This window comes from Psychrobacter cibarius, assembly GCF_904845955.1.
GTDB lineage: Bacteria > Pseudomonadota > Gammaproteobacteria > Pseudomonadales > Moraxellaceae > Psychrobacter > Psychrobacter cibarius_B.
Map to the genome: position 1 here is coordinate 346,029 of NZ_CAJGYX010000001.1, position 57,671 is coordinate 403,699.

The 57,671-nt window shown below is 41.8% G+C and carries 49 protein-coding genes and 3 pseudogenes (2 of these 52 cut by a window edge); 27 read left to right on the forward strand and 25 right to left on the reverse strand.

All coding sequences use genetic code 11. The features are described 5' to 3' along the window. Together argJ and xthA are read right to left on the reverse strand one after the other, a co-directional pair. Window positions 1-82: the 5' portion of a bifunctional glutamate N-acetyltransferase/amino-acid acetyltransferase ArgJ gene (argJ, locus tag JMV76_RS01325; RefSeq protein ID WP_201501344.1), read on the reverse strand. It extends 1,142 nt beyond the left edge of the window; the window shows 82 of its 1,224 coding nt (coding positions 1-82); the start codon lies at window positions 80-82; the stop codon falls past the left edge of the window. 127 nt (window positions 83-209) lie between these two features. Further along, the gene (gene xthA / locus JMV76_RS01330) at window positions 210-1,034 is read right to left on the reverse strand and encodes an exodeoxyribonuclease III (RefSeq protein ID WP_201501345.1); all 825 of its coding nucleotides are present in this window, start codon (window positions 1,032-1,034) and stop codon (window positions 210-212) included. Window positions 1,035-1,255: 221 nt separating this feature from the next. Here xthA and JMV76_RS01335 point away from each other — a divergent pair, with 221 nt between their 5' ends. The 5 genes from JMV76_RS01335 (at window position 1,256) to JMV76_RS01355 (ending at window position 8,405) form a co-directional block, all read left to right on the forward strand. Then, complete coding sequence (locus JMV76_RS01335) at window positions 1,256-1,846, forward strand: acyl-CoA thioesterase (protein WP_201501346.1); 591 nt, start codon at window positions 1,256-1,258, stop codon at window positions 1,844-1,846. A 72-nt stretch (window positions 1,847-1,918) separates the two neighbouring features. Continuing rightward, window positions 1,919-2,797 carry an ABC transporter ATP-binding protein gene (locus JMV76_RS01340; RefSeq protein WP_201501347.1) on the forward strand — a complete coding sequence of 293 codons (879 nt, stop codon included), beginning with the start codon at window positions 1,919-1,921 and terminating at the stop codon, window positions 2,795-2,797. A 100-nt stretch (window positions 2,798-2,897) separates the two neighbouring features. Continuing rightward, window positions 2,898-3,692: an ABC transporter permease gene (locus JMV76_RS01345; RefSeq protein ID WP_109592779.1), complete on the forward strand. Its 795-nt coding sequence runs from the start codon at window positions 2,898-2,900 to the stop codon at window positions 3,690-3,692. 564 nt (window positions 3,693-4,256) lie between these two features. After that, window positions 4,257-5,954 (forward strand): AMP-binding protein, encoded by a 1,698-nt coding sequence (locus JMV76_RS01350; protein WP_201501348.1) that lies wholly within the window; start codon window positions 4,257-4,259, stop codon window positions 5,952-5,954. 750 nt (window positions 5,955-6,704) lie between these two features. Further along, window positions 6,705-8,405, forward strand: a complete 1,701-nt coding sequence (locus JMV76_RS01355; protein ID WP_201501349.1) for an AMP-binding protein — start codon at window positions 6,705-6,707, stop codon at window positions 8,403-8,405. A gap of 126 nt (window positions 8,406-8,531) precedes the next feature. On the opposite strand, the gene JMV76_RS01360 is transcribed toward JMV76_RS01355, so the two are convergent. From JMV76_RS01360 to sohB, 5 genes are all read right to left on the reverse strand, one after another. Continuing rightward, window positions 8,532-9,401: an SDR family oxidoreductase gene (locus tag JMV76_RS01360; protein ID WP_227690005.1), complete on the reverse strand. Its 870-nt coding sequence runs from the start codon at window positions 9,399-9,401 to the stop codon at window positions 8,532-8,534. Window positions 9,402-9,599: 198 nt separating this feature from the next. After that, complete coding sequence (locus JMV76_RS01365) at window positions 9,600-10,361, reverse strand: histidine phosphatase family protein (RefSeq protein WP_087815269.1); 762 nt, start codon at window positions 10,359-10,361, stop codon at window positions 9,600-9,602. Between the two features lie 68 nt (window positions 10,362-10,429). Beyond that, window positions 10,430-11,713: a phosphotransferase family protein gene (locus tag JMV76_RS01370; RefSeq protein WP_201501350.1), complete on the reverse strand. Its 1,284-nt coding sequence runs from the start codon at window positions 11,711-11,713 to the stop codon at window positions 10,430-10,432. Between the two features lie 153 nt (window positions 11,714-11,866). Then, window positions 11,867-13,117, reverse strand: coding sequence for an acyl-CoA dehydrogenase family protein (locus tag JMV76_RS01375; RefSeq protein WP_201501632.1), 1,251 nt, complete (start codon window positions 13,115-13,117; stop codon window positions 11,867-11,869). A 245-nt stretch (window positions 13,118-13,362) separates the two neighbouring features. After that, window positions 13,363-14,343 carry a protease SohB gene (sohB, locus tag JMV76_RS01380; protein ID WP_201501351.1) on the reverse strand — a complete coding sequence of 327 codons (981 nt, stop codon included), beginning with the start codon at window positions 14,341-14,343 and terminating at the stop codon, window positions 13,363-13,365. Between the two features lie 368 nt (window positions 14,344-14,711). Between sohB and aspS the strand changes: the two genes are divergently transcribed. From aspS to JMV76_RS01435, 11 genes and pseudogenes are all read left to right on the forward strand, one after another. After that, complete coding sequence (gene aspS, locus JMV76_RS01385; RefSeq protein WP_201501633.1) at window positions 14,712-16,538, forward strand: aspartate--tRNA ligase; 1,827 nt, start codon at window positions 14,712-14,714, stop codon at window positions 16,536-16,538. A gap of 67 nt (window positions 16,539-16,605) precedes the next feature. After that, window positions 16,606-17,565: a lysophospholipid acyltransferase family protein gene (locus JMV76_RS01390; RefSeq protein ID WP_193011549.1), complete on the forward strand. Its 960-nt coding sequence runs from the start codon at window positions 16,606-16,608 to the stop codon at window positions 17,563-17,565. Between the two features lie 373 nt (window positions 17,566-17,938). Beyond that, window positions 17,939-18,655, forward strand: coding sequence for a glycosyltransferase (locus JMV76_RS01395; protein ID WP_374190038.1), 717 nt, complete (start codon window positions 17,939-17,941; stop codon window positions 18,653-18,655). Between the two features lie 16 nt (window positions 18,656-18,671). Continuing rightward, the gene (locus JMV76_RS01400; RefSeq protein ID WP_201501353.1) at window positions 18,672-19,673 is read left to right on the forward strand and encodes a Stealth CR1 domain-containing protein; all 1,002 of its coding nucleotides are present in this window, start codon (window positions 18,672-18,674) and stop codon (window positions 19,671-19,673) included. 41 nt (window positions 19,674-19,714) lie between these two features. Further along, the gene (locus tag JMV76_RS01405; RefSeq protein WP_201501354.1) at window positions 19,715-20,881 is read left to right on the forward strand and encodes a nucleotide sugar dehydrogenase; all 1,167 of its coding nucleotides are present in this window, start codon (window positions 19,715-19,717) and stop codon (window positions 20,879-20,881) included. Beyond that, window positions 20,881-21,903, forward strand: coding sequence for an NAD-dependent epimerase (locus JMV76_RS01410; protein WP_201501355.1), 1,023 nt, complete (start codon window positions 20,881-20,883; stop codon window positions 21,901-21,903). Before JMV76_RS01405 ends, JMV76_RS01410 begins: the two co-directional genes overlap by 1 nt. Before the next feature lie 45 nt (window positions 21,904-21,948). Continuing rightward, a pseudogene (locus JMV76_RS01415) lies at window positions 21,949-22,712 on the forward strand (glycosyltransferase family 25 protein). 10 nt (window positions 22,713-22,722) lie between these two features. After that, window positions 22,723-23,496, forward strand: a complete 774-nt coding sequence (locus JMV76_RS01420; protein ID WP_201501356.1) for a glycosyltransferase family 25 protein — start codon at window positions 22,723-22,725, stop codon at window positions 23,494-23,496. A 68-nt stretch (window positions 23,497-23,564) separates the two neighbouring features. After that, a complete protein-coding gene (locus JMV76_RS01425) occupies window positions 23,565-24,563 on the forward strand; it encodes a hypothetical protein (protein WP_201501357.1) in 999 nt (332 codons plus the stop codon). Between the two features lie 101 nt (window positions 24,564-24,664). Next, a protein-coding gene (locus JMV76_RS01430; protein WP_201501358.1) for an IS3 family transposase occupies window positions 24,665-25,830 on the forward strand; the annotation gives its coding sequence in 2 pieces (ribosomal slippage) (window positions 24,665-24,923 and window positions 24,923-25,830; 1,167 coding nt in all). A gap of 58 nt (window positions 25,831-25,888) precedes the next feature. Further along, window positions 25,889-26,497: pseudogene (locus tag JMV76_RS01435) on the forward strand (YrbL family protein); the annotation flags it as partial. Window positions 26,498-26,594: 97 nt separating this feature from the next. Here the strand turns inward: JMV76_RS01435 and JMV76_RS01440 are convergent. From JMV76_RS01440 to glnE, 11 genes are all read right to left on the reverse strand, one after another. Continuing rightward, window positions 26,595-27,809: an IS256 family transposase gene (locus tag JMV76_RS01440; RefSeq protein ID WP_201501359.1), complete on the reverse strand. Its 1,215-nt coding sequence runs from the start codon at window positions 27,807-27,809 to the stop codon at window positions 26,595-26,597. A gap of 71 nt (window positions 27,810-27,880) precedes the next feature. Then, a complete protein-coding gene (gene pseI, locus JMV76_RS01445; protein ID WP_201501360.1) occupies window positions 27,881-28,936 on the reverse strand; it encodes a pseudaminic acid synthase in 1,056 nt (351 codons plus the stop codon). A gap of 16 nt (window positions 28,937-28,952) precedes the next feature. After that, the gene (gene pseH, locus JMV76_RS01450; protein WP_227690007.1) at window positions 28,953-29,468 is read right to left on the reverse strand and encodes a UDP-4-amino-4,6-dideoxy-N-acetyl-beta-L-altrosamine N-acetyltransferase; all 516 of its coding nucleotides are present in this window, start codon (window positions 29,466-29,468) and stop codon (window positions 28,953-28,955) included. After that, the gene (gene pseG, locus JMV76_RS01455; RefSeq protein WP_201501361.1) at window positions 29,461-30,573 is read right to left on the reverse strand and encodes a UDP-2,4-diacetamido-2,4,6-trideoxy-beta-L-altropyranose hydrolase; all 1,113 of its coding nucleotides are present in this window, start codon (window positions 30,571-30,573) and stop codon (window positions 29,461-29,463) included. The genes pseH and pseG overlap by 8 nt, the downstream gene beginning before the upstream one ends. Window positions 30,574-30,575: 2 nt before the next feature. After that, window positions 30,576-32,048: an aminotransferase class III-fold pyridoxal phosphate-dependent enzyme gene (locus JMV76_RS01460; protein ID WP_201501362.1), complete on the reverse strand. Its 1,473-nt coding sequence runs from the start codon at window positions 32,046-32,048 to the stop codon at window positions 30,576-30,578. After that, window positions 32,009-32,602, reverse strand: a complete 594-nt coding sequence (locus JMV76_RS15025) for a cytidylyltransferase domain-containing protein (RefSeq protein ID WP_201501363.1) — start codon at window positions 32,600-32,602, stop codon at window positions 32,009-32,011. Before JMV76_RS15025 ends, JMV76_RS01460 begins: the two co-directional genes overlap by 40 nt. After that, a complete protein-coding gene (locus tag JMV76_RS01470; RefSeq protein WP_045447804.1) occupies window positions 32,599-33,486 on the reverse strand; it encodes an aldo/keto reductase in 888 nt (295 codons plus the stop codon). The genes JMV76_RS15025 and JMV76_RS01470 overlap by 4 nt, the downstream gene beginning before the upstream one ends. 60 nt (window positions 33,487-33,546) lie before the next feature. After that, window positions 33,547-34,710 carry a UDP-4-amino-4,6-dideoxy-N-acetyl-beta-L-altrosamine transaminase gene (gene pseC, locus JMV76_RS01475; RefSeq protein WP_201501364.1) on the reverse strand — a complete coding sequence of 388 codons (1,164 nt, stop codon included), beginning with the start codon at window positions 34,708-34,710 and terminating at the stop codon, window positions 33,547-33,549. After that, entirely contained in the window at window positions 34,711-35,709 is a 999-nt protein-coding gene (gene pseB, locus JMV76_RS01480; protein WP_201501365.1) for a UDP-N-acetylglucosamine 4,6-dehydratase (inverting), read from the reverse strand. A gap of 1,189 nt (window positions 35,710-36,898) precedes the next feature. Further along, a complete protein-coding gene (locus JMV76_RS01485) occupies window positions 36,899-37,828 on the reverse strand; it encodes a branched-chain amino acid transaminase (protein WP_201501366.1) in 930 nt (309 codons plus the stop codon). Between the two features lie 283 nt (window positions 37,829-38,111). Further along, window positions 38,112-40,991, reverse strand: coding sequence for a bifunctional [glutamate--ammonia ligase]-adenylyl-L-tyrosine phosphorylase/[glutamate--ammonia-ligase] adenylyltransferase (gene glnE, locus JMV76_RS01490; protein WP_087815249.1), 2,880 nt, complete (start codon window positions 40,989-40,991; stop codon window positions 38,112-38,114). 216 nt (window positions 40,992-41,207) lie between these two features. Here glnE and tusD point away from each other — a divergent pair, with 216 nt between their 5' ends. From tusD to JMV76_RS01510, 4 genes are all read left to right on the forward strand, one after another. Beyond that, entirely contained in the window at window positions 41,208-41,639 is a 432-nt protein-coding gene (gene tusD, locus JMV76_RS01495; RefSeq protein WP_201501367.1) for a sulfurtransferase complex subunit TusD, read from the forward strand. Window positions 41,640-41,710: 71 nt separating this feature from the next. Then, window positions 41,711-42,034, forward strand: a complete 324-nt coding sequence (locus JMV76_RS01500; RefSeq protein ID WP_201501368.1) for a hypothetical protein — start codon at window positions 41,711-41,713, stop codon at window positions 42,032-42,034. A gap of 114 nt (window positions 42,035-42,148) precedes the next feature. Beyond that, window positions 42,149-42,523, forward strand: a complete 375-nt coding sequence (locus tag JMV76_RS01505) for a hypothetical protein (RefSeq protein ID WP_227690009.1) — start codon at window positions 42,149-42,151, stop codon at window positions 42,521-42,523. Beyond that, a complete protein-coding gene (locus tag JMV76_RS01510) occupies window positions 42,520-42,891 on the forward strand; it encodes a TusE/DsrC/DsvC family sulfur relay protein (RefSeq protein ID WP_374190031.1) in 372 nt (123 codons plus the stop codon). Before JMV76_RS01505 ends, JMV76_RS01510 begins: the two co-directional genes overlap by 4 nt. A gap of 92 nt (window positions 42,892-42,983) precedes the next feature. Here the strand turns inward: JMV76_RS01510 and JMV76_RS01515 are convergent, their stop codons facing one another. Beyond that, on the reverse strand, window positions 42,984-43,556 hold the full coding sequence (locus JMV76_RS01515) for a tRNA (cytidine(34)-2'-O)-methyltransferase (RefSeq protein WP_201501369.1): 573 nt from the start codon (window positions 43,554-43,556) through the stop codon (window positions 42,984-42,986). 302 nt (window positions 43,557-43,858) lie between these two features. Between JMV76_RS01515 and JMV76_RS01520 the strand changes: the two genes are divergently transcribed. After that, window positions 43,859-43,999, forward strand: a complete 141-nt coding sequence (locus tag JMV76_RS01520; RefSeq protein WP_045447789.1) for an entericidin A/B family lipoprotein — start codon at window positions 43,859-43,861, stop codon at window positions 43,997-43,999. 114 nt (window positions 44,000-44,113) lie between these two features. Here JMV76_RS01520 and hemW read toward each other — a convergent pair whose 3' ends face one another. Continuing rightward, the gene (gene hemW / locus JMV76_RS01525; protein WP_201501370.1) at window positions 44,114-45,412 is read right to left on the reverse strand and encodes a radical SAM family heme chaperone HemW; all 1,299 of its coding nucleotides are present in this window, start codon (window positions 45,410-45,412) and stop codon (window positions 44,114-44,116) included. 276 nt (window positions 45,413-45,688) lie between these two features. Between hemW and JMV76_RS01530 the strand changes: the two genes are divergently transcribed. The 5 genes and pseudogenes from JMV76_RS01530 (at window position 45,689) to accC (ending at window position 51,397) form a co-directional block, all read left to right on the forward strand. Next, window positions 45,689-46,183 carry an EVE domain-containing protein gene (locus JMV76_RS01530; protein WP_087815241.1) on the forward strand — a complete coding sequence of 165 codons (495 nt, stop codon included), beginning with the start codon at window positions 45,689-45,691 and terminating at the stop codon, window positions 46,181-46,183. Between the two features lie 148 nt (window positions 46,184-46,331). Beyond that, window positions 46,332-47,372: a hypothetical protein gene (locus tag JMV76_RS01535; RefSeq protein ID WP_087815240.1), complete on the forward strand. Its 1,041-nt coding sequence runs from the start codon at window positions 46,332-46,334 to the stop codon at window positions 47,370-47,372. A 461-nt stretch (window positions 47,373-47,833) separates the two neighbouring features. Beyond that, window positions 47,834-49,201 carry an MATE family efflux transporter gene (locus JMV76_RS01540; RefSeq protein ID WP_055124142.1) on the forward strand — a complete coding sequence of 456 codons (1,368 nt, stop codon included), beginning with the start codon at window positions 47,834-47,836 and terminating at the stop codon, window positions 49,199-49,201. Window positions 49,202-49,451: 250 nt separating this feature from the next. Beyond that, window positions 49,452-49,881 (forward strand): annotated as a pseudogene (gene accB / locus JMV76_RS01545) (acetyl-CoA carboxylase biotin carboxyl carrier protein). Between the two features lie 154 nt (window positions 49,882-50,035). Beyond that, a complete protein-coding gene (gene accC / locus JMV76_RS01550) occupies window positions 50,036-51,397 on the forward strand; it encodes an acetyl-CoA carboxylase biotin carboxylase subunit (RefSeq protein WP_201501371.1) in 1,362 nt (453 codons plus the stop codon). Window positions 51,398-51,509: 112 nt separating this feature from the next. On the opposite strand, the gene JMV76_RS01555 is transcribed toward accC, so the two are convergent. Beyond that, the gene (locus JMV76_RS01555) at window positions 51,510-52,130 is read right to left on the reverse strand and encodes a hypothetical protein (protein ID WP_087815239.1); all 621 of its coding nucleotides are present in this window, start codon (window positions 52,128-52,130) and stop codon (window positions 51,510-51,512) included. Between the two features lie 259 nt (window positions 52,131-52,389). Beyond that, on the reverse strand, window positions 52,390-54,174 hold the full coding sequence (leuA, locus tag JMV76_RS01560) for a 2-isopropylmalate synthase (RefSeq protein ID WP_201501372.1): 1,785 nt from the start codon (window positions 54,172-54,174) through the stop codon (window positions 52,390-52,392). A 217-nt stretch (window positions 54,175-54,391) separates the two neighbouring features. On the opposite strand from leuA, the gene JMV76_RS01565 reads away from it, so the two are divergent. After that, complete coding sequence (locus JMV76_RS01565; protein ID WP_087815237.1) at window positions 54,392-54,880, forward strand: Lrp/AsnC family transcriptional regulator; 489 nt, start codon at window positions 54,392-54,394, stop codon at window positions 54,878-54,880. Here JMV76_RS01565 and JMV76_RS01570 read toward each other — a convergent pair. The 3 genes from JMV76_RS01570 to JMV76_RS01580 form a co-directional block, all read right to left on the reverse strand. Next, window positions 54,877-56,133, reverse strand: coding sequence for a YbfB/YjiJ family MFS transporter (locus JMV76_RS01570; protein WP_201501373.1), 1,257 nt, complete (start codon window positions 56,131-56,133; stop codon window positions 54,877-54,879). The two genes, JMV76_RS01565 and JMV76_RS01570, sit on opposite strands and share 4 nt — an antisense overlap. Before the next feature lie 94 nt (window positions 56,134-56,227). Further along, the gene (locus JMV76_RS01575) at window positions 56,228-57,580 is read right to left on the reverse strand and encodes an ABC1 kinase family protein (RefSeq protein WP_201501374.1); all 1,353 of its coding nucleotides are present in this window, start codon (window positions 57,578-57,580) and stop codon (window positions 56,228-56,230) included. A gap of 86 nt (window positions 57,581-57,666) precedes the next feature. After that, on the reverse strand, window positions 57,667-57,671 hold the final stretch of the coding sequence (locus tag JMV76_RS01580; protein WP_087815234.1) for a HesA/MoeB/ThiF family protein. Its footprint extends 790 nt past the window's final position; the window shows 5 of its 795 coding nt (coding positions 791-795); its start codon lies off the right edge, out of view — the gene reads right to left on this strand; it ends in the stop codon at window positions 57,667-57,669.

A 57,671-nucleotide genomic window follows, 5' to 3' on the forward strand; every position in this document is an offset into this window, starting at 1 on the left:
GTACGCCTGCGGCAGTGGCGCTTAGCTTGATTCCTTCGATAGGATAAATAATATCAGGTACTGCAACATTTCCGACTGCCATGGTTTAACCCTTATTGTGAAATTTTTATCATTATTTATCACGGATGATGCGATAAACACTGAGGTGCGTTGAGCCTTCAACCATGATGCTACGGCTGGTGAAGTATCAAACGCGACCTATATAAATATTACCGTTTTTTTAAATCAAATGCCGACCAAATTGGCGCATGATCAGACGGTTTTTCCATCGCCCGTAGCTCATAGCTAATCCCAGCATCAACACAGGCCTCAACAAGATCCGAGCTGCACAAAATATGATCGATACGCAAGCCACGTTTCGGCTCATCATTGAACCCACGACTGCGATAATCAAACCAGCTATATAGCTCTGTGCTCTCTGGATAATGTAAGCGATAGGTATCTGTCAGCTCGCGTGACATCAGCGCCGCATACCACTCGCGTTCTTCTGGTAAAAACGAGGTCTTCCTATTTTTCAACCAGCGCTTAGCATTGACGTCGCCAATGCCAATATCAGTATCTTCTGGGGCAATATTCATATCACCCATGATTATGAGCGAGCGACCTTCTGCTTTTAGGGTATCGATATACGCCATTAAATCTGCATAATAAGCCCGCTTCATCGGGAATTTGGTCGGATGGTCTTGGCTCTCTCCTTGTGGAAAATAACCATTGAGCACATCAATTTCACGACCGTCAAATTCATAGCGGGCATGGATAAAACGCTTCTGTGCCTCGTCATCTTCACCAGGGAAACCTTTTTGCACAAATATAGGTGCAACCTTGGATAGTAGCGCCACACCATAATGGGCTTTTTGACCAAAGTACTCTACGTGATAGCCCAGACTCTCTATATTCTCTAGGGGGAATTGCTCATCATGTACTTTTGTTTCCTGTAGACCCATCACATCAGGATCGATCACTTCTCGCACAGCCTCAAGCTGATGTTGACGTGCGCGAATACCATTGATATTAAAACTGACAAAACGGGTCATAAATTATCCTATACTAATTGATGAAAATACGGTGCTAATATAAAGAAATGGGCTATGAAAGTGCACAATCCGCTATCATAACAGACGTCGACCGACCTAACTGTTGCGCGCCCTGATATCTTAAGCTAGAGTAGTTGTGGTTAATATGGCTGCTATCAAATTTTGGCCATCGAATCATGAACATCGAACAATATTTATTAAAACAATGACCGAGCATCTTTATGATAAAAAATAACAGCAAAAATACAAACACAGTGGCAAGTGTAGACGGCGAATATACGCCATTGTTTACCAAAAATTATAACGTCTATATTAACCATACTGATGCCGGCGGTATAGTCTACCATGCCAATCATTTGGTGTTTTTTGAAAACTGCCGCCGTGATTGGTTTGGGGAACTGAATTTGAATGGGTATTTTTTGCAGACTGACGATGGAGAAATTCAGCATTTTGTCGTCAGTCAAGCAGACTTGCAATACAAAAGAGCTATTTTGTTAGATGAAGTCATCAGTGTGCGCATCGATAAAGTCGAGTTAAAACCTGCCAGCATTATCTTTTACCAGAGCATTTATCGTCACAGCCCAGACAGCCTTTCTTCTGATTATGCTAATAGCAATGCTAATGCTAGCAGCTTATTAAGTAGTGGCAAAATCGTCATTGCTTGTGTGCAAAACCAAGTCAAAACCAAACCGCTATCCAATAGTAAGGCAGATACTGCGGTTGCTAGTGCCACGCCCATGCGCCCTATTCGTGTTCCAAAGCATTTACGCGATGCCATTGAGCAAGCGATCCACGAGCAGCTGAATGCTTAGTGGCTGGATAATTAGTAGTTAGATACTTAATGATTGGATATTTAGTGGCTGAATAATTGGCGATAATGACTTATGCATCTTCATAATAATAAACCGATACTGATATTCGAGAATATTCAGGTACATAGTAAACGTACAGCCAGCATACCTGCCTATAATGATAACAAGGTTGGCGATAAAAGTATTAATAACAAAAATATGGAAGCCATAGAAGCCACAACATCTGCGCTATCTACCATTTATCAAAGATGGATCAGCAAACTAAGACCAAACACTGTCTCTCAGCCAATCATACCTGCTCATCAACGATTATTAATCGATGGCGCCACAGGCAGGCTGTTAGCAGGTCAAGTAACCGTGTTGACAGGCGGTTCTGGTAGTGGTAAATCGGTATTATTACGGGTATTGGCTGGACTATTGCCAATGAGCGGCGGCAATGTGCGTTTGCGCCGTGATGACCAATCAACCAGTAGTGCTTATTGTAGTATCCATGATACTGCACCGATACAGTGGCGCACGCACGTTGCCCTACTCGCCCAGCACCCACAATTATTAGAAGGCAGTGTACTTGAGAACTTGCAAATGCCTTATCAGCTACAAGCGCATCAGCACCTTGACTTTGATATCGACTGGCATATCGCACAGCTTGAGCAATTGCAACGCAGCGCTGACTTTTTGCAGCAAGAAGTCTATCATCTATCGGGCGGCGAGCGGCAACTGGTCAACACGTTACGCCTCTTACAATTGAACCCACGGGTGTTGTTACTAGATGAGCCTACTGCGGCCCTAGACAGTGACACATCAGCCCAGCTCGTCAATCTACTCATGAATTGGTTACAGGCAGATAAGCAGCGTACATTACTGTGGGTAACTCACGATACACAAGACATCATGCCGTTAGCCGATCAGCATTGGCAGATGCAAGCAGGGGCATTAACTGAGATATTCTAATGTTGAGCTAAGCCTGTCATGTCACTCTTTAAGATGACTTTTCTTAACAAATTCGCATTAACGTCTATCTTATATTCGTCAGTTTATATAATGAGCCACTATGAGCGGTACAGATGATATACAAGTATTTTTAACTTACGGTGATATTGCCCTTGCCAGCAGCTTAATTATCATCGTTCTTATTATCTCTTGGCGGCTACGCTTACAGCTGACCAAAACGCTGTTAATCGCGGCTATCCGCACGGTGCTCCAGCTTAGTTTTATCGGTTTAATATTGGCATGGATTTTCGCTCGTGAACAGTGGTATGAAGTCCTGTTAATTTTGACCATCATGACCTTGATTGCAGGCGCTGCTGCCAAAAATCGCGTCAAACGTAGCTATAGAGGTTTGTTAACTGACACTTTGTTAGCAGTAAGCGCTTCGGCTATATTAGTCACTGCCATAGCCATCATGGTTATTTTAAAAGTACAGCCTTGGTACACACCGCAATTCGTTATTCCTATATTGGGGCTAATATTGGGCAATTCGCTCACCGCTATCTCATTGACCAGCAACCAGTTGATTGAATCCTTTCATGAGCAGCAAGGACGTATAGAGATGATGCTCAGCCTATCTGCTCGCCCATTTGAAGCAGTGCATGAACCAATACGCGCCGCCATTGTCAATGGCATGACTCCAACGCTGAACTCTATGCTAGTCGTCGGTATTGTTAGCTTGCCCGGAATGATGACGGGTCAAATATTGGCTGGCGCTGACCCCACTCAAGCGATTCGCTATCAGATAGTCACTATGTTTTTGATATGTGTGAGCAGTACGCTCGGCTGTACAATCAGCGCTTTACTCATTTATCGACGCTTTTTTAATCAAAACAAGCAACTGATATTACCTGAATAATTGAGCATAACTGCATTCAGTTGGAGTGCTGACAAATCTATAGTTGATATATTGATGTTGGCTATGATAACTTTTTTGCTTCACTCATCCTTCTATACTCATTCATTTCTATACTTATTAAGTGTCGAATAGCGTATCTTAAATGACAAACAGCGCATCTATCTAGTCACGTGAAATTCCATAAAAATCATATTTTTCAGCTTTATTTATGCACTGCTCAGTATTTCATACTAGTATAGTATTTGATGATATTCATGCTACTGTATTGCTTAAATGTATCATTATTTTTTGATACCTTAGTGTTAGATAACAGGTAGAGCTTATTTCAGAGCAAAAATGCTTTTATGATTAAGCGATCTGTTCGTTCAATTGACGTCATTATCCTTTAATAATGATTAAGTCGTTTTGTACGATAGCAATAAAACCTAGCAGCCAGTCAATAGATAAGGATATTACCACTCTCAGCGGCAAACGGTTTACGTCAGCGCTGATGTGTTTTATTGACACGGATATGGCTGCTTTACTACAGAATTTACCCTATTTCAAACTTCAAGGACGCTGACTATGACGCCGAATAAACCTTGGCTTGCCCATTATCCTAATGGTGTACCAAAGACCATCAACCCCGATAGATATAGCAGCATCATGGAGCTGTACGAAGAATGCTTTGAGCGCTTTCGTCTGCACCCTATGAGTATCTGTATGGGCGTGACGCATACCTACGATGATGTTGATAAAGCTTCGATTGCCGTTGCCGCATGGTTGCAGGCGCAAGGTCTACCTCAAGGCAGTGTGGTTGCACTCATGATGCCAAACGTTCCGCAATACCTGCCAACGATGATTGGTATTTTGCGGGCAGGCTACGTTTGTACCCCTGTTAACCCACTGTATACTGGTCGTGAGCTGCGCCATCAGTTGAACGACTCGGGTGCTCAGGTTATTTTTGTGGTCGATAACTTTGCCCAAGCGCTTGAACAAGTCATTGATGAAACCCATATTAAGCGGATTGTCCTCTCAAAAATGGGCGACATGATGGGGTTAAAAGGTATCTTGGTGAATACCATCATCCGTCAGGTCAAACGCTTAGTACCTAAGTACAAACTGAATGACCCTAAGCACGAAGTGACCAAGTTCCCTGATGTATTGAAGAAAGGTAAAAACCTTCCGTTCCACAAGCCAAAAATGCAATTGGATCAAAAAGCATTTTTACAATACACGGGTGGAACAACAGGGCTGTCTAAAGGGGCTATTTTATCTCAGCGTAACATCGTCGCCGCTGCGATGCAGTCAGAAGCATGGACCAAGCCGATTACCTCAGAGATTAATGAGGTTTATATCAATATGGTCATGGCGTTACCGCTATATCATATTTTCGCCTTTATGTTGAGTCTACTCGGCATGCGCTCAGGCTATACCTTTATCTTGATACCCAATCCGCGTGATATACCAGGATTTATCAAAACCTTATCAAAACAGCCTTTCCATATATTGCCAGCGGTTAATACCTTATTTAAAGGCTTACTTGATCATCCAAACTTTAAAGATTTGGACTTTAGCTCATTACGTATCTCGCAAGCGGGTGGTATGGCAGCGACTGAACAGACAGCTGCACGTTGGCTTGAGACCACTGGTTGCGCCATGATTGAAGGTTGGGGCATGACAGAGGGTGTTGCCGTGGGTACAGCCAATATCATCACAGATCGTAAATTTAACGGTACGATTGGTGTGCCTGTCTCTAGTGTCGATGTCATTGTCATCGATGATGAAGGCAATCGCGTTGGTGTAAACCAAGCTGGTGAGATGTGTGTAAAAGGTCCTAACGTCACGGTAGGCTATCTTAACAGAGACAGTCGTGATGACTTTACGACAGATGGCTACTTCCGCACTGGCGATATCGTCAGCATGGATGAAAAAGGATATTTTAGATTACTAGATCGTAAAAAAGACATGATTTTGGTGTCAGGCTTTAACGTCTTCCCAAATGAGGTTGAGTCGGTCATGCTAGATTGTGATGGTATTATTGATTGCGCAGTGATTGGCATTCCTGACGAGCGTCAAGGCGAAGCAGTCAAAATCTATATCGTCCCTGCCGACAACAATGTAACCAAAGAAATTATCACAGATTTTGCGTTAGACAATATGACTGGTTACAAATGCCCACGTCATATCGAATTTGTAAGTGAGTTGCCAAAGAGTAATGTTGGTAAAGTACTGCGTCAAAAACTGCGTGAAAAGCATATGTCGGAAAACCCGCAATCGTAAATAAAGCACCAGTCGTCAAAAAGCGCTTTGCATCATATGCAGAGCGCTTTTTTATGCAAAAACTTAAGTCATGGTGGACATTGAATCAGAGTGCTGGTAGATATTGTCTTTTGGTAAAGCAAAATTAAAAGCAATGAACTGCTAATGAATACTGTTCGCGAATATTCAATATACCTCATAATCCTCATACAGAAATTTTTCATGTTGTAACCATATTGTTAAAATTATCACACAATAAATGTCCTATAGAAAAAGATGCTAATATAATCGCTGGTGATATTTAAAGGAAAAAAACCGTTCATCACCGCCTACAAACCGCTTATCCTTTAGATTGTGACAACATATATTTTTTACTTTATCAAACTTAATTGTAAACTATTAAGTTCTTGTATAAGAATAACAATATCAATTGTAGTTATGTTAATGTGTTGTAAAAATAAGTGATGCTGTTTTTTATTAGAGTAAGTTGATAACATGCTCTATTCACGTGAGTTCAGGAGCATTATTTGCAGGTGGCGATTTTTGTAGTTTCAAAAATATTAACCAGCTGTTTACTCTATTTAGACGCTCACTTTTTATAGCTAGATGAATCTGTAGTTAAATAATTTATATAGAGGCCAACGTATTTTAGCAGTCTGTGAATTGATAGGATAGCACGCGACAATCCATTGCTTTCAAAGCGATGATTTATATTGTTGACAGGGATGTGACTACTTTTTTATAGAACCTTAACATTTAAGGACGCTAAGTATGACAGTAGATAAACCTTGGCTTGCGCAATATCCAGAAAACGTACCCAAGACTATTAATCCTGATCAATATGAGAGCCTCATAGAGCTATATGAGGAATGTTTCAATCGCTTTCGTATGCACCCCATGACTATTTGCATGGGTGTTACGCATACTTATGGTGACGTGGATAAAGCCTCACTTGCTGTTGCCGCATGGTTACAAGCGCAAGGGATTCCTAAAGGCAGTGTAATCGCATTAATGATGCCAAACGTCCCACAGTATTTGCCAACGATGATTGGTATTTTGCGGGCGGGTTATGTGTGTATCCCTGTGAATCCACTATACACAGGGCGTGAATTACGCCACCAATTAAATGATTCTGGTGCTCAGGTTATTTTTGTAGTCGATAACTTTGCTCAAGCACTCGAACAAGTTATTGAAGAAACCGACATCAAACGTATTGTCCTCTCGAAAATGGGCGATATGATGGGGCTAAAGGGTATTTTGGTTAATACGGTTATCCGTCAGGTCAAACGCTTAGTGCCTAAATATAACCTGAATGACCCTAAATACGATGTGACCAAGTTTCCTGATGTGCTGAAAAAAGGCAAAAACTTGCCTATCCAAGCACCAAAAACCACACTGCAACAAAAAGCAATTTTGCAATATACCGGTGGAACGACTGGTTTGTCGAAAGGCGCTGTTTTGACTCAGCGTAACGTCGTCGCCGCTGCGATGCAGTCAGAAGCTTGGTACCGCCCTATCACCTCAGATATTAATGAGGTCTATATCAATATGGTCATGGCGTTACCGCTGTATCATATTTTTGCCTTTATGCTGACCCTGTTAGGCATGCGCTCAGGTTACACCTTTATCTTGATTCCTAACCCACGCGATATGCCAGGCTTTGTTAAAACGCTGTCAAAACAGCCGTTCCATATATTGCCAGCGGTGAATACTTTGTTTAAAGGCTTACTTGATCAACCAACCTTTAAAGACTTGGACTTTAGCTCACTGCGCATCTCACAAGCAGGTGGTATGGCAGCAACTGAACAAACAGCTGCTCGCTGGTTAGAAGTCACTGGTTGCCCAATGGTCGAAGGTTGGGGTATGACTGAAGGGGTTGCAGCTGGTACCGCTAACGTCATCACTGATCGCAAGTTTAACGGTACGATTGGTATACCAGTCCCTAGCGTAGATATCATTGTCGTTGATGATGAAGGTAATCGTGTCGGCTTACATCAAGCTGGCGAGATGTGCATTAAAGGCCCAAACATCACTTCAGGCTATTTTAATAAAGACAATAGCAATGACTTTACCAGCGATGGTTACTTCCGTACTGGCGATATCATCAGTATGGATGAACGGGGCTATATCACTTTACTTGATCGCAAAAAAGATATGATTTTGGTTTCAGGCTTTAACGTTTTCCCAAATGAAATCGAGTCAGTCATGCTAGATTATAAAGGCATCATTGATTGTGCGGTGATCGGTATTCCTGATGACCACCAAGGCGAAGCAGTCAAAATTTATATCGTCCCTGCTGATAACAATGTTACCAAGAGTGATATTAAAGAATTTGCTTTGGACAATTTGACTGGCTATAAATGCCCACGTCATATCGAATTCGTCAGTGAGTTGCCAAAGAGTAATGTGGGTAAAATATTGCGTCAAAAGCTACGTGAAAAGCATATGTCGGATAATCCTCAAACCCTGTAGTGCATAGATTTTATATTTTTAAAAAGAAGACAATAAAAAACCCTCAACTTTAATGCTGAGGGTTTTTTATTGTCTTCTTTTTGACTTCATTGCTGTTGATACCAAAGCAATGAAGTCAAATAGTTACTAATTGACTTTATTGACCACTTGCAATGGCAAATGCTTCATTGCTTGACCGACAATAGACCACGGTAGACTTGGTACACAAGCTTCATCGACTCCAGCCTCAATCGCTGCAACGATGGATTTGGTGCCCGTATCTGCATCCACTTCAAACGGTAGTGGTTTGGCATTTTCATTAATTTCAGTACGGATATAACCCGGATAAATGGTCGAGACTTTAATAGGCAATTTGGTTAATAACATATCAGCACGAATGCCTTCTGCCAGATGAGCCAGACCTGCCTTACTTGCGCCATAAGCGGTCAAATGCTTAGGCAGTCCACGCATTGCTGACATGCTTGATATCACCACCAGATGACCGCTGTTTTGTGCGCGGAATATATTCATCGCCGCTTCACATTGCGCGAGCGCAGAGACAAAGTTAATTTCAACGGTGCGGCGGTTGGTATCGAAGCGCCCTTTACCAATACGGCGACTATCCCCGACGCCCGCATTGACCACCACACGATCGATATGACCAAAGTCAGTTGCGAACGCACCAAATACATCGAATATGGCATCATAGTCGCTGACATCTAATGCTCGATATTCAACACGAATATCAGGATACGCTGCCATTAACTCTGATTGTAGACTTTCTAGACGATCGGTACGACGCGCGCAAATCGCCAAATTATAGCCAAGCTTAGCAAATAATCTTGCCATACCTTCGCCCAGTCCTGAGCTGGCACCCGTGATTAATGCTGTTTTACCACGACCAATCTGCTGCTTATTTAAACCTTTTAGGTATCGTGCGGGCACAATCGCGCTAAATAGCTGATTTTTACTTTGTTTAGCGCTTTTGGTGACTAAATTGATCAATTTATTTTGCATAGAACGTCCTGTTTACATCCATATTATATGAAGTTGACAGTCTATAATATCGCAAATTGATAAGTGCGGCTTGTCTGTTATAAAAATACACAAAAAGTACTCAACAATTATCATAGCCGATTTTAATAACATAAAAATCGGCTACGTGTTTAGAGTAGCCATTTTATCCTGATGTCCCACCAGCCATCACATGCTATGTTATCGCCACGTCACGAAGCGTTTGCCATCAGCAAATAAGTGACTGTATTCATTTAAAGACAATAGCCGTGTACTCTGCGCTTTTAAAGTAATAGACGTTACGCCCGTATTAACCAAGCTTTTATTAATTTGATACGCAGTCTGACTGCCTTGCTGCAATAACTGCGCGGTAATAGCCGCAATAATGCCGCCCGAAGTAAACACCAGCACCGTACTATCACGCTCTAAATTCAGATTAGCCACTTGCAAACGCACTTGCTCAAGCGCTTGTTTTGCCCGCTCATTAAATTGTGACCAGCTCTCAATATAATCACCGTCATTCTCACCTGCATGCCAGCGCTGCATTGCGGCATCAAACAACTCCGCTAAACGCATAGACGGCACTTCTGCTTGCGCAATCTCAGCCGCAATAGCACCTTTACTCATAAAAGCAGGATTAGACTTTATCAACACGTCCTTATGATTAAATTCATCAAATTGTGGCAGTACATAGCTATCCGGTGCTGCACTCATATCGATCGCAGGCTTACTAGAGATATTACTATCGCTATCAAAAAATGACTGATAACGCTGCCAAAAATGATGTGCAGAGTCTTGCTGCCTAACCAAACTACCAGTAAAAATCGCATCAATTCGACGCTGAGTCGTCGCGTAATGCTGACCTAGCATCTGCGCTTGCTTGCCACCCAGCTCTGAGAGTTGATCGTAATTCTCTTGTCCAAATGACGCTTGACCATGACGGGCCAAAAGTATGGTTGTCATAAAATATTGCCTTATTAATCGCACTCTTATAATTTTTAAAAGCCCTAGATTTTCAATTTTTAATTTGCTTACTCTTCAGCTTTAGGTGCGCTTTGTCCAAAATAGCTCTTTGGCAAAATACCTTTAATAACAGCCTGTATAGGACTTGGCAACTGCTCAATCGTCGCAGCATCAACACCTATATCTTGCAAATGCGGCTGTACTCGGCTAGTAAACAAAATCTCACCTTCATATTGAGCAATTAGTTTAAGACATTTGGCATGTAATACGTGCACAATAATCCAGAAATTTTTAAAGGCGGGATTGGTCGTTTGTTTATGATAGTAGCGATAATAAATTTGCTGAACGATACCCGCTAGACGGAACAGACCAAACACTTCATAAAATGTCCAGTTGTCTATCTTTAGACCTGTCTGCTCAAGATAATAAGCAACCACCTCATCGCGAGTCATCATGCCTTTTAAATGGGTGGGCTGACGGCGTGACTGCTGCATAATGATGTTGTCATCTTCTTCAATCCAATACGCCAATGCGCTGCCCAAATCCATCAAAGGATCGCCCAAGGTCGCCATTTCCCAATCAAGTACGCCGATCACCTTGGTCGGATCTGCTGCATCCAAAATCACATTATCAAAGCGCCAATCGTTATGAATGAGGCAAGTCTTACTGTCAGCAGGCGTATGTTTACCAAGCCATTGTCTTACCAAGGCAAAGCTTGGCACATTGGGCGTTTTGGCTTTGACATAACGCCTGTCCCAACCTGTCACTTGGCGCTCACAGTAACCTTCACCGCGTCCAAGATTGACCAAATCAGGATGCGCTTTATAATCGACTTGATGCAATTCAATCAAAGCGTCGATGACATTGGTACATAATGCACGCGTTTGCTCTTCATTTAAATCGATGCCTTTTGGCAAATTGGCACGAGGAATGATACCTTCCATACGCTCCATGACATAAAAGTCTGCACCGATGACGGACTCATCCGTACATAACGCGACCATTTTAGGTACATAAGGATAAGCATCTTTTAAGGATTTTTGAACCGTATATTCGCGCACCATGTCGTGTGCTGATTTGGCTTTAGTGCCTTTTGGTGGACGGCGTAAAATTAAATCTTGGCTTTTACTTTTACCTTCGCCTTCATATTGCAAACGATAGGTCCAGTTTGATGCACCACCTGAAAATTGAGTAACGGTAGGCTCGCCTTCTATATCGACGCCTTGAGCACGTAGCCATGAGCTGACCGCTTTGGCATCAAGCTCTTCGCCCTCACGAACCTCGCCGCCTTTATCTAAGATTTTATTAGCTACTTCTTTGACGGTAGTGCTGCTTTGATTAGCAGTTGCCATATGACATTCCTTATCGTGTGGTCAATTATGTTTTATCAGTGAGTATAGGGATGAAAATTCACTATTAACGGCGTAATAGTGACTTTCAATGAGAAATTAAGTTAAGCAGATGGTTATTTAAATCAATCTCTATAAGTTTATGAATAAATAAACTTAGGATTTACCAGATTTAGAAGGACGAATAAAACCCTGACGCTTTAATTCTAACTTAGCAATCATGGTTTTATGCACTTCATCAGGACCATCAGCTAAGCGCAGCGCTCGAGCTTGGGCAAAGAATGCAGGCAACATGGTATCTTGGCAAACGCCCATACCACCGTGAATCTGAATCGCCATATCGACCACTTCTTGTAGCACGGTTGGCGCAACCACTTTAATAGCAGAGATTTCAGTCAATGCTGCTTTTGTGCCTTGCGCGTCCATTTTTTGCGCTGCATATAGTGTCAATAAACGCGCTTGGTCAATCTTAATACGCGCCTCAGCGATACGCTCAAAATTACCACCCAGTTGTAATAATGGCTTACCAAAAGCCGTACGCTCCATGCCGCGCTTAACAGCCAGCTCTAGCGACTTTTCGGCAGCGCCAATACAGCGCATGCAATGGTGGATACGACCTGGTCCTAAGCGACCTTGCGCAATCTCAAAGCCCATACCCGCTCCACCAATAAAGTGACTGACTGGCACACGTACATTATCAAAGCTGACTTCACCATGACCGTGCGGCGCATCATAATCGCCAAAGACTTTGAGCATACGCTCGATGTTGACACCCGCTGTCTTTGCTGGGACCAATACCATCGAATGCTGATGATGACGGTCTTTATTCTCATCAGGCGTGTACGCCATCACAATCAAAATATCGACCGCAGGGTCACCCAGACCCGATGACCACCATTTACTGCCATTGATAATAATCTCATCGCCATCAACCACAGCTGTCGCTTGCATATTGGTCGCATCACTGGAGGCGACATCAGGCTCAGTCATACAAAATACCGAACGCGTTCTACCTTCTAAGATTGGCGTTAGCCATTTGTCTTGCTGCTCCTCTGAACCATAGCGCCATAAAAGCTCCATATTGCCGCTATCAGGGGCATTACAGTTAAAGACATAAGGCGCTAATAAACTGCGTCCAGTGAGCTCGGCAATCGGTGCATAATCGGTCACCGACAGCCCTGCCCCTAGCGTGTCATCTGGCAAAAACAAATTCCATAGACCGGCTTCGCGTGCTTGTTTACGCAAACTCTCGTATTTTTCTGGCCATTGCCAATTTTTCCAATTACCGTCTGGGTTTTGCGCATGACAATCCGCCCAAAACTGTGCTTCTATTGGTTCAATATGAGTTTCGATAAATGCTTTGACTTTGGCGTGCATGGTTTGACCATGTTCGGTGGCGGTAAACATCAATGTATTTTCAGACATAGCTGGCATCCTTTTCCTTGCTGATGGTTAATTATTTTCATCACGTTCACATAAAGCTTTTATAAAAAGCCCAATATTAATTTTATAGTGTACGTGCGTATACTCTGTTCTGTATGCCACATTTATAACACAGCATTTATGAATAAACAGCAAAAAGGCGCGACCCGCTAGGACACGCCTTTTACAAAATACAAACAATGCATCTATTTAGAGTGGAAAATTGAAAACTACTTTAGGATATTTAAACGGCTATTAAAATCAAAGCGTGCTAGCGCATCTGGTAGTTTATCAATCGCCATATTCACGGTGGCCTCTGCCGCTTGTGACAATCCCAACTTTTCGGCCAGCGTTGGCTTTTGACGTGAATGCAGCGCATAGACTTCATTGTCTTCCATACGCTCTAAAATATAGCTGTCTGAGGTTTGCAGACTGTCAATTAAATTCAATTTTAGTGCATCTTCGCCATACCAATGCTCGCCTGTTGCCACTTTCGCGACCTCCAATGCCGGACGATACGTGTTCACGAAATGTTTGAACAATTCGTGCGTTTGCTCAAGCCCTTCTTGGTATTTGGCACGGTCGTCAGCATCATTTTCACCAAACATAGTGACAGTACGTTTATAGTCACCAGCGGTAAACATCTCATAATCGACGTCATGATTTTTTAGCCATTTATGAAAGTTTGGCAACTGTGATACCACACCGATTGAGCCAATAATGGCAAAGGGCGCAGCCACTACGTTATCCGCCACACACGCCATCATATAACCGCCACTTGCCGCGACTTTATCGACACAGACTGTCAATTTTAAACCAGCCTCTTTTAGACGTGCCAATTGCGCTGCTGCCAAACCATAACCATGAACCAACCCGCCGCCTGATTCAAGACGTACCACGACTTCATCGCCTTTATTTGCACTGCTGATTAATGTGCTGATTTCTTCGCGTAAATGCTTGACTGCCGTGGCTTTGATATCACCGTCAAAGTCGAGAACGAAAACTTGTGATTTATTATCACTGTTTTTTTTCTTATTTTTGCTTTTTGCTTTCAATGCTTGCTTGGCTTTTTTAGCCATTACTTTTTTGAATTGCTTAAGCGCGGCTTTACCTTGAGTTGCCTCCATTAAATCTTCACGGCGTTGTTCTTGGCTTTTATTTAGATGAACAACTTGTAGCTCAACAGGGTTCTTAGCAGGGTGAAAAAGCATGAGTAGCATTCCTTACATGATTAGAATAATTTTAATAAGATTTTATAAGTGAGCCTGATATGTGCACAGTGGCTGATATTTTCAAGCAAAATGACAATATTTAACCCAATGCAGATGTTACTGAATAAATACACCCATTACTGATACTTTCCTACGCTTTGATTGGACGCCACTGGTTGTATAACAAGGGCAGATTAGGCATAATATGCGTTTACACCAAATTTTCTGTAGCCAACGTGATGACCATTTGTCTTAATCGCGGTGTTTGTGCGTTTTTAGCGGATAGCTTGAATCGTACAGCAATGGCTGCATTATTGTATTTCGAATTGGGCTGACAACTGGATAATTATATTATGACGCAAAGCACTATGACGCATAGCGAATATCGAGACGAATATTGCGGAGCCGTAACCGAAAGCTTCATCGATCAAACCATTAGTATCGTAGGCTGGGTATATCGTCGTCGCGATCACGGTGGCGTGATTTTTTTAGACATGCGTGACCGCGCTGGTATCTTGCAGGTCGTCGTTGACCCTGATACACCAGAAGCCTTTGCAACTGCTGATGCGGTACGTCCTGAATATGTGCTAAAAATCACTGGTCGCGTACGTCAACGCTACGCGGGTACTGAAAACAATAATATGACCAGTGGTCAGATTGAGCTGTTGGGCAAAGAAATTGAAGTATTGGCGAAATCTGAAACACCGCCTTTCCCATTAAATGATGAGAAAACCACGGTATCAGAAGACTTGCGTTTAAAATATCGCTATCTTGATATGCGTCGTCCGCAAATGCAAGAGCGTATGGTTTTCCGTGCTAAAGCCACGTCAGCCATTCGTCGTTACTTAGATGACCATGGTTTCTTAGACGTTGAAACCCCTATCTTGACTCGTGCGACACCAGAAGGCGCGCGCGATTATCTTGTGCCATCACGCACACGCCCAGGTAACTTCTTTGCTTTGCCGCAGTCACCACAGCTGTTTAAACAGTTGTTAATGGTGTCAGGATTTGATCGTTATTATCAAATCGCTAAGTGTTTCCGTGACGAAGACTTACGTGCTGACCGTCAGCCTGAATTTACCCAAGTCGATATTGAGACTTCTTTCTTAAATGAAGAAGAAATCATGAACATCAACGAAGGTTTGATTAAGCATTTATTCAAAACCATGATGGATGTTGAGTTTGAGCAATTCCCACGCATGACTTACGCAGAAGCTATGCGTGACTATGCCTCAGACAAGCCTGACTTACGTATTCCATTAAAGCTCATCGACGTTGCTGATTTAATGAAAGACGTTGATTTTAAAGTATTTGCCGGTCCTGCTAACGATCCTAAAGGTCGCGTTGCTGCGCTACGTATCCCTGGTGGTGCTTCATTAAGCCGTAAGCAAATCGATGCTTATACCAAATTCGTTAGCATTTACGGTGCACGTGGTTTGGCGTATATCAAAGTTAACGATGCGAGCAATATCAACAACGGCGTTGACCAAGAATCTGGTCTTCAGTCTCCTATCATCAAAAATATGACCGATGACGTATTGGTAAGCTTGATTGAGCGTACTGGTGCAGAAAGCAACGATATTATATTCTTTGGTGCGGATAAAGCCAGTGTCGTCAATGACGCAATCGGCGCACTACGCCAAAAAATTGGTCTAGACCTTGAGATGACTACTTGTCAGTGGGCACCACTTTGGGTCACTGATTTCCCAATGTTTGAGCAAACGGACGATGGTCGTTGGACGTCAATGCATCACCCGTTTACTAAACCTAAAGGTTCTGTTGATGAATTGAAAAACAACCCAGAATCTGCCCTCTCTATCGCTTATGATATGGTATTGAACGGTACAGAAGTTGGCGGTGGTAGCTTACGTATCAATACCTACGACATGCAGCAAGCGGTACTTGAAGCGTTAGGTATCGGCGAGCAAGAAGCTGAAGACAAGTTTGGTTTCTTACTTGATGCGTTAAGATTCGGTGCGCCGCCACATGGTGGCTTGGCCTTTGGTTTGGATCGTCTGATTATGCTTATGGTAGGCGCTGACTCTATCCGTGATGTTATCGCTTTCCCAAAAACTAAAACTGCTGAATGTCCACTAACTCGAGCACCTGCTGAAGTCGATAGCAAGCAGCTACGTGATCTTGGTATCCGTGTGCGCGAAAAAGCACAGGCTGACACCAACAAACCTGCGCAATAAATGGTCTAACGATGTCCGGATTTTTTTTTCAGTACTTATTACGTGATTCATCACTATGTGAATGGTTATGAATCCGTATTACATTTTTAAAATCGTGCCATTGTCTGTTTTGCAGATACTGGCACGTTTTGTTGCGTGGGTGATTATTAAGATACCCAATTTGAGTATCATGCGTACAGTCAGTATCAATATGACGTTAATTGCGCCTAAGCTGACTGATGTGCAAAAACAAGTAGTAACCAAAGAGATTATTTATCACCAGTGTTTGACCAGTATTGAATCGATCAAAAGCTGGGCCATGCCACCTGAGTGGAGTATTGCTCAGATTCGCGACGTTCATAATAAAGAAATTTTATTAGAAGGACTTGCGAGTGCCAACGGCATGCTCGCTATCGTGCCGCATCTCGGTACATGGGAGATGATGAACGCTTGGCTCAATCAATTTGGTTCCCCAACCATTATGTACAAACCTGTTAAAGGTGACATTACCAACAACTTTGTGCTACAAGGGCGTTCAAGGCTTAATGCGACCTTAGTGCCAACCGATGGTAGCGGTGTCAAAGCCATATTTAAAACACTTAAACAAGGTGGCTTTAGTATCGTCTTACCCGATCATGTTCCCGACCCTTCGGGCGGCGTGGTTGTGCCCTTTTTTGGTATTAAAACGCTAACCAGTACGCTTGCTTCTAAACTTGCTAGTAAAACCAGATGTGCCTTGGTCGGCTTATCTTGTATTCGCCGTGACGATGGTCGTGGATTTGACATCTATTGTTATAAGCTCGATGATCCAGCACTTTATGATCGTCATGCCGAGACCGCCGCTTATGCACTTAACCAAGCCATGCAACAGATGATTGAAGAAAAATGTAGTCACTATATGTGGGGCTATCGACGTTTCAAACACATTCCCACATTAGGAAATCCTTACAACGTTGATGAAGAAACTTTGGCCAAATTCATTCTTGACAACAAGCGGGCTGATCAAAACGTTCATGATACAACCACGCGCGCTGACAATGAGCAATAACCTTACAATTAGCCAAACGTTTAGAGATATCGTGAATCCTAGCTGTGATAGTATTGGCTGACTTTTGTACCTTTAAACGTTACTAAGGCGTGTTCTCATTTCAATCGATCGTCCTATAAATGGATTAAAGATGGCTAAATTTTGCCAAACAGCGTCAAATAGTCAGTCAATAGCTCAATATTGTCTGCGCTATTTTCTTGTTTGGCGACAATTTATCTCATTTTCATCACTATGTTAAAAATGAGAACACGCCCTAAATATTTTTTATTTATATTAATATGAGTGCATTATGGCAACTGACGTAACCAATACTTCATCGACAGACCACACGCATGCACGCAGTAGCACTGCTGAGCAGCGTTATGTTATCTGTATGAAATGGGGTGACAAATACGGCGCTGAGTACGTCAACCGTCTTTATAATATGGTCAGTCGCCATTTGACTTTAGACTTCCAAATGATCTGCCTCACTGATGATAGCAGCGGTATCGACCCTGCTGTGACTTGCCACCCTATTCCAGAGATGGATTTGCCTACTGGACCTGAGCGTGGTTGGAAAAAACTCACGACTTTCAAACCTGAACTATATGGTCTCAAGGGTGTGGCTTTATTTTTAGATATCGACATTGTTATTGTTGACAACATAGATGCCTTTTTTACCTATCAAGCTCAGCACAAAGACAGCGTGGTGATTATCCGTGATTGGAAAAAACCGTGGCGAATGATTGGTAATAGCTCTGTTTATCGTTTCAATATTGGCATGAACACCTATCCTGATTTGCTCGCAAACTTTGAGCGTAACTTTGCCACCATTCGTACCCAAGTGCGCCATGAGCAGGCTTATCTGTCTAACTATTTACGTGAGCATCATCATTTGGAGTATTGGGATAAAACGTGGTGTGTCAGCTTCAAGTACCAATGCATCGCCCCTATTCCCTTTAACTTTGTGCGCGCACCTACTCTGCCGGATGGCGCAAAGATTGTCATCTTTCATGGTGAGATTAATCCGCCAGATGCCATCAATGGTAGCGGCGGCAAGTGGTATCGTCATGTTAAGCCAAGCCCTTGGCTAAAAGATTATTGGCGATAAACCCATAGGAAATACCATGAAAGCAGATGATGAAAAGCAAATAGATATTGTGATTGCTTGGGTAGATGGTGATGAGCCACTGCTTAAACAAAAAAGAGCGCGTTATCAAAAAACAACCAGCGCGGCATCTGATGCTATCAGTTCAACACGTTTCGCCAGTAACGATGAAATATATAACAATATTGCCTCCATCATAAAATACGTACCTTTCTGTCGACATATCTATATCGTCACCGACCAACAGCAACCGGCACTGATTGAAGCATTTGCTGAACAGAATATTTGTGCAAAAGACAAGATACGTATCATCGATCATAAAGACCTCTTTGCGGGCTATGAGCAGTTTTTACCTACTTTTAACACGCGGTCTATTGAAAGCATGCTATGGAATATCTCAGATCTGTCTGATTATTTTATATACATGAATGATGATTTTTTCTTCAACCAACCTGCTGTTATTACAGATTTTTTAGATGACGACACGATTATCATTCATGGTCATTGGCGCAAGAATGCCATTCTACAAGCCAAACTTCAATATCGAAAGTCTCTACAAAAACTATCGGGCAAAAAAGTTCAACCCAAACATACAATTGCTCAAATGCTCAGCGCTAAAATCTTGGGGATGAATCAGTTTTTTGAAGTGCACCACTATCCCCATATTGTCGATAAGAATATTTTAAAAAACTATCTTTTGCATCACCCTCAGCTATTGATTGAGCAAATTCAATATAAATTTAGAGATGTGGCTCAGGTAAATCCCATTACCTTAATGAATCACCTAAAGATTCAACAAGGACAAGCTTGTCTAAAGCCGCCCGTAGCGATCAACTATCTAAAAAATGAAAATGGTGTTGAGGATTTTTTAGCAGGTTTGCAAAAAAAATCTGTCAAATATGGCTGCATACAAAGCTTAGACTTGCTGGACTCTGACTCCCGTAACAATATTACCGAGGCGATGATTCAGAAGTTTTCCCAGCATCTGCCATCATCGTTATTGCTAAATCCCACTAAATAAAATCAATCTTATAATAATAAAAATATAACCTTGGAATTTTTATGAAAATAACAGTAGTAGGTACAGGCTATGTCGGCTTATCCAATGCTATGTTACTTGCCCAGCACAATAAAGTAATCGCTGTCGATGTCATAGCAAAAAGAGTCGAGAGGTTGAATGCCAAGCAATCTCCTATTGTAGATCCAGATATTGAAGATTTTTTACTCAACAAACCCATCGATTTCACAGCCACTTTAGATGCCAAAGCCGCTTACAAAGACGCAGATTTTATTATTGTTGCTACCCCTACGGATTACGACTCAAAGACCAACTATTTCAATACCCAAAGTGTTGAAAGCGTCATTGGAGAGGTCCTGAGTGTTAATAAAAATGCGCTAATCGTTATAAAATCAACAGTGCCCGTCGGCTATACCAATGACATTAGAAAACGATTTTTGACAGATAATATCATTTTTTCGCCTGAATTTTTACGCGAAGGCAAAGCGCTATACGACAATCTTTACCCTTCGAGAATTATTGTCGGTGAGCAGTCGGAACGAGCTAGACAATTTGCAGATTTGCTTTTGGAAGGTGCGATAAAGAAAGATGTTCCTCAGCTATTTACTGAATCTACTGAAGCTGAGGCCATTAAATTATTTTCTAATACTTATTTAGCGATGCGTGTTGCCTATTTTAATGAGCTGGATACGTATGCCCAGACTTTTGGGTTAGATACCAAGCAAATTATTGAAGGCGTAGGATTAGACCCGCGTATCGGCAATCATTACAACAATCCATCGTTTGGCTATGGTGGCTATTGTTTGCCTAAAGACACCAAACAGCTATTGGCAAATTATGATGAAGTTCCGAGCAACCTTATCAGAGCCATCGTTGACTCTAATAGTACTCGTAAAGATTTTATTGCTGATAAAATCATTGAAAAGCAACCAAAAGTCGTTGGTATCCATCGGCTAGTGATGAAAAGTGGTTCGGACAATTTCAGAGCGTCTGCTATTCAAGGCATTATGAAGCGTATCAAAGCAAAAGGTATCGAAGTGGTTGTCTATGAACCCGTGTTAAAAGAAGAAGAGTTTTTTAACTCAAAAGTCATTAAGGATTTGGACGCATTCAAAGCCATGAGCGATATTATCGTGGCAAACCGCTTATCTGCAGACATACAAGACGTGTCGCATAAAGTGTTTACTAGAGATTTATTTGGGAGCGATTAATGAAAATTTTAGTGACTGGTGCTGCAGGTTTTATTGGCTTTCATTTAATTAGAGCATTACTAAGCGATAATCACTTTATCGTCGGTATTGACAATCTAAACGCTTACTATGAGGTTGCGTTAAAAAAAGACCGCCTCAAAATACTAAGCGAATATTCAAATAAAGATAGTTTTAGATTTATCACCTTAGATCTGGCTGACCGTGAAGCCATGGTCCATTTGTTTGCAGAACATAGCTTTGATATTGTGATCAATCTCGGCGCTCAAGCGGGCGTACGCTATTCTATTGAAAAGCCTCACGAATATATTGACTCCAATGTGGTTGGATTTTTGAACGTCCTTGAAGGCTGTCGACATACTCAGGTAAAACATTTGGTATACGCCAGCTCTAGCTCTGTATACGGTATGAATATCAAACAGCCTTTTAGCACTGGAGATCGTGTAGATTATCCCATCAGCTTATATGCTGCGACCAAAAAATCTAACGAATTAATGGCACATACTTATAGTCATTTATACAACATCCCCACGACAGGGTTGCGATTTTTTACGGTCTATGGCCCTTATGGTCGCCCTGATATGGCCTACTTTTCATTCACCAAAAAAATATTAGCAGGCGAGCAGATAGATGTCTATAACAATGGTGAGATGCAACGTGATTTCACCTACATTGATGATATTGTCGAAGGCATCACTCGTATTATTGATAAAATTCCAGAACCACAACAATCTTTTGCGACCACAGCGATAGCGCCTTACCAAATCTATAATATCGGTAATAACCAACCCGTAACGCTGCGACGCTTTATTACTGCGATTGAAAGTGCATGCGGTAAAAAAGCAAAAGAAAACTTGTTGCCCATGCAGCCAGGTGACGTCCCAGCGACTTATGCCGACATAGACGAGCTAACAGCCGACATTGGCTTTAGACCCGAAACCAGTATCGAAGATGGCATCTTGAAATTTGTAAATTGGTACAGAGCCTATTATTTAGAAGAACCAAAAGAATCACAGCAAGCATAAAACTCGATAAGTCGTAGAATAGATATAGCAAGGAAGAGTCAACCTATGAAGACATTGACATATTTGATTAATTTAGATGGAAGCGATACGCGTCTAGAGAGCGCAACTCAGCAGTTAGAGCAGATAGGCTGGCCGTTTGAGAGGATACCTGCCTATGATGGTCGCGGCAAAGAGCTGTCTGATTTTGTAGATTATGATGATTTTCAAGTCAGAAAAAATCTAGGACGTGGCTTATTAAGTTCCGAAATCGGCTGCTATCTAAGTCATTACAACTGCGCTGAACAATTTTTGCAGACGGATGCTGACTTTTTGGTGGTACTAGAAGATGATATGACCTTGTCTACCAGCTTCAAGACAATAGTCAATGAAACCCTAGCGTTTTTATATGCTCATCCAACGTTGGACTGGTACTTGATAAATCCTGCAGCAAAAAAGAAAAAGCTTGCTCGGGATATCGTTAGCTTTGATAAACATACATTATGGCACGCCTATTATTTCCCTATTCGTGGTCTTGGCCTCATTTGGTCACGTAAGGGTGCTGAAGCATTTATAGCAGCCGCCAAACCATCTCTATGCCCGTTGATATCTTTTTCCAACAATGGCTGAGTGACAATGGGAAAGGTTTGGGGGTTTGGCCTGCATTGGTACAGCCCTTGGGACTTGACAGCGATATCTTAGGAACCGAAGCTTCGCAAAACATAAAACGCAAAGACAAAGAAAATCGAGACTTGTCCTATAATATAAAAAAACGGAAAAGAATGTGGCAAAATAAAACCACAGCTGTTGCCAACTTATACCTAAACAAGTAGTTTATATTTTATGAAAAATATCGTAATAAGTTTAGAATCTGCGGTAGAGCGCAGAAAGCATATAAACGAAGAGTTTGGTAAATATAAAGTAGATTTTGAGTTCTTTGATGCGTTAACTCCAGATACAGCCAAAGATTTTGCCAACAATTTAGGTTTAAACCTTAAAGATGCTAAGTTAACTCCAGGTGAACTAGCTTGTATGATGAGTCATGTAGCTATCTGGAAAAAGACGATTGACGAAAACATCCCTTACGTTACTATCTTTGAAGATGATATCTATCTAGGTGAAGACGCTGAAGAATTACTGAACAGATCTACTTGGATTAAGTCTGAGTGGAATATTATTAAGATTGAAACTGTTCTTAAAAAAATTATCTATGCTAAGAAATCTTATAACATACAGGGAGTAACAAGACAGTTGCACCAATTAAAAAGTAAACACTTAGGTACTGGTGGCTATATACTCTCTCTGAAAGGATCTCACACTTTTTTTAATTATATAAATAAAACAATTTTACGCCCCTTAGATGAACTAATTTTCGAAGAGTTTATACTAAATTATGATGAGCCGATATACCAAATGAAGCCCGCTTTGTGCATACAGGAGATAATTTTAGCTGGCCCAGAAGCAGACTTATTATTACCAAGCTTACTCATCAATGAACGTAAAGATAGAATGAAAGCTAATAAAACAACAGGGTTCAATAAAGTACGTAGGGAGTTAAAGAGAGTTGCTCAGCAAACGAAAAAAGCATTATTAGCTAAAGAGATAGCTTTTAAATAATTTCATACCTTTAAATAATGCATATAAATTTACAGCTTGAACTCATTTACTGTCTTACAGGGTAATATATGTCAATTATAAACAGCTCTATAGAAAATCTAAAAAAAGTTAAATATGGCTTTCGCGGTGGTTGGCAATCTATAAAAGATATTAACCCCCGATCGGGACTTAGTATTTTTGATTATACGGAGCTAATGAAACCCTTAGACTTCTATCCTTTTGTACCCCATAAAGAAAATAATTTATATGGAAATGGAAGTGTCATCCAAGCTAGTTTCCCACATTTAGATTTTAGTGAGACTACAATTGAACATGGCTTGTATATTGGTAGTCTTGTTCCCTCACGCCATCTTAAAAGTCGATTTAAGAATATCATTACTTTTTCAGAGTATAGAAAAAAATTTATTGGCGCTAAGACAGAGCAAAATATCATTGCTGTTGGTCCCTACATTAACTATACAAAGTCTCTCTATGACTCTGAAAAGCTACTGTCAGAGAAAGATAAATTGGGAAAAACTTTGGTTGTTTTCCCTTCCCATTCTATTGATAGTGTATATGCTAATCACAATATTACAGAGTTCATTAAGTACATTGAAATTTTTAAGGAAAAATATCGTTTTAACTCAATCTTAGTCTGCATGTACTGGAAAGATATTGAATTGAATAACCATAAGGAATATGAGCTATCAGGCTTTAGAATTGTAACTGCTGGGCATTCTTATGATGCTAACTTTCTTTCGAGATTAAAAACCATACTGCTAATTTCGGATGCTGTGTTAACTAATTCTGTAGGCACTCATGTTGGCTACTCTGTATCATTAAATAGGCCTATTCAAATCTGGAATGGTAGCAAACTAGAATACTTACCTATTCTAGGGCAGGAAGATGAAGCTAAAAAAGAGCTGAGTCAACGGCAAGGAGATGATTTAAATACACACTTAAATGATATTGAACATATCAAAACCATGTTTTTTGAGTTTGATGAAAGCATCTCCACCCCACAGCTTGAATGCGTAGAGTACTATTGGGGCAGCTCACCTTCTTATTTATTAGAAGCTTTTAAGTGACTAAAAGGAATTGGACATATGTATTCTATTAAAGACTGAGCTATGCTGAAGAAACCGTAGAGATAAACTTGGTAAACTAAGCGTATTAATCGGAGTTTACCATGACCAAGAAAATAAGAACCTACAGTAACGAATTTAAAGCCGAAGCTGTTAAAAAGATCACAGACAACAACGGCAATATTTCAGCAACTGCAAAGCAGCTTGGCATCGCCATGCAAACCTTATCGAATTGGAACAACAAAGCTAATCAAGGCAAGCTTGTAGGCACTGAGCAGTATGATCCACAGCTTATAGCTGTTCTAGAAGATAACAAGCGCCTCAAACGACAGCTTAAAGTTGCCGAAGAGGAGCGAGAGATATTAAAAAAGGCGACGGCGTACTTCGCCAAGCACAGCTAGTCAGGTACGCCTTTATTAAAGACAATCAGCAGATATTTAGCATCACCACTATGTGCTATGTGTTAAGCGTCAAACCATCAAGTTATTACGACTGGAGTAGTCGCGATATCAGCGAGCAGCAGATACACCGCAACCATTGTGAGCTACTAGTTAAAGCCGCTCACAGTGAAAGTAAAGAACGTTATGGTTATGAGCGTTTGCATGCAACGCTCACCGAGCAAGGCCATGACATTAGCCTATACATGGTTAGAAGCATTAAAGAGGAACATGGCATCAAATGCCGTCGCCACAAGCGCTTTAAAATTACGACAGACTCTAATCACAATAAGCTGGTCTATCCAAACGTACTGGATCAGAAGTTTGATGCCAGTCGCCCTAACCAAGCGTGGGTCAGTGACATCACCTATATCTGGACAAATGAGGGCTGGCTGTACTTGGCAGGCGTTAAAGACTTATACACCAAAGAGCTGGTCGGCTATGCCATTAACAAACGTATGACCGCTGATCTAGTATGCCGTGCACTCAATATGGCAATCAAAAATAAACGTCCAAGCCAAGGATTGATTGTGCACTCTGACAGAGGCAGCCAGTATTGCAGTCATGCCTATCACAAAATCATCAATCAGCATCATTTTAAAGGCTCAATGAGTGGTAAAGGTAATTGCTTTGACAACGCTCCGATAGAAAGCTTCTGGGGCACATTAAAGCATGAGCTGGTGTATCACCAAGACTATAAAACAAGGTTTGTAGCGATCAGCGATATCATTGGCTATATTGAGTTGTATTATAATCAGACTAGGATTCAAAAGGGCTTGGGCTATAAAACGCCAAGACAGGTGTGGTTTGACTTTTATTGTCAGGCTGCGTAATTAAAATCTCCCAAGTTTAACTGTACGGATTTGACGGCAGGGGTCAGACTTAAATCTTTTAGGCAAAGGAACTCAAAAACTTGTCTTTGAACATATTGAAAGTCCTGATAAAGTAATTAAGATAATGAGACCCGAGAACGCCACCGCAGATGGTGCTAGAGTTGGTCAACACTACTTACGAGCACATAGATCACAGGGCATTTACAGACAGTTCCGTAGAGAATTAATCCAATATTTGCAACTATGCAAAACCAATTTTTATGAGAAAAACTACACCTTCCCCATTGAGACTGTACATGGCTTTGTAGGTACAGACTGGGGGTTAGGCCTAGTAACAGAAAAAATTATCAGTCCATCAGGCTCTCCTAAGACTTTATCCTACTTATCTAGCCATGATGAGTTTACATCAAAACATGCCAAAGCCTTGGATCAATTTTTTGATGAATGTTGTCATCTTCATATCGTTTTTGGAGAAGTTAATATTGCTGGCATAATGTACACTGAAAATAGAAGAGGTAGGCCTGAGTTCGTTCTCATTGATGGTATTGGAGATAAGCTAATAATACCCTCTAGATCTATGAGTAAAACTATTAACACTAGAAATGTTAGAAAAGTCGAGCGTAAAATAAAGTCTAAAATCCCATTTTATAATGATCCATCTCTCTAATAGAAGAAAAGCTCTATTAAGTAAATCCAAATAATTAAGATAAAAGCTCATTCTTAATATATTTACGAGACCATCCCAGATTCTGTGTAACTGCCATTTAGATTAAATGCTTACTAATACGGTCATCAAACATAATCATAAAGCGATTCAGAGCAGACGTCCAGTTACGGATTGGCATCGACCACTTTTTGGATGCCTGCTGGTTGGCTAAGTACACCACTTTGAATGCTGCCTGATCAGAGGGGAACACCTTACGCTTATTCACCGCCGTCCGAATCACGCTGTTTAGCGACTCAATAGCATTGGTGGTATATATGACTTTTCTGATGTCTTTAGGGTAATTAAAGAACACCGTTAAGCCCTCCCAGTTATTGCGCCAAGACTTAACCACGTGCGGGTATTTCTCGCCCCACACCTCATCAAAGTGCTCAAGATTGGCCTCTGCCATCTCAAGGGTATCAGCGCCGTAAATGGCCTTTAAATCAGCCGCTACGGCCTTCTTATCCGTCCACGGTACGAACTTCATTGAGTAACGCACCATGTGTACGATACACAGCTGAACCTGAGCGTTGGGATAAACGGTATTGATGGCATCAGGGAAGCCCTTTAAACCATCGACACAGGCAATGAGGATATCTTGCACCCCGCGGTTTTGCAGTTCAGTGAGAACCCCTAGCCAGAACTTAGCGCCTTCATTCTCTGATAGCCACATACCAAGCAGCTCTTTTTTACCATTAAGTCCCACACCTAGTGCCAGATAGATAGCCTTGTTGATAATCTGTTTATCTTGGCGTACTTTAACGACAATACAGTCCAAATAGACGATAGGATAAACACTGCTCAGCGGTCTGTTCTGCCAAGCGGTGATGTCCTCTAATATGTTATCGGTGACTCTTGAGACAAGAGAGCTTGAGATGTCGACATCGTAGAGCTCTTTAATGCTCTCTACAATCTCGGTGGTGGTTTGACCCTTGGCGTAAAGGAATATGATCTTGTCATCAAGGCCACTAATACGGGTTTGATGCTTGCGCACGAGTGTAGGTTCAAAGTCACCATGACGGTCTCTTGGGGTGGAGATCTCAAGATCGCCTGTGTCACTGCGGACGGGCTTTTTAGTATGCCCATTGCGTTTATTTGGCTTATCTGCTTTCTCATGCTTAGGGTAGCCAAGATGGTCTTCCATCTCAGCTTCCAAGGCAGTATCGATAAAAGATTGCATGAGCTGCTTTTGAAAGTCTTTGATGTCATCGAAGCTTTTCATGCTACCAGCCATTTGCTCAGCCAGTTTCTTGATGTCAGTTTGGTTAGTCATTGCTTATTCTCCGGTTAGTGGATTATAAGCAGTTACACAGTTTTTAGGAAAGGCTCATATTTACATATTAGTTATCGAAAGCTTGTCAAACTAACAGGTGTGTTCTTCCTTATATTCTCTATAACCACCTTCCCAACAATCTTATCATAGAACTTAGGAGCAAGACCGAAACCAGGGCGTACACTGCGTATAGCATCTCCAGTAATGATATCACCCGCTTTTAAATCTTTTACAAAGTACAATGAGCGACGGAATTTCACGTTTGCTTGCTCACTACGTTTACGGCCATAGTTGACTGAACCAAATGCTTGCCAAGCTGTTTTACTATCACGACATAAAGCAACTAAATCCTCAGGCTCAAGTGAGAAACTATCGTCAGGACCACCGCCGTTACGATCTAAAGTAAAATGCTTTTCAATAATTGAAGCACCTAACGCCACACTAGTAATTGCCGTTGTGTTGTCAATGGTGTGATCGGACAAACCCGTTACTAACCCGAAACGCTCTCTCATGTCTAAGAGAGTACGCAGATTATAATCTCCCGCGGGAGCAGGATAACCACTAACACAGTGTAAGATAGCCAATTCTTTACAGCCCCCCGATCGTGCGGCATCAATTGCTTCTTGTATCTCTTTGTCATCGGCCATACCAGTCGATATAATCATTGGTTTACCAGTACTTGCCACATATCGAATTAAGGGTAAGTCAATAGCTTCAAAAGAGGCAATTTTATATGCTGGAGCATTCAAGTCTTCTAACAGATCTACAGCTGTATTATCAAAAGGCGAGCTAAACATAGTAATATCTAATTCACGAGCATATTCAAATAAAGGCTTATGCCATTCCCATGGCATATGAGCTTTCTCATAAAGGCTATATAGAGTCTCGCCGTCCCATAACCCACCATGAATTTTGAAATCTTCAGAATCACTGTCTAATGTGATGGTGTCAGCAGTATAAGTTTGTAATTTTATCGCATCAGCACCTGAGGTTTTGGCCTGATTGATAATTTCTAAAGCAGTATCAAAGCTGCCATTATGATTAGCAGAGAGCTCTGCAATGATATAAGGGGCAGCATCAGTTGCGATCCTACGTCCTGCAATATTTATACTAGGGATATTAGACATAATTTAATTCTCATTATTAATTAATTATTAGATAATACTCGTGGGCAAGTAAACCAAAGCAAATAACATCATAATATTTTTTACCATCGAAGTGATGTTGCTCTAGGATACCCTCTTCTTTAAAACCTAATCGTTTATGAAATTTCCTAGAAGCTTCATTAAAGTCTAAGGCTTGTCCACAGAGCTTATGAAGACGTAATATATTAAAAGCATAGTCTAAAGCTTGTGCACCAAGCTTCGACCCTGTTCCTTTGGGAGCATCTGGTGAAGTATAGAATCCCCAATCGGCAATACCACGTTGAGCGGTTCGATGAATATTTACAAAACCTAGAGGTTCATTATCTAATTCAAAGATTAAAAGGCTATAGCTACTATCTTTAGAAACCTTATTAAACCAATTTGTGTGCTCAGTTAAGGAAATCTCATGCTGGGTATACATATATCTACGAATATCAATATGGTTTCTCCAACTAATCACCAATGCTAGGTCAGACGACTGCATAGGCCGTAGTTTCAACTGAGATTTATTCATTATGGAAGCTCTTAATCTGTTCTATAACCGTATATACACCCCTACCATCTAGCACATCTGCGCTAGACTGACTCATTGCTTTTAGTTTATCTGGCGTTTTTATAAACTCACATAGATATTCATTGATAACTTGAGCAAGGTTATGATCGTTTAACACAATTTTTACTGCATTTATAGAGCGTAAATTATTTGCAATATCCATTTGATTATCCGCGATAACTAACATAATAGTAGGTAAGCCTAAGCAGCATCTCTCCCAGGATGTTGATCCAGCAGCACCAATGGCTAAGTCGCTGTTAGCCATGAGCTCAGCCATATTAGAAACGCCAGTTTTAACTTCAGTATACCAAGGCAGTTGATTAGCTTTAGTTGTCACAGCATCTAACCATGGAGAGGTAGAGCCCATAACCACCGTAACTTTACATGATTTAGGTAAAGGTGCTTTTTTCAATAATTCCAATATATGTGAGGTTATATTATCCTTATCTACACCACCTAAGTTGATTAAGACGTGTTGTAAACTATTATCTTTTCTACGCTCTAAACTATACTGACGCCATTTAGAAAACTCTGGGCGTAGTAGCGCATAGGTAGTTCCACATAAAATTTCGCAGTGATTAGGAGCTAAGTTATGATAGTCTTGCTCATCACGACCAAATGTTTGATCAATTAATACTTCGCAATCATGCTTTCTATCTGCCAAATCGTCAATCACTAGAATATTATTGTAATGAGGTCTAAGCTTTTTCTCCCAATAACTATCTAGGGCGTAGTGGTCAATAACCAGCCATTCCGGTTGTAATGTTTTAATGATCTCTTTGGTTTGCCTGGCATCTTCCTCTTGAGTAGATCCTAACCATTTAGAGTGGAATAGCACCGGCTCGTTATCGTTTTTTTTATTAAAGATATCCTGACTTTCTACCTCAAGCTTATAAGTGTCATAACCTTTTTGAGCGATAAGCTTTATCAGGTGACCCTCATGCTCACGACATATAAAATGGCACTTAGCACCCTGATGCGCTAACTCATCAGCAAGGGTTAAGCAACGCATAACGTGGCCAGTACCTATTTGAATAGAGGCGTCACAGCGGAAGACTATATTCATATTTAATTTAATCTTTTAAAACCACTGTGGCATACGGGGCCATTTAATAAACCCTCTACAGACCGTCCTTGTTCACACTCTTTTATCAAAGAAAATATAGGATCAAGAGCCTCCATATAACCTTCAACAATAGGTTTTGTATGTTCGGTACATACATACACAACATTACTAGCTAGATAGCCTTTCTTTAACATCTCTTGAGTAACTAAGGTTTTGTAATATAAGTTCTTTTCACTAGCAAACGAAAATCCTGTTAAGGCCGGAAGTCCAAATTGACTAATCTCTAGCTCATACTTATCAGCCAGTTTTTGCCAGCTGTTTTTAATATTAAGACCCGTTTGAGTGATGGTATCCCATGATTGAAGCTTCTCCATAACCTCTAACGTTTTTAGCCCAGCTACAGAGCCTATACGTTCAGTCCAGAATGTGCTACTTATAAATGACGACTGTGCTGCCTCCATAACTTCTCTTTTCCCAATCGTGGCAGTCACAGCATAGCCATTCCCTAAAGCCTTACCAAACATTGCCATATCAGGCTCAACACCATACTTCTTATGAATCCCACCAAAGGTCTCACGGAATCCTGATGTACACTCATCAAATATAAGCACTATATTCTTGTCAGTAGCAAGCTTACGAACCTTATGTAAAAAATTATTCTCAGGCCCCATATTACGTACCACTTCCATTTTTATAACGCCAATGTCATGTTTATTGACTAGTGCTTCTAGCTCTTCAAAATTATTGTAATTAAAGGGAAATACTGTACCTCTAAGATTTTGAGGTACACCTTTCGGACTCAGACCAGGTAATAAGTGACCTGCTAAGTTTTCTGAATCTCCAAGGTTTGCTGATAAATACCAGTCATGCCAACCGTGATAACCACAGACAGCTACCTTTTCTTTACCTGACGCTGCTCTCGCAATACGTATTGCAATCGCATTCGCCTCTCCGCCTGTACGAGCAAAACGCACCATATCCGCCCAAGGATGTAGCTCAATTAGCTTCTCAGCTAGGTAAACCTCCTCAGGAGCATTCAATGTTGACATGTTACCTTGATCAATTACAGAGCGAACTGCATCATCTACTTCTTCGTTGCCATAACCTAGTGTATTAGTTCCTATGCCCATAATACACATATCAGTAAATTGGTTACCATCTAAATCCCAAACTTGGCAACCTTTCGCTTTACTAAAGTATGCAGGCCAATGCTCTGGTAAAAACATTTCTGCACGCTTAGAAAGCAGCATGTTCCCGCCAGGAATGACTGACTTAGCCCTTTTCCAAAGTTTTTGACCTGTGCCCATATTAGCTCCTTCATTACGTTTAATATTTCTATTATTATCAAATAACATAGGTTTCTGTTTTTGCAACTCATAAACCTCATACCAACTGAAGTATATATTAGGTGAAAAATGGTCAAAAATGTTAGAAATCACCTCAAAATCGACAGGCTCATCAACGGTCCATCGCAAGTCCGACAGATCCTCAGTATAGCTAATCGAATGAGTCTTAATTTACCGCTATTTCTGATGTATGGCGTAACATGCTCTTGATCGAATAAAGATGTAGTCTCTGTTAGTGCACGCTCTAATACTCTCATAGTGAACACTTCAATATCTAGACCATCTGGATAGGTCGCTGGACTAGTATTGCTTAGATAGTCAACTCCATGATCTTTAAAATCATTAATGGCAATATCTACTAGATTAGCATCGACAAGTGGACAGTCTCCCGTTATCCGTATAACTATATCAGCATTATGAGCTTTAGCAGCTTGATAATAGCGTTCTAAAACATCGTTCTCACTACCTCTTTCACAGACATAACCTAAACTTTCTACATGTCTTACTAATAAATCGTTTTTCGCATCAACTGATGTAGCTACAATTATCTGATCAATCTGTTCGGATTTAGCCAAGCGTTTTAACAAAACCTCTATCATAGGGGTTCCATTAATTTCTTTCATTACTTTATTGGGAAGTCTTGTTGACCCCATCCTGGCCTGAACGATAGCGACAGTCTTCATAGTTGACTCCATAAATGGGGGCTTAATAATTTTTCATCATGACAAAAGAGACTTGAAGGTAGCATAGGTAAGTTACCTTCAGCTGCCGTTATAATTTCTTGCAACTGATTGGCACTATCTACGCCTACCACAACCTTTTCAATCTGAGGCATAGATAAAGCATGACGTATACATGCTTCTAAAGGGGTTAGATTATTTTCCTTTAACCATTCTTCCCACTTTGTCCAAAGCCGTGACCACTGATTAAATTTACTAGATCGTTCTTTTTTTTCCATCAATAGTAAGCCCTGAAGAAAAATAGACCTTACATGCAAGCTTGTATCTTGAGCTGTTAATGCATCGAAAGCACCTGAGTCTTGCAATCTTGTATCTAAAACATTAAATGGAACTTGAATTAAGTCAAAGTGAAAATTTCTACTAAGGTTTATAAATTCATTAGGAGAGTAAGTTGAAATTCCTATACGCTCTGTTAAACCTCCACTCTTTAAGGAATTCAGAGCAGCATATATTTTCGCCCCAATTTCTGAGTGGAGTTGCTCAGGGCGATGAAGAAGTACAGCATTTACTTTAGATGTTTTTAACCTATTCAAAGAGCTTGTCATTTGCTCTTCAACCCAGCCTGTGATATCTAAGATATCTTCTGGAATAGAAGGCAATTTAGTAACGATATCAAAACTGCCAAGGTTATGCTCACCCAGCACTTTTTCGCTACTACCGTATGCAATTGCAGTATCTAATGTATGGACACCTTTTGCTTGCGCTAGATCTAAAATCTTACCTACTTCTGAACTACTTACTTGCCCATTTTTATTAGATATTCCATAAGGCAGACCGAACTGTACTGTCCCTAAAGCAATCTTTAAGCGAGTATTTTTTTTAAGCATATAAGAAGCCCATATCTCTTATTATTAAATGTAATCTTACTTAAGACGAGCTTACGTCTCTTAGTTTTTTAAAAGCAGCTTCTTAAGATTCGCCACTACTTCTTGCTGCTGTTCATATGATAATGTTGGAAACATAGGCAAGCTAATAGCTTCTTTATAATACTGCTCAGCTTCAGGAAACTGTCCTGCTTCAAAACCTGACTCTTGATAATAAGGTTGTAGATGTATGGGAATATAGTGAAGGTTCACTAAGATACCCGCTTCACGCATACCATTAAATACTTCAAGCTGAGTTTTAGATATTTTATCTAACTGCAATCGAATCACATATAAATGCAGACCTGAGTAGCTATCATCACTCTGCCAAGGCAGTGTAATAGGCAAATCTTTAAGTAACTCATTATAACGCTCAGCAAGCTCATGGCGTTTAGCAACATATTCATCTAGACGTTGCATTTGAGAAACACCTAGGGCAGCTTGCATATCCGTCATACGGTAATTGTAACCAAGCTCCATTTGCTGATAATACCAAGGACCATCAGCCGGCTTAGTCATCAAATTTTCATCACGAGTAATACCATGACTTCGTAGAAGATTTAACCGCTCTGCTAATTTAGGATCATTAGTAACCGCCATGCCACCTTCAGCAGTAGTAATAATTTTTACAGGATGGAAGCTAAATACGGTAATGTCACTGTATTGACAATTGCCAATAGGTTCATCCTTATACTTACCACCAATACCGTGAGAGGCATCTTCAATAACTTTAAACCCATACATTTGTGATAAAGCATAAATAGCGGCCATATCACAAGGCTGACCACTAAAGTGTACAGGAACGACGACTTTAGGGAGTTTACCTTCTTTCTCTGCAATAATAAGCTTGTCTTGCAATGCTTTAACACATAGATTGTAGGTATGAGGATCGATATCAATGAAGTCCACTTGGGCACCACAGTACAAACCACAATTGGCAGAGGCCACAAACGTATTGGGCGTTGTCCACAACCAATCATCTTTACCTAAACCTAATGCTAGGCAAGCAATGTGTAGTGCAGATGTGGCGCTATTAACTGCCACGCCATACTTTGCATTACAAGCATCCACTACTGATTCTTCAAATGCTGAGACTTTTGGTCCCTGAGTTAAAAAATCAGATTTTAATACCTCGACTACTACATCAATATCTTGTTGGCTAATATCTTGGCGACCATAAGGAATCATTTAGATGCTCCCGATTTTTTCACGGTTGGTTTCTATCCATTCTTGAAGTTGTTCATCGCTCATCCACTCAGTATTATTGTCACTGGCATAAACGAATCCTTCAGGAACACGTTTACCATCTTTGATACGAGCAGGGTCAGTCGCCCATCCATTAATAGTTGGCAATATTTTGAAGTGCTCTAAATACCCGTAAGTATAATAAGCGTCTTCTGCACTAATCATTTGCTCATGCAGCTTCTCACCTGGACGAATACCTATAACGTCTTGCTTTGCTTCTGGTGCGACGACGCGAGCTAAGTCAATCATTTTCATTGATGGAATCTTCTTAACATAGATTTCACCTCCAATCATATCTTCGAAAGCATGCCAAACCAGCTCAACACCATCTTCTAATGAAATCATAAAACGAGTCATACGTTTATCAGTAATTGGCAGTACACCTTTATCTTTTATAGACATAAAGAAAGGAATTACTGAACCACGTGAGCCCATTACATTACCATAACGCACCACTGAGAACTTAGTACCATGCTGACCAGAGTATGAGTTGCCTGCGACGAAAAGCTTGTCAGAAGCTAACTTAGTTGCACCATATAAGTTAATAGGGCTACTGGCCTTATCAGTAGATAGCGCAACAACCCCTTTAACACCCTTATCGATACAAGCATCGATTAAATTCATTGCCCCGTTAATATTCGTTTTCACGCATTCAAATGGATTGTATTCAGCCGTAGGAACAATTTTGGTTGCAGCAGCATGAACTACATAATCCACATCATCTAAAGCGCGGTATAAACGTTCTTTATCACGAACATCACCGATGAAAAAACGAACCCTATCATCATTTTCAAAATTTTTGGCCATATCCCACTGTTTCATCTCATCACGTGAGAAAATTATTATTTTCTTTGGATTATATTTAGCTAAAGTCATTGGTACGAATGTATTTCCAAATGAGCCTGTACCACCTGTAATTAAAATGGTTTTATCTGTGAACATAGTTTTCCTCAAAAAAATAGATATTGAAAGTTAAAAGCCAAGACACTATAAATATAGTCAGCCCAATATAAAATATATATCCAATATCACAAAATAGTTTATTTAATTCATAGCCTACCACTCTTGGGATAGAAAATTAGCCTACGCCCACTTCTGCTCGATGGGATTAAGACTAGGATGACAGCCAAAGAATGCGGTGACCATGCATATTGAATAGTTTTTCAATACGTTCCTGCTTATGTTACCTATCACGATCCCACATGGTGTTTTTAAGCTTGAAATAAGTATGTATTTGTAATAATTACATACCAATTCGCAATTTTGTATATGTATTTAATAGCAAGCAGCATCGTTTATACACAACCCAATGACGTTGGATATTACGCCAAACCGGTGCTCATAAAGCGACCTTTCATTAAATGTTGGACGCGATCCAACAGTTTGAAGCACAAAAGACTAGATAAAAGAAGCCAAGTGCACTTAGTGTTCAAAAGCAAATACTACTGGCCTTTACTTATTGGTGTGAATACCAGACGCTTTATCACATCAATATAGACTACGGAATTCATGAGTCTTTTCCTAGCTAGATTAGCCGCAGAGTAAAAAACATAATTGTTAACTCTAGTAATTTTAAATTACCCAAAAACCTTCCTAATATAGAGTCGATGATGATGTCAATTGGACACTAATCGTTGTCGATGTAGCAGAAATCCTTACAGAGCTCAAACAAAAACTAAAGAGATTAGTATAGTTGTCAGAAAAAATAGTATACCTTAACAACTCGATTGATCACCTATTGGAAAATAGGCTATATATCAGATGTTCAAATCATTAAAGATTCCGCCCAAAAATTTAGGCTGTATAAGGCAATTTACCCTGACTGACTTCTTAATGATATTAAACTATTAGCTGATAGCGACTATCAGAGCATCTCAAATAAGCCAATCCATACCTAGCTAAACCCTGTATTATGGTTGAATATAAAGTAGGCTTAGTCAAAAATTTTAAAATCGTCAACCATAAATATCGCAATCGTCGTTAGCGCTATGACCTCAAAATAAATCTCTTCACTCGTATTGTTAAATCCGATCTTAGCTTATGACTCTTATAACAGGTCTATTGTTCATAAAAAAGCTAAGACCTCAAGTAATCTTAGCTTTTTTTATCTCATACAATATAATTTTAAATATTAATCAATAAAACTTAACCAATCCATATACTGCTCATTGCGACCATGCACCACATCAAAGTACAAGGTTTGTAGCTTTTCAGTCAAAGGTCCACGTCCACCATTGCCGATAGTACGATCATCATATTCACGGATAGGCGTCACTTCAGCCGCCGTACCCGTCATGAATATCTCATCCGCCAAGTAAAACTCATCACGAGTGATACGACGTTCAACGACTTTGATGCCTAGATCATCGGCAAATTGAATGATAGTACGACGCGTGATTCCGTCAAGTGCACCGCCCGCTAAATCTGGCGTATGTAGCACACCGTCTTTGACTAAGAATAAGTTTTCGCCTGCACCTTGGCAGACATAACCCTGCGGATCCATCAAGATAGCTTCGTCATAGCCATTACGAGTGACTTCTTGGTTGGCCATAATGGACACTGGATAGTTGCTCGAGGCTTTTGCCTTACACATGGTCACATTGGTCATATGATGAGTAAATGAAGAGGTTTTTACACGGATACCATTTTTGATACCCTCTTCACCCAGATAAGCGCCCCAATGCCAAGCAGCAACCATTGCATTGATGCTGTTATCACGTGAAGACAAGCCTAGTTTTTCTGCACCGACCCAAATGAGCGGACGAATATAGGCTTCTGCCAAGTTGTTTTGCTTGACCACATCTTTGTGCGCCTGCTCCAGAGTTGCTGCATCAAACGGTACATTCATTTGAAATATTTTTGCAGAGCCTAACAGACGCTCTGTGTGTTCTTTCAGACGAAAAATAGCCGTGCGATTATCAGCGGTTTGGTAAGCACGCACACCTTCAAACACAGCCATGCCATAATGCAAGCTATGCGTCAGCACATGGACTTTGGCATCTGGCTGCTCAATCATTGTGCCATTCATCCAAAGCTTGCCATCTTGTGTTGCCATATTCATTTTATAATCCTTATGTTAGCACTAACGGCTATTTTTTTAGGTATAGTCGACGCACGTATAAATGCTTCGACTAGAGGTTTTGTTTAATCGTATTTATCAACATCATATGATAACACCGCAGCGTCAAATTTTATTGCTAAAATATAGTGTTATCCTTACTTAGAAATAACCAACAACTGACAGATTTATCGTAATGTGTCGCCGATTATATCACTGGCGGTGCTAGCAAATGAAATCTTTTAGTTTGAGTATCACAGGCTATTATTTATAAGCAAAAACCTTCTTAAAAATTAGGCGAATCGCCATCGGCCAAATTAACACCCATCAAATGTTGCCATTGCGCTTGTACTAATGCTCGTGTTTCTTTCCACAGTGACTCATCCACCAATAGCGATTGCTCTGATAGTGCCAATTGATGAGTAGCAGCACGAATTCTGAGGTAGGCATCCGTTAAATCTTGGCAGACTTGCTCCTCCCAAATACCCAGTGATGCCACTTCTTCAAAAATACGAACGTTGTCGCTCCATTTGGTCAGGCTCGGATGCTCATGCGAATAAGCCAATACTGCAAATTGCGCTAAGAATTCAATGTCAATGATCCCGCCTGCATCTTGTTTAAGATGAAACTTACCTGCTTGTTGTTGCCATTGACTGGTGCCCAGATGTTTTTGCATCTTAATACGCATACTGGTGACTTCTGTACGCACCTGCTCTATCGTGCGCGGTAATGATAATACGTCTCGGCGAATATCACAAAAGCGTGCCGTCACTCGTTTATCACCGCAAATCGCTCGCGCCCGTACCAAGGCTTGATGCTCCCACGACCATGCCTTTTCTAGCTGATAGGTTTCAAAAGCATGACAAGACACCACCATCATGCCAGCATTACCTGAGGGGCGCAGACGCATATCAATCTCATAAGCGCGGCCATCTCGAGTTTGGGTATTGAGATAGTTCATCAGCTTTTGTACCAAACGGGCAGCAAACTTCATACCGCTGACTGATTTTTCACCCGTGGTCATGCCCTGCTCTTTTATCTTATGTAAAAACACCAAATCCAAATCTGAAGAATAAGACAGCTCTAGCCCGCCAAGCTTGCCATAACCAATGATGGCAAAACCGCAATCTGCCTCGGTCACCGGATCGCCATCTTGACCAATAGGATAGCCGTAGCGTTTGACAATTTCTGCAAAAGCCCGTTCTAATGCGGCTTCTAGTACCACCGCTGCGATATATGTAAGGGAATCCGACACCTTCATAATCGGACGCTCAGCCAATACATCACTGGCGGCGACCGCCAACACTTGGTTCTTCTTAAATAATCTTAATACGCTGAGCAGCTCTTCTTCGTCATTAGGCTCTACGCGCAATAGCTGTTGACGCAAAATATCACGCAACTCTGGCTTGTCCGGCAAGTGGCGATAGCGCTGCTGTAAAAAAGTATCTAAGAGCACAGGATAATGTGCCAACTCTTTGGCAATCCAAGGACTGGCCGACAGCATGGGTATCAGTTCAATCGTTGCATTGGGGTTTTCTGCAATCATCACCAAATAGATAGAACGACGACAAATCGCTTCGAGCAATGTAATGAGACGCGGCAAAGCGGTATTGGCCAATTGCTGCTGCTCTTGATGAGCGAGTAACGCATGGATAATTACAGGATAAGCGTCATCCAACCGCTCGCGAGCCTCATCGCTTAAGTTAGCGACCATCTTTGACTGCCAAAAATCTTGTAACAGCACTCGGTTTTCTGCCGTTAACACATCATTCAATCGTGCAATCTGTTCATCAAGATGTTCGGGCTCAAGATCTGTGTCTTCATGATCCGGTACCTGACGTTCGGTCACCATACGCTCAAAGGGAACATTGACATTGTCTCGGTGGTGGTTAAGGGTATCTAACAGTGCATTCCAATCGTCAAACCCAAGGGTAACCGCCAAGTTATACTGCCACTGCGGATCATGTGGCAAACGCTGAGTCTGTTGATCATTAATCGCTTGAATGGCGTGTTCAAGCCGACGTAAAAAACGATACGCGGCTTGGAGCTCTTGATAAGTAGTCCTCTCTAGATACTCAAGCTTATGTAATACCTGCATTGCTTGTAAACAAGATTTCACCTGTAATTGAGGATGCCTGCCACCATAAATCAACTGAAAGGCCTGCACAATAAATTCAATGTCTCTGATACCACCAGCACCCAGCTTGATGTTATCCAAATCTTCCCGCTGAGCGACTTGGTTTTGAATAAGCGATTTCATCTCCCTGAGCGCTGAAAAAGCACTGTAATCCACGTAATAACGGAAAACAAAGGGCTTGATGAGCGCTTGTATCTCATCATAAAACGGCTGTTCTAGCTGCCCGACTACTCGCGCTTTTAGCCATGCAAAACGCTCCCATGCACGTCCATGTTGAGAGAAGTACTTCTGTAATGCAGATAGATGAATGGCCAAATCACTACCATCACCCCAAGGGCGCAGACGCATATCGACCCGAAAAACAAAGCCATCAGCCGTCTTTTGATCCAATAATTTAATAATACCTTGACCAAGCCTTGTCATAAACCGCTTATTATCTATGCTGCGCGTGCCTTTTGATTTATCACCGCTGGTTACACCACGAGCCTGATGGACAAAGATAAGGTCTATATCACTCGATAGATTCAGCTCATGAGCGCCAAGCTTACCCATCGCCATAATCGCCATGTCATCAATTTGCACGTTACCTTTGGCATTGACAAACGTTGGTTCGCCGTACTGTTTAATCAAATGCTGGTAGGTATAATCTTTGGCAAATGAGATACAGCCGTCTGCAAACTCAGACAGCTCGTCGGTCAATTGCTCAAGTGCTATCAGTTGTAAGGCATCTTGCCAAATCCAGCGCATCATCAGCAGTGTACGTAGATGACGCAGGCCACTCATTACCTTCACTTCATCAGCAAGTTGGTAATTATCATCTAACGTATAATCTTGAATCAAATCATCGATTTGCTGCCGAGTTAAGGTTCGATCTAACGGGTAGCTACGTAAAAACGTTTGGCATGAAACCGTTCGACTCTCCCAAATCTGATAAGCGAACTCGCTTGCCGTCTGCAATATTTGCAGCTGTTCGGTTGTATACTGACAATCTGTACCATGGGTCGCACGTGAAGGCATAGCGGATGACATAGGGAACATAACTCCTTGCATAGAGTGATAAGACTACGTGAACTTAGCGCATAAGTTTATCGTTTTTTCTTACGAAGTAGTCACAGCATCAACTAACGATACGCAATATGTCGGTATTTAATATAAAACTACGTTTAATGACAGTGACCCTATTTGCTTTTGAGCGCTTTATGGTAGCATAAACAACTTTAGCGCAGATGATTGAAAAGAGCTCTTATGACAACCATGACCCCATTGCTTCTGATTACTGCTGATCCTAGCCACCCACTTGCCCATTTAGCGCTACGTTATGCACGCGCTTATCTCAAAAATGCCGCCAATAGTAAAGATACCAATGACAATGCCACCTTAGATAATATCACCTTAAACGTATTTTTTTATGGCGATGCGGCTAATACTGCCAATGATCTACGCTGGCAGTCGGCGGATCAAATTAATTTGACCAAAGAGTGGCAAACGCTCGCTGAGCAGTTCCAGTTAGCGCTGCCTGTCTGTGTCAGTACTGCACTCAGTCGCGGCATTAGCGACACGGATAACAGCAAACGCCATCAACTTAATGGTGACAACCTTGCCACTGGCTTTTCACTGATCGGACTGAGTGAGCTGGCGATGATGATGCAAGGCGACTGTCGTTTGATGCAGTTTTGATGACTTGCCGTGCAGACAGATTACATCTTATGATAATAACTGTCAGCGACCAATTAGATTAGGAATTAACCATGAAATTATTAGTTCAGCTGCTCACGCCGACTGAAATGGCGAGTTATGAAGGCTGTGCGCTTGCATTAACGCTAGCGACCTTTGGTCATGAAGTACAGCTGTATTTGGATGCGCCTGTTTTTGGCTTGTTGATGCAGCCTGCGTCGCGTTTGCATGGCATGATTCAGTCGCTTGAGCTATATGACATGCCAGCCGCTTGGCTACCTGACGATGTTTTTAGCGGGTGGGTAACAGGTATGCTACCTATTGATTTGGCTTCACAATTGACATTGATACCTGAAGTGGTGAACGCTTCAGACCTTGAGCAAATACTACGCTTTTAGCCTCGCAATTTTATTTGTAATACTTTAAATACTAGGCCATGTCCTCATTTTAAAAATAGAGATGAGAATGAGGACACGCCTTATCCTAAATCTAGCAAAAAATCGGACACTGTTATGGCAACTTTATATCAAATACACAGCACAATGGATATGCTCAGGCGCAGTGTCGATGAGATGTCACGGACATGGCGCACCGGTGACAGTATTCTCTTGCTTGGTAGCACCGTGGCTTTTATCAGTTGGCTTGATGCGTATTTGAGTGACAATGAAATACAAGGCATCGCAAATATTTATGCCTTAGCCGATGATGTGGCGCAGCTGAGTACCAATACCAGTGCTAAGCTCAATCTAGAAGCCAAGTTGAGTGGGCTGTTAACCGATGAAGAATGGGTCAATCTAACTCAGAATACCAATGCTAGTAATACCAGTGCTAATAATACCGATGCTAATAATGCGGGTTTTGACAAAGTAGTGACCATCGCCCTATGAATAACGATAATACGATTAATCATGATATAACCAATCATGATATAACAGCGGCAATCAACGTTGAATTGGATCAAGACGGTCATTTATGTGACCATAATATCTGGACCCCTGATGTCGCTCAGCAATTGGCCGACACTCTAGAGGTGCATCTAGAAACTGAGCATTTACAAATTTTACAACAGGTACGGGCATTTTTTACTCAGTTTAATCACGCACCAGCCACGCGCCCACTGATTAAATGGTTACAGAAAACCTTGCCAGAGCATGATATCAGCAATCAGAAACTACAGCAGTTATTCAACACTGGCTTGGTTGCCCGCCATGTCAATCGCCTTGCCGGTCTGCCCAAACCACCCAACTGCTTATAAGATATATGGCATATATGATTGATAAGGTGTTATGAATGGCGATGAATACCTAAATGTTGGATCATCGCCTGCAATCAGTAAAAAATGCATGGCTATTTTGGATCGTACACTGTCAACGTCTCATACCCGATACTACGACCTTCATCACCAGTGAAGCCTTGCTGACGCCAGACCTCATACAGACATATCGCCACACTATTCGATAAGTTTAAACTGCGTGAATCAGCCAGCATAGGCAAGCGCAACCAGTGATCAGCGCCGATATCTTCACGTATATCATCTGCCAGACCTGCTGTTTCAGAGCCAAATACTAAGGCGACATTAGGTATCTGCTCAGGCATCAGGGCACAATCAGATTCGGCAGCCATCTGTTGCCCACCAAAGTCATAGTCATAAAAAGGCTTGCTCAGTTTGGTGGTCAATGCTGTGACAATATGACAATCCGCTGCCTGTAGCGCCAGTTTTGCTGTCGCCCAATCATCATGTACTTGTAGGTGCGCGTATTCATGATAATCCAAACCTGCACGCCGCAGCTTTTTATCATCAAGCTCAAACCCTAATGGCCTGACCAAATGTAGCTGCGCGCCCGTATTGGCACATAAGCGGATAATATTGCCCGTGTTACTAGGCATTTTTGGCGCTACCAACACAATATGGGTGGTCATATCGACTCCTTAAGTCGTCAAATCTGCGTATTATCGTCGATCCGAGATAACGTGGACAGACTCTACTAAAATGATGGTTATTTGAATTTCTGAGCAAAAGGTAATTAAAAGTTACAGTTTACTGCCAATAATTACATTTTGATACTTTGCACAGTTTTTAACTTTCACTATGATGTCTCTAACGGATATCGAGATAGTATTTATCTATTATTATCTTATCCAATAACCCCTCAGTGAGGCTCAAGCCTAATGCTTAGCATCACTGTTATTATTTATAACGACCCATTTTTGAGGATTCTATTATGAAAAAATTAATCATCGCATCTTTAACTGCTATGTTTGTTCTAACTGGTTGCAACACTTTTAAAGGTTTGGGCCAAGACGTATCAAGCGCTGGCGAAGCTGTTACTGGCGGCGCACAAGACGTACAAAATAAAATCTAAGTATTGATTTTTTTGCGTATTTGAAAGGCTTATCATTTATGTGATAAGCCTTTTTTTATAACTTTATTTTTCGATAGTAAAGACTGACATTAAAGACACCGTGAATATCTCCAATTATAAGAAGGCTCGCAATATCTGATTGAGGTAACGTTGACCCAATAGCGTTGGCTGTAGTCGCTCCGTATTGTCTACTAGTAATCCCTGAGTAATCAATTGCACCACTTGTACAGCAATATCATCATCACTAAGCCCTGTCCTTGCAGTAAACATAGACCAAGCGACGCCATCATGTAGACGTAGCGCATTCAGCATAAACTCACTGACCAATTCATCACTGTCAATTTCCTGCCAACCCACCATTTTTGGTGCGTTTTGTTTAACAGAAGAATCAGTGGTATCTTGATAATCCACATAATCTTTAGGCAGTCGTGACTTACTAAAACGATAAATACCAGAATCTGCTAGCAAGTCATTCTTTAAGCCATTATCTGTTAATGCTGATGCTTCATGAGCAATCGTTACTTTACCATGCGCGCCCGCACCAATCGCTAGGTAGTCACCAAATTGCCAGTAATTAACATTGTGACGGCATGCCTTATCTGACGCGCCTGCCCACGCGGATACTTCGTAATTGCAGTAGCCCAATTGCTGCAACAACGCTTGACCTGCCTGCTCAATATCTGCCAAGTTATCCTCATCTGGTAAAATCGGCTGGCTACGGTAAAATACGGTATTGGGCTCAATCGTTAATTGATACCAAGAAATATGCGTCGCCCCAGCATCATGCGCCATCTGGATATCGTTCAGCGCCTCATTCATCATTTGCTGCGGTAGCCCATGCATCAAATCGACATTGACTCGCTCAAACCCAGCCACGCGAGCTGCACGAATCGCTGACAATGCTTGTGCAGGGTCATGTATGCGACCAAGGGTTTTGAGCTTATCAGCAGCAAAGCTTTGTACACCTATCGACAAACGATTGATACCCACCTCTAAATATTGAGCAAAAGGCGCATGCTCAAGCGTGCCCGGATTGGCTTCCATCGTTACTTCAATGCCATCAGCAAACTTAAAAATGTTGCGTAAGCCAGTAAACAATCGCTGGTATTGCGCAATGGGTAGCAGTGAAGGCGTACCACCACCGATAAAAATAGAACTGATTTCACGCGCTTGGGTTAACGACTGCTGCATGGCGGCATCTGACAGCAGCGCATCCACATATTCGTCATACATAGATAGCTGCATATCCATCGGCAGCTCATGCGAATTAAAATCACAATAAGGGCATTTTTTGACACACCACGGGATATGAATATAAAGCGCCAGTGGAATGGCGCTTACCTGTATCCCACTCGCAGTATTATTAGAGATGCTGAGATTATCAGAAAAATGAGCAGGTGTAATATTTGACATAAACGAAGGTATCTATAAAAAAGGTTACATAAATGGATGACTGCTGTCACTAGCAGAAAGTAGCGCTAGGATAACGGCTAATGTAATTAAAAAAAAGGCTATCTTAAAGAAAAGCCGATCAATAACAAAACCAGTCACAAATATCCATATTAACCCAGTACTTTTATAGGCAAAATAGTGAAGAATGATGGCATAAAATGACACTGTATTAAATGACATTGCATACAGTGATATTGCAAATAATGAATGGCTGATAATGATAAATAGGATAAAGATATGGCTTATTGGTTAATGAAGTCCAACCCCAAGTTTTTTGGTATTGATGATTTGCAACGCCTAGAGACAGACAGTTGGGATGGTGTGCGCAATTACCGCGCTCGTAACTTCATGCGTGATGAGATGCAGGTCGGCGACAAGGTATTCTTTTATCACTCTAGCGCTAAGCCGTCTGGCGTCGCTGGCATCATGATGGTAAGCAAAGCAGGCTACCCTGACCCTTGCCAGTTCCATCCTGAGCACCGTCATTACGATCCTATTGCCACCGAAGATGAGCCACGCTGGTATATGGTAGATGTCACTTTTGAGCAAGCATTTACTGATATTCTACCACTATCAGCCCTTAAATTTTTACCCGCACTTGAGGATTCACTATTAATGAGAAAAGGCTGTGAGCAACTTACCGTAATTCCACTAGACGCCAAACACTGGTACGCCATTATGGATATGGCAGAAACCCTTCATCTACTATCTGAGCAACCAGTGGTGAGATAGTAACGATTGAGTAAGGTTTTTAGTGTTATCAACGAACACTTATTGATGCGCTGCCTGCAAAAAATTTGCTATATTTGCGATTTATGCTCAACAATTCATTTCTCGACCTTCTTTATCACACCTTTATCTCCATTATCAGGACCCGCTTATGAGCGCACCCAAACTACTATTATCTGTATTAACCGTCAGTATATTAAGTCTGACCCTTAGCGCCTGTGGCAGTGACGGGGACAAGGTCAAAGAGGAATATGACCGAATAGAAGATCAGGTGAAAGATGAATATGATCGTGTGGAAGACAAGGTCAAAGAGAAGTATAAAGAAGTCGAAGATAAGCTGAGCGATGATGAAAAATCCATGGCCGAGATTCTGGAGTCAGTATTTTTACCAGAAGAATCACTCGATAATTTCTTGGACAAAATAACCCCAGAAGGCGGTCGCGGCGGTTTATATGTCGGACACTTTATTGAGATTGAAGATGGTGACAACGACGATATCGATATCGGTGCTGTTTACTTTGACATCAGCAAAGATGGCGCTGGCAGCGTCGATGGTAGCGTTAGTTATCAGCAGCAAGCCTGCCAAGAAAATAACACTTTGGGTATCAACTCAGCCATTAAGGTTGACAACTATATCGCGGGTAAAATAACAGGCAGTCTCGATACGTTAGCGTTTTTAGACATTAAATATGTCAATGATTTGGGCATAGAAACACCAAACTTATTAACCACCTTTGCGGGGAGCTTTGAGGAAAAAGAAGCAGGATCACCTTGGAGAGGTAGCTTTGAGTATCAGGATGGCCTCGGCGGTAAAAAGCTAACCAGTAGCGAAAAAAATTGCAGCGTCACTTACACCATCAGCGATCGCTCTAATTTTAAGACGTACCCACTTGATTATAGTCTGGGCAAAATGACTCTTGATGTCATCGGTAATGGCAGTCAAAAGACCGTCACTTGGCAAAATCCTGCCAATACCAAGTATTTACTGGTTAGCCAAATTGATGTCAACAAAGCCGAGTCTGGTGCCAACGGCTATGTGCAGAATGTGATATTAAGTAATCTTGAAACGCAGTTTACCCCTGTCATTCCAGCCATGTTCACCAATTACGTGATTGTCGTGCAAGCATTTGATGCCAATAATACCTTGATTGGCTATCAAGCGGTGGTGCAAGATTTGCCTGAGTCCCTATAAATGCCTGCTGATGTGCCTATAAGTTAGAATGGTTATCTTCAAGTGCTCACTCTCTTGAATCGATTACCTTTCACAGTCAGTTTTTAAGATCGATACAACGCTTTTAAAGCGTTGACATCATAGCGTGGCTTCTTTACCATTCTATTTATTTATGACCTGTCAATCCACTGCTTGGATTGACGGGTTATTTTTATTTTTGTGCCTGACTTTTTTTGCATACTCTGTCTATATAGGCTTGCTCATATTATTTATCGGAGTATTATCGTCGGCACGACTCCCCCTTTTACATCCAGCCAAAAAACTGGATTGGCTTGGTTAAACTTGCTTAGGGCGTGTCCTCATTCTCATTTGCTTTTCTGCTCAAATTTTTGGTTATGGTATGACCGTCTCGCTATTGTTTTGTTGATGGCAATATTTGCTCATCTATCATAATTACCGCAAAGAATAAAAAGTTGCTCACTATGGTTTTCCCATTATCTTTTAGAGATTTTAAAAGCTACAGCTTACGCTTAGGCGTGCTCGCGCTTCCTATTTTAATTACTCAGTTTTGCCAAGCAGCACTTGGTGTGGTCGATGCTATCATGGCAGGTCAAGTCTCCGCGCTTGATTTGGCTGCCGTCGCCGTTGGCTCTGGTATTTGGCTGCCGCTGTTTTTATTAGCCACTGGTATTTTAATCGCCACCACCCCTCTTATTGGTGAGGCGATTGGTCAAAATAAGCACCATCAAGTACCGCATATCACGCAGCAGTCTTTATGGACCGCCAGTGTCATTGGTATTATGGGCTTTATCATCGTTAATTTAGCACCCAATGTACTTGGGGTCATGGGTGTGCCTGAAAACATCCAACCGATAGCAACGCAGTATTTGCATGGCGTGTCGTTTGGTTTTCCCGCTCTGGCTGTCTATGCGGTGCTACGCAGTTATTGCGAAGCACTTGGGCGACCTGAGCCGGTGACAGTGATTAGTATTATCGGGCTACTAGCCGATATTCCCCTTAACTATATATTTATCCACGGTCTGTTTGGCATGCCCGAAATGGGCGGCGCAGGCTGCGGGGTCGCAACAGCCATTGTGTTATGGATAAATGTTTTATTACTGGCGGCTTATACCAGCTTTACTAAGCGACAGCAGTTTGCCAGCACGCGCTTCTTTTATGCCTTTGCCAGTCCTAATCGTGCACAGATTAAAAAGCTCCTTAAACTTGGTATTCCGATTGGTATCTCTATCTTTTTTGAAGCCAGTTTGTTCAGCTTGGGCGCTCTTGTTATCAGTCCATTAGGTGAGCTAGCAACCGCATCGCATCAGGTGGCATTAGCGGTGACTTCCCAGCTGTTTATGATTCCGATATCGGTCGCTATGGCACTGACAATCATGGTATCCAATCGTTTTGGCGAAAAAAACCTCATGGCATTACGTCAAGTGCAAGCCACTGGTCTTATCTGGACAGTATTGATTGCGCTCACTTGTATGATTGGTATTTGGCTATTTAGGCCGCAATTGGCAGCCGCATTCTCTGATAACCCAGCCGTTATCACGCAATCTATGCATTTACTTATTTTTGCCCTTGGTTATCAGCTGTTCGATGGCTGGCAAGTCAACGTCGCTGGTATATTGCGCGGCATGCAAGACACCACGATCCCAATGTGGGTCACGTTGTTCTGTTACTGGCTGGTGGCATTGCCACTCGGTGTTTATTTGGTTCGCTTCACCGATATAGGCGCACAAGGGTTTTGGATGGCATTAATCACAGGTTTATTCTTATCCTCTATTCTACTCACCCTACGCCTGCGCTACCAACAAAAGCGTCTGACGGCGATGTGGGGTTAATGCATCAGCTATACTGATGTAAATGCAGTATCTACTAACCATGACCAGCGCTACATGGTCACATAGACTATGATAAACCATTAAGCATTTCTTACTCGTAAGAAATGCTTACGTCATAATATGTAAAAAAACTCAGTTAACAACTGTACATCGATTGCTCATTGCCATGAATATAGGTATCATTAGCAATTACCTACACAATATTTAGTTACACTATTTCTTGAAATTAGTAGAAGGCAAAATTAAAACTATGGATATTGAAAAAATACGCACCCTAATCGCCCTCATGGAAGAAAGTGAACTGGTTAATTTAGAAATCAGCTCAGATGATGAACACATCAGCTTAACTCGTCACTATGATGCGCCTGCACCGACCATGATGGCCGCACCTGCTGCTGGCATTGCCCCTATCACTGCTGAAGCAAAGCCAGCGGTAAAAGCGGGTAGTGTTGAGACATCGCCGATGGTTGGTGTTTATTACTCAGCTCCTAGCCCTAATGATCCACCATTCGTAAAGGTCGGACAAAAGGTACAAGCTGGTGACACATTGGGCATCATCGAAGCCATGAAAATTATGAATCCTCTTGAGGCAACGCAAAGTGGTGTCGTTGACGAAATCTTAGTCGATAACTCCGAAGTGGTACAGTTTTGGTCAACCCGTCATACGCTATAGAGCTTAACGACACTGTTTACCAACCTTTACCTCATTATGATAGAGATTTCGTTATCATTTGGCATTTTAGCTTGAGTTATTTTATCTTTATCGTAGCTCGATTTAATGGTGCCTAAAATAACGACTCTATCAATGACCGCCGCTTCGACAAGGATGACCCCATGATAAAAAAACTGCTCATCGCCAATAGAGGTGAGATTGCCCTACGTATCGTTCGAGCCTGCAAAGCCCTTGGCATAGAGACCGTCGGTGTCTACTCCACAGCTGATGCAAACTTGATGCACCTGCGCTTTGTTGATGAGGCAATCTGTATTGGCAAACCCAATGCCAATCAAAGCTATCTTGATATCAATACTATTTTAACCGCAGCTGAAATCACTGGTGCCGACCCTATCCATCCGGGTTATGGTTTTTTGGCTGAAAATGCTGAATTCGCTGAACGCGTCGAAGAAGCAGGTCTCACTTTCGTTGGTCCTAATGCTGACCATATTCGATTAATGGGCAATAAAGTCTCTGCCATTAATGCAATGAAAAAAGCGGGCGTACCGACCGTCCCTGGTTCAGTGGGCGCGGTAACGTTGCATAATGCTGAAGAGCAAGCACGCCATATCGGCTTTCCGTTATTGATTAAAGCCGCTTCTGGCGGCGGCGGTCGCGGTATGCGCGTGGTTGAGCGCTTCGAAGAAGTCATTGGTCAAGTACAGGCTGCTAAGCAAGAAGCTGAACTGTGGTTTGGTGATGATACCGTGTATATGGAACGCTACCTACAAAATCCGCGCCACGTAGAGATACAAGTGCTTGGCGATGGTAATGGTAATGCCATTCACTTATACGATCGAGATTGTTCATTGCAACGTCGCCACCAAAAAGTATTAGAAGAAGCCCCTGCGCCTGATATCCCTGATGATGTACGTCAGCCAATCTTAGACGCTTGCGTCAAAGCATGTGAGTTGGTGAAATATCGCGGTGCTGGTACTTTTGAGTTTTTATTTGAAAATAATGAATACTTTTTTATTGAGATGAATACTCGTGTGCAAGTTGAGCATCCGGTAACTGAGATGATTACTGGCATCGACGTGGTCGTCGAGCAGCTAAAAATCGCAGCAGGCTACGGTTTGTCTTATCGTCAAAGCGAGATTGAGATTCAAGGTCATGCCATTGAATGTCGTATCAATGCTGAAGATCCAGCCACCTTTATGCCTTGTCCTGGTACAGTCACTCAGTTATTTGCCCCCAGTGGTGCTGGTGTACGCTTTGACTCGCACCTCTACCCGGGCTACGAGATTCCAAGCTATTATGACTCATTGATTGGCAAGCTTATCTGCCATGGTCAAACGCGCCAGCAAGCCGTCTCTAAGACGCTGCATGCACTCGATGAATTGGTGATTGAAGGTATTAAAACCAATATCCCGCTGCATCGCGATGTCATTTTGGCAGATGACAATTTTATTCACGAAGCACAAAATATTCATTACCTTGAAAGAGAGCTTCTAACTGGCAATAAAAAGAAGGCGGATGTATAACCTACTTTGATTTATTGTTAAACATAAAAAAACCGCTATCTATTTAGATAGCGGTTTTTATGTTTTTATTGTAGAAAAAATGGTCTTAAGTCTTATGATTAACGATAAAGTGCTATGGCAACACTCTATTAAAATTCATAAAGCATTCATTACCATCAGGATCCGCACACCATTGCATTTGGTTGCCATCGTGGTTTAAAAACGCAATCAACGCTTCGTCAGTTTGGTCGATTTGGTTACCTGAACAATCTACCTCATTGTTGTCATAGACTGTTTTTAGCGCAATAATGGGCAGCCCTTCTTCGCGGTGCGTGATTAGGTAACGACCATATGTCCACTCTTTGCCACTCACTGCCCACATCTCATTATCGGCCGCAAAATTGTATAGCTCGCGGCACTGGTTTGCTTTTTTGGCAGAAGCCGTTAACTGGTTGTTGGTATTGGGCTTAATATTAAGGACGCGCTTTTCACTTTGCACAAGGACACCGCCTTCTGTGCCAGCAGTCACTTCTGGCTCATCACTTTTTGTCTGTTTCAGCTCTTTTGCTACAGCTTGTCTGGCTTTGGCTTCTTTGGTCATCGTGATACTACTGTCTAAGTCGATTTCCCATTGTCCCGCGATAGCTGGGCTGATATGAGTGGTAATAGTCGGTTTAGTGACCACTTCGCCATTTACTGGCAATGACGCCAAAATAGCAGCCAATGAAAATGAAGCAAGTGAGATAGGTTCCATAATTAACCTTTTGTTTATAATAATATAATAATATGAGTTATGTACATTAGCGTAAGTCTTAGACATCAAAAACACAAGTAACATTATGCTATTAGTCGCGATGCTTTAGCCAACTGCAAGATAGGCGATAGTCATAAATGTCTACTTTCTGCATATAGACTGTCGTTTTTCATGCAAAAAATAACGCCATCGCTTTACTTGCCAAAGACAAGAAGCGACAGCGTTATAGCTACAAGTTATTAAGACGATCATAAAAAAATTAAGCAGTGGCAGTAATAACTGCTTGAGCAAACGCTGACAATGCGCCTTTAAGCATCGCTGATACAGTACTGCTGCAAGTGCCAATGCCAGAATAAACCTCACCATCTACATTTAGTTGGATATAAGCCGCCGCATTCGCATTAGTTTTGTTGTCATTATTGGTATCATCATCGATGCCATCACCGCTATTGTGCTGCGGATTAATCGCATGCTCAGCGTAGTTGATGACATGTATCGATTTACCAGTGTGCTGGGCAAGGCCGTCAATAAACGATGATAATGGACCATTACCAGTGCCATCAATATTAATGATGTCCCCATTCATTTGTACTTGACCAGTAAAGTAGACTTCACCGCCTTTATTATTGACCGTATAATCTAATAGCTCAAAACTGCCTTGCTGTAGATACGTGTCTTCAAAGGTTTGTAAGATTTCATCATTCTGCAATTCGCGAGCAGCTGATTCAGCTTGCTTCTGTACCACGCGGCTGAAGTCAATTTGCATCCAGCGCGGCAAATTAAAGCCATAGTTGCGCTGCAAGATATAAGCCACACCGCCTTTTCCAGACTGGCTATTGATACGTACCACATCCTGATAACTACGACCGATATGTGCCGGATCAATTGGCAAGTAAGCCACATCCCAAACGTTATCCGTCTCGTTTTGATGCTTTTCGTTATAATCGAGAGATTTTTTGATGGCATCTTGATGTGAGCCGCTAAAGGCCGTAAAGACCAATTCGCCGACATATGGATGACGCGGATGTAAGGGCAAATTGTTACATTCGCTGACCACTTGTACAATTTCGCTCATATTACTAAAATCAAGCTCTGGATCGATACCTTGACTAAACAAGTTCATCGCCATGACCATGATATCCATATTACCCGTACGCTCACCATTACCCAATAGCGTACCTTCGATACGATCGGCACCCGCTAATACCCCAAGCTCTGCTGCTGCAACCGCGCAGCCACGGTCATTATGCGTATGCAAGCTGATAATGACATGCTCACGCTGGGCAAGATGACGGCAGAAATACTCGACTTGGTCGGCAAAAACATTGGGCATAGACGCTTCAACCGTCGCTGGCAAGTTTAAAATAACTTCCTGCCCATTTTGTGGCTGCCATACTTCACAGACCGCATCACAGACTTCTACGGCATATTCAGTTTCTGTTTGACTAAAGCTCTCTGGTGAATACTGGAATACCCACTCTGTTTCTGGGTATTTAGCCGCATATTCAACCAATAATTTAGCACCAGTAACAGCAATTTCTTTAATCTCAGCTTTGTCTTTACCGTAGACCTTTTCACGTTGGATACGGCAGGTTGAATTATAAACATGGACAATCGCACGCTTCGCGCCTTTCAATGACTCAAACGTACGGGCGATCAAATGCTCACGAGCCTGCACCAATACCTGCAAAGTCACATCATCCGGGACTTGATTTTCTTCGATAAGTTTACGAGCAAAATCAAACTCAACCTGCGCCGCTGATGGAAAACCAATTTCAATCTCTTTAAAACCAACCTCAACCAACGTTTTAAAAAAACGCATATTTTGTTCGATCGTCATCGGATCAATCAGTGCTTGGTTGCCATCACGCAGATCTACACTTGTCCAGATTGGTGACTTTTCAATCGTTTTGCTCGGCCAAGTACGATCTGACAGCGATGGCGCAAAAGCAAATGGACGATACTTTTTATAATCAAAAGCGGCATTTTTGGGTGTAATCTTTGCAGTCGTTGAGGCTACAGTGCGTTTGGCTTGGTCAGACATAATCAATCCTTAGATGATATGGGAATTTATGTTTTAGCTGGACGGCTGGTGATTAGATTCATGTTTATCATACGAGATAACCAATGTTTATACCATAATAATATCAGAGTTTATGCAATAGAAATCAGCTTTCTTTGATAATATATGACACTATTTTAGTGAAAAAATACAATTTACTCAGTATAATTAGCTGAATTCACTAATAAAGCAACAGGTCATGCCAAACAGTCATCTGGATAGTCCACATTTAGCCGATATTGATGAGATCGATCGACAGCTCTTGCGCGTATTGCAAACTCAGGCACGTATGAGTATCACCGAGCTTGCCGAACGCGTCAACCTGTCAGCCACGCCTTGTGCACGCCGTATTAAACGCTTAGAAGATGCTGGTATTATCACGGGTTATCACACCAAAACAGATGCGCAAAAACTTGGCTACCCGCTCGCCGTCTTTATCGCGATTAGCATGGATCGCCATACGGCTGAGCGCTTTGAACAATTTGAGCATAAGATTCAGAGCTTTGATGAAGTCATTAGCTGTAGCATTGTCACGGGTCGTACAGAAGACTACCTTATCAAGGTAAGGGTACGCGATATGGCACATTATGAGGAGTTTTTATTACATAGGCTCAATCGTATCGAAGGTGTCGCTCAAGTACATACCAGTTTTGAGTTGCGAGAAATATTTAATCGTAGTGTGGTTTAAATAGTAGTCGGTGGCTGTCGACGAAACAATAGCAATAGCACCAGTCCAACCATCAATCCAGCGGCGGCAACGAGTAACCCTGCATTGAAATTGTCGTCCTGCCCTGCCAATGCTACCGTCACCAATGGTCCCAAAAACTGACCCAATGCATAAGCCAAAGTTGCCAATCCTATCAGCAAATTTGAGTAATCAGGATTGATGTTTTTAATCAAAGTGAGCGTCATCGACACCATCCCCACAAAGGTCAAACCTAAAATAGCAGCATTGCCGTACAAACCAATAGCGCCGTCGAACCATATGGGCAGGCACATCCCAAATGCTTGTAATATCGTTAAGCCTATTAACGTTTTAATTTCACCAATTCGCTTGGCAAGTGCGCCCCACAGTGGATTTGATAACATCGCAAACACACCAACGACTAGCCAAATGAGCAATCCAGCATACGTCTGCGTCGTGAGGCGCTGTGCTGCCATGACTGGCAAAAAAGTCGCAGAGGTAATATAACCAAAGCCCGCCAGTACATAGCTCGCTGACAGCAAAGCAATAGCCTTACGATAACCAGCAATGGCCTCATACAAAGCGCGCTTAAAGCTCAAATAGGTTTGATGCACTGACACGTGCTGTGTAGGATCAGTCCGCAGCAAGTCGGAACCGTGTGCTTGTCTTGGTTTTACCGCATAGAGTAGCCATACCAGAGGTAAGCTTGTAAAGCCTGCTACCAACCAAATGACATCAAAATGATAGCCTAATACTAACAACCACCACGTCAGTATGGCAGAGGCACTGATGCCCACACCAATACCTGCGTAGTGTACTGCCGACAGTACAGAACGGCGTTCAGGACTTAAGCTTTGAATCACAAACGATGAGCTTAAAATCATCGCTACCCCGCTTGCAATACCTGCGATTAGACGAATGAGATACCATACAGTTAATGACATATCAGGTACGACAAGTAGCATCGTTGTGACGACACTTATCATTGCCCACAGTGTCAGCGCTTGCCACGTCGAGCGCTGAGGCACAAACATGGCGATGAGGGCACCGATAAAATAACCGATGTAATTGATAGAGGCAAGCCAGCCTGCAATCGTCGTTGAAATCGACAGTTGCACCATAATATCGGGCAAGGTGGCAGTAAACAAAAAACGCCCATAGCCCATGACGACTGCCATGCAGTACATACCGATACAGGCAATGGCAGCTTCATTAGTAATATGAGGAAAAGCACGGCTTTTGAGAGCAGTCATCATGACAGAGCCATTTTTGCGGCAATTAGCACACAATCCTTTGTGTTAGAGCATTCAAGAGCAGCGGCGGATTAATAATCAAACATACAAGCGAAAACTACGATACGTTTACTGTTGGCGGCATGGTCACATTTGTTTCTGTGTGTCCTAGCATTTGTACGCGTTGATCACTAAACATATCCATATCAGGCGCAAGTGTACGCATAAAGCGGTCAAAATATAGCATCTGTTTGGTCAATAAAGCAAAGTCACGTGGGAAATGAATACCATGACGCTTACCGACTTCTACAATCTCAAGCATCATTTTATTTAACTCATCGGCTTGCTCTTTACTATTAAAAGGCACACCACTGGTAAAGGATTTGTCCTCCGCCATAATAGTCTTCATCATACGCTGCAAATCATTACCCAACGCCACTACATCGACTTTATTGCCACCATGGGTCATTTCCATATCAATCATATGGCGCGCCATCGCTTGATAGTCACTGTCCTGCATGGCTTGCATCATACCCATGCATGCACGCCAACTCTCAGCTTTTAGCTTACCGACAATACCAAAATCCAAGAAGCCAATACGACCATCGGTTAATAGCATCAAATTGCCCGCATGCAGGTCAGCATGAAAACTGTTGCACAGCATGAGACTGGCAAACCACGTATTTAAGGTATCCGCCATGACTTGCGCAGGATCAGCACAATACTGACGCATGAGCGACTCATCGACCATAGATACGCCGTACAAGCGGCTCATGGTTAGTACACGCTTGGTAGTCAGCTCTTCATATACGTTGGGTGCTACCACGCGCGTATTACCTGATACGGCTAAGAACTGCTGAAAATCGCGGATGTTTTGTGCCTCAGCGATAAAGTCTGTCTCGGCAAGCATGCGCAGGCGAATCTCATCGATAATCGGCGCAATACTGGCAAACTTCATCGACGGCATCAGAATCTCAAGTAACTTAGTCACCCCATGCAATACGCCCAAATCCGTTTGCATAATGGTCTCGACGTCAGGCTTTTGCACCTTTAATACGACTTCATCGCCATTATGCAACCGTGCCGCATGCACTTGCGCAATAGAAGCTGATGCTAGTGGCTTTGAGTCGATATGGGCGAACTTATCATCAAGCGTCATGCCATCAACGGCCAACTCTTCTTTCAATACCTGCTCAATATAAGCATAAGATAATGGCGTGGTTTGATCCAAACAGCTCTGAAAAGCTTTTACATATTCACGTGGAAACAGTGACGGCGTACTGGCGATAAACTGACCAATCTTGATATAAGTCGTGCCCAATTGCTCAAACGTTTCTTTTAATAATGTGGCATCAGGCTTTTCACCTTTTGCCACTCTCAGCGCAGATAAACCTGCCACGCTGGCTGTTTGGCGAACACGGTTCATGACATTGAAGGTATGCTTTAATAAATGCGGACGATGAGTTTTCATAAAAAACAACTATGGTCATAAGGAAGGTTTTTGAGAATAGGCGATCATAAATAATAACAAGCAACACAACCACTAATGAACAATCACTAAT

Bases quoted from the DNA above. Each gene is read 5' to 3' on its own strand.
- JMV76_RS01565 (WP_087815237.1), top strand. From the start codon at position 54,392: ATGCCAAACAGTCATCTGGATAGTCCACATTTAGCCGATATTGATGAG.
- JMV76_RS01555 (WP_087815239.1), bottom strand. From the start codon at position 52,130: ATGGAACCTATCTCACTTGCTTCATTTTCATTGGCTGCTATTTTGGCG.
- JMV76_RS01390 (WP_193011549.1), top strand. From the start codon at position 16,606: ATGAATCCGTATTACATTTTTAAAATCGTGCCATTGTCTGTTTTGCAG.
- accC (WP_201501371.1), top strand. From the start codon at position 50,036: ATGATAAAAAAACTGCTCATCGCCAATAGAGGTGAGATTGCCCTACGT.
- JMV76_RS01505 (WP_227690009.1), top strand. From the start codon at position 42,149: ATGGCAACTTTATATCAAATACACAGCACAATGGATATGCTCAGGCGC.
- xthA (WP_201501345.1), bottom strand. From the start codon at position 1,034: ATGACCCGTTTTGTCAGTTTTAATATCAATGGTATTCGCGCACGTCAA.
- JMV76_RS01510 (WP_374190031.1), top strand. From the start codon at position 42,520: ATGAATAACGATAATACGATTAATCATGATATAACCAATCATGATATA.
- JMV76_RS01405 (WP_201501354.1), top strand. From the start codon at position 19,715: ATGAAAATAACAGTAGTAGGTACAGGCTATGTCGGCTTATCCAATGCT.
- JMV76_RS01350 (WP_201501348.1), top strand. From the start codon at position 4,257: ATGACGCCGAATAAACCTTGGCTTGCCCATTATCCTAATGGTGTACCA.
- JMV76_RS01575 (WP_201501374.1), bottom strand. From the start codon at position 57,580: ATGAAAACTCATCGTCCGCATTTATTAAAGCATACCTTCAATGTCATG.
- JMV76_RS01335 (WP_201501346.1), top strand. From the start codon at position 1,256: ATGATAAAAAATAACAGCAAAAATACAAACACAGTGGCAAGTGTAGAC.
- sohB (WP_201501351.1), bottom strand. From the start codon at position 14,343: ATGCTTTTTCACCCTGCTAAGAACCCTGTTGAGCTACAAGTTGTTCAT.
- aspS (WP_201501633.1), top strand. From the start codon at position 14,712: ATGACGCATAGCGAATATCGAGACGAATATTGCGGAGCCGTAACCGAA.
- JMV76_RS01365 (WP_087815269.1), bottom strand. From the start codon at position 10,361: ATGACAACCATACTTTTGGCCCGTCATGGTCAAGCGTCATTTGGACAA.
- JMV76_RS01340 (WP_201501347.1), top strand. From the start codon at position 1,919: ATGCATCTTCATAATAATAAACCGATACTGATATTCGAGAATATTCAG.
- hemW (WP_201501370.1), bottom strand. From the start codon at position 45,412: ATGTCAAATATTACACCTGCTCATTTTTCTGATAATCTCAGCATCTCT.
- JMV76_RS01535 (WP_087815240.1), top strand. From the start codon at position 46,332: ATGAGCGCACCCAAACTACTATTATCTGTATTAACCGTCAGTATATTA.
- JMV76_RS01570 (WP_201501373.1), bottom strand. From the start codon at position 56,133: ATGATGACTGCTCTCAAAAGCCGTGCTTTTCCTCATATTACTAATGAA.
- JMV76_RS01355 (WP_201501349.1), top strand. From the start codon at position 6,705: ATGACAGTAGATAAACCTTGGCTTGCGCAATATCCAGAAAACGTACCC.
- JMV76_RS01345 (WP_109592779.1), top strand. From the start codon at position 2,898: ATGAGCGGTACAGATGATATACAAGTATTTTTAACTTACGGTGATATT.
- JMV76_RS01400 (WP_201501353.1), top strand. From the start codon at position 18,672: ATGAAAGCAGATGATGAAAAGCAAATAGATATTGTGATTGCTTGGGTA.
- JMV76_RS01370 (WP_201501350.1), bottom strand. From the start codon at position 11,713: ATGGCAACTGCTAATCAAAGCAGCACTACCGTCAAAGAAGTAGCTAAT.
- JMV76_RS01375 (WP_201501632.1), bottom strand. From the start codon at position 13,117: ATGTTTACCGCCACCGAACATGGTCAAACCATGCACGCCAAAGTCAAA.
- pseG (WP_201501361.1), bottom strand. From the start codon at position 30,573: ATGAATATAGTCTTCCGCTGTGACGCCTCTATTCAAATAGGTACTGGC.
- JMV76_RS15025 (WP_201501363.1), bottom strand. From the start codon at position 32,602: ATGAAGACTGTCGCTATCGTTCAGGCCAGGATGGGGTCAACAAGACTT.
- JMV76_RS01420 (WP_201501356.1), top strand. From the start codon at position 22,723: ATGAAAAATATCGTAATAAGTTTAGAATCTGCGGTAGAGCGCAGAAAG.
- glnE (WP_087815249.1), bottom strand. From the start codon at position 40,991: ATGTCATCCGCTATGCCTTCACGTGCGACCCATGGTACAGATTGTCAG.
- JMV76_RS01515 (WP_201501369.1), bottom strand. From the start codon at position 43,556: ATGACCACCCATATTGTGTTGGTAGCGCCAAAAATGCCTAGTAACACG.
- JMV76_RS01470 (WP_045447804.1), bottom strand. From the start codon at position 33,486: ATGCTTAAAAAAAATACTCGCTTAAAGATTGCTTTAGGGACAGTACAG.
- pseB (WP_201501365.1), bottom strand. From the start codon at position 35,709: ATGTTCACAGATAAAACCATTTTAATTACAGGTGGTACAGGCTCATTT.
- pseI (WP_201501360.1), bottom strand. From the start codon at position 28,936: ATGTCTAATATCCCTAGTATAAATATTGCAGGACGTAGGATCGCAACT.
- tusD (WP_201501367.1), top strand. From the start codon at position 41,208: ATGACAACCATGACCCCATTGCTTCTGATTACTGCTGATCCTAGCCAC.
- pseC (WP_201501364.1), bottom strand. From the start codon at position 34,710: ATGATTCCTTATGGTCGCCAAGATATTAGCCAACAAGATATTGATGTA.
- pseH (WP_227690007.1), bottom strand. From the start codon at position 29,468: ATGAATAAATCTCAGTTGAAACTACGGCCTATGCAGTCGTCTGACCTA.
- JMV76_RS01520 (WP_045447789.1), top strand. From the start codon at position 43,859: ATGAAAAAATTAATCATCGCATCTTTAACTGCTATGTTTGTTCTAACT.
- JMV76_RS01500 (WP_201501368.1), top strand. From the start codon at position 41,711: ATGAAATTATTAGTTCAGCTGCTCACGCCGACTGAAATGGCGAGTTAT.
- JMV76_RS01540 (WP_055124142.1), top strand. From the start codon at position 47,834: ATGGTTTTCCCATTATCTTTTAGAGATTTTAAAAGCTACAGCTTACGC.
- JMV76_RS01395 (WP_374190038.1), top strand. From the start codon at position 17,939: ATGAAATGGGGTGACAAATACGGCGCTGAGTACGTCAACCGTCTTTAT.
- JMV76_RS01530 (WP_087815241.1), top strand. From the start codon at position 45,689: ATGGCTTATTGGTTAATGAAGTCCAACCCCAAGTTTTTTGGTATTGAT.
- JMV76_RS01425 (WP_201501357.1), top strand. From the start codon at position 23,565: ATGTCAATTATAAACAGCTCTATAGAAAATCTAAAAAAAGTTAAATAT.
- JMV76_RS01360 (WP_227690005.1), bottom strand. From the start codon at position 9,401: ATGCAAAATAAATTGATCAATTTAGTCACCAAAAGCGCTAAACAAAGT.
- JMV76_RS01440 (WP_201501359.1), bottom strand. From the start codon at position 27,809: ATGACTAACCAAACTGACATCAAGAAACTGGCTGAGCAAATGGCTGGT.
- JMV76_RS01410 (WP_201501355.1), top strand. From the start codon at position 20,881: ATGAAAATTTTAGTGACTGGTGCTGCAGGTTTTATTGGCTTTCATTTA.
- JMV76_RS01485 (WP_201501366.1), bottom strand. From the start codon at position 37,828: ATGAATATGGCAACACAAGATGGCAAGCTTTGGATGAATGGCACAATG.
- leuA (WP_201501372.1), bottom strand. From the start codon at position 54,174: ATGTCTGACCAAGCCAAACGCACTGTAGCCTCAACGACTGCAAAGATT.